Annotated in this window: 57 protein-coding genes (2 of these 57 cut by a window edge); 39 read left to right on the forward strand and 18 right to left on the reverse strand. The window is 54.3% G+C overall.

Features of this window, described 5'->3' with window-relative positions; genetic code table 11:
• Positions 1–593, forward strand: partial view of a 23S rRNA pseudouridine(955/2504/2580) synthase RluC gene (gene rluC / locus GM298_RS15500; RefSeq protein WP_045284997.1) — the 3' portion only. 355 nt of this gene lie to the left of the window's left edge; 593 of the gene's 948 nt are visible here — the last part of the coding sequence; its start codon lies off the left edge, out of view; it ends in the stop codon at positions 591–593.
• Between the two features lie 76 nt (positions 594–669).
• Here the strand turns inward: rluC and GM298_RS15505 are convergent, their stop codons facing one another.
• Positions 670–1,254, reverse strand: a complete 585-nt coding sequence (locus tag GM298_RS15505; RefSeq protein ID WP_045284996.1) for a Maf family protein — start codon at positions 1,252–1,254, stop codon at positions 670–672.
• A 140-nt stretch (positions 1,255–1,394) separates the two neighbouring features.
• Between GM298_RS15505 and yceD the strand changes: the two genes are divergently transcribed.
• The 22 genes from yceD (at position 1,395) to GM298_RS15615 (ending at position 20,052) form a co-directional block, all read left to right on the forward strand.
• Positions 1,395–1,916, forward strand: coding sequence for a 23S rRNA accumulation protein YceD (gene yceD / locus GM298_RS15510; RefSeq protein WP_021240759.1), 522 nt, complete (start codon positions 1,395–1,397; stop codon positions 1,914–1,916).
• Between the two features lie 16 nt (positions 1,917–1,932).
• Positions 1,933–2,106 (forward strand): 50S ribosomal protein L32, encoded by a 174-nt coding sequence (rpmF, locus tag GM298_RS15515; protein ID WP_003857964.1) that lies wholly within the window; start codon positions 1,933–1,935, stop codon positions 2,104–2,106.
• An 80-nt stretch (positions 2,107–2,186) separates the two neighbouring features.
• The gene (gene plsX, locus GM298_RS15520) at positions 2,187–3,221 is read left to right on the forward strand and encodes a phosphate acyltransferase PlsX (protein ID WP_025758132.1); all 1,035 of its coding nucleotides are present in this window, start codon (positions 2,187–2,189) and stop codon (positions 3,219–3,221) included.
• Positions 3,222–3,227: 6 nt separating this feature from the next.
• Positions 3,228–4,181, forward strand: a complete 954-nt coding sequence (locus GM298_RS15525) for a beta-ketoacyl-ACP synthase III (RefSeq protein WP_025758133.1) — start codon at positions 3,228–3,230, stop codon at positions 4,179–4,181.
• Between the two features lie 15 nt (positions 4,182–4,196).
• Positions 4,197–5,126 carry an ACP S-malonyltransferase gene (gene fabD, locus GM298_RS15530; protein ID WP_025758134.1) on the forward strand — a complete coding sequence of 310 codons (930 nt, stop codon included), beginning with the start codon at positions 4,197–4,199 and terminating at the stop codon, positions 5,124–5,126.
• A 12-nt stretch (positions 5,127–5,138) separates the two neighbouring features.
• The gene (gene fabG / locus GM298_RS15535) at positions 5,139–5,873 is read left to right on the forward strand and encodes a 3-oxoacyl-ACP reductase FabG (RefSeq protein WP_025758135.1); all 735 of its coding nucleotides are present in this window, start codon (positions 5,139–5,141) and stop codon (positions 5,871–5,873) included.
• A gap of 153 nt (positions 5,874–6,026) precedes the next feature.
• Positions 6,027–6,263, forward strand: coding sequence for an acyl carrier protein (acpP, locus tag GM298_RS15540; protein WP_003857954.1), 237 nt, complete (start codon positions 6,027–6,029; stop codon positions 6,261–6,263).
• Positions 6,264–6,354: 91 nt separating this feature from the next.
• Positions 6,355–7,596 (forward strand): beta-ketoacyl-ACP synthase II, encoded by a 1,242-nt coding sequence (gene fabF, locus GM298_RS15545; RefSeq protein WP_052685737.1) that lies wholly within the window; start codon positions 6,355–6,357, stop codon positions 7,594–7,596.
• Positions 7,597–7,715: 119 nt separating this feature from the next.
• The gene (gene pabC / locus GM298_RS15550) at positions 7,716–8,525 is read left to right on the forward strand and encodes an aminodeoxychorismate lyase (protein WP_266154450.1); all 810 of its coding nucleotides are present in this window, start codon (positions 7,716–7,718) and stop codon (positions 8,523–8,525) included.
• Between the two features lie 2 nt (positions 8,526–8,527).
• A complete protein-coding gene (yceG, locus tag GM298_RS15555; RefSeq protein ID WP_045284993.1) occupies positions 8,528–9,550 on the forward strand; it encodes a cell division protein YceG in 1,023 nt (340 codons plus the stop codon).
• Positions 9,540–10,181 carry a dTMP kinase gene (gene tmk / locus GM298_RS15560; RefSeq protein ID WP_266154451.1) on the forward strand — a complete coding sequence of 214 codons (642 nt, stop codon included), beginning with the start codon at positions 9,540–9,542 and terminating at the stop codon, positions 10,179–10,181. The genes yceG and tmk overlap by 11 nt, the downstream gene beginning before the upstream one ends.
• Positions 10,178–11,182 carry a DNA polymerase III subunit delta' gene (gene holB / locus GM298_RS15565; RefSeq protein ID WP_266154452.1) on the forward strand — a complete coding sequence of 335 codons (1,005 nt, stop codon included), beginning with the start codon at positions 10,178–10,180 and terminating at the stop codon, positions 11,180–11,182. Before tmk ends, holB begins: the two co-directional genes overlap by 4 nt.
• A gap of 10 nt (positions 11,183–11,192) precedes the next feature.
• Positions 11,193–11,987, forward strand: a complete 795-nt coding sequence (locus GM298_RS15570) for a metal-dependent hydrolase (RefSeq protein ID WP_266154454.1) — start codon at positions 11,193–11,195, stop codon at positions 11,985–11,987.
• Between the two features lie 297 nt (positions 11,988–12,284).
• Positions 12,285–13,718, forward strand: coding sequence for a PTS glucose transporter subunit IIBC (gene ptsG / locus GM298_RS15575; protein WP_014831454.1), 1,434 nt, complete (start codon positions 12,285–12,287; stop codon positions 13,716–13,718).
• Between the two features lie 246 nt (positions 13,719–13,964).
• A complete protein-coding gene (gene hinT, locus GM298_RS15580; protein WP_006809243.1) occupies positions 13,965–14,324 on the forward strand; it encodes a purine nucleoside phosphoramidase in 360 nt (119 codons plus the stop codon).
• 1 nt (position 14,325) lies between these two features.
• A complete protein-coding gene (locus GM298_RS15585) occupies positions 14,326–14,700 on the forward strand; it encodes a YcfL family protein (protein ID WP_025758145.1) in 375 nt (124 codons plus the stop codon).
• Between the two features lie 10 nt (positions 14,701–14,710).
• Positions 14,711–15,358 (forward strand): penicillin-binding protein activator LpoB, encoded by a 648-nt coding sequence (gene lpoB / locus GM298_RS15590; RefSeq protein WP_025758146.1) that lies wholly within the window; start codon positions 14,711–14,713, stop codon positions 15,356–15,358.
• Entirely contained in the window at positions 15,339–16,163 is an 825-nt protein-coding gene (gene thiK, locus GM298_RS15595) for a thiamine kinase (protein WP_266154456.1), read from the forward strand. Before lpoB ends, thiK begins: the two co-directional genes overlap by 20 nt.
• A gap of 11 nt (positions 16,164–16,174) precedes the next feature.
• Positions 16,175–17,200, forward strand: a complete 1,026-nt coding sequence (gene nagZ / locus GM298_RS15600; RefSeq protein WP_095449564.1) for a beta-N-acetylhexosaminidase — start codon at positions 16,175–16,177, stop codon at positions 17,198–17,200.
• Between the two features lie 34 nt (positions 17,201–17,234).
• Positions 17,235–17,777 (forward strand): alpha/beta hydrolase YcfP, encoded by a 543-nt coding sequence (gene ycfP, locus GM298_RS15605; RefSeq protein WP_008500781.1) that lies wholly within the window; start codon positions 17,235–17,237, stop codon positions 17,775–17,777.
• A gap of 237 nt (positions 17,778–18,014) precedes the next feature.
• Positions 18,015–19,319, forward strand: coding sequence for an NAD(P)/FAD-dependent oxidoreductase (locus tag GM298_RS15610; protein ID WP_025758149.1), 1,305 nt, complete (start codon positions 18,015–18,017; stop codon positions 19,317–19,319).
• Between the two features lie 193 nt (positions 19,320–19,512).
• Complete coding sequence (locus GM298_RS15615) at positions 19,513–20,052, forward strand: glycine zipper 2TM domain-containing protein (RefSeq protein WP_025758150.1); 540 nt, start codon at positions 19,513–19,515, stop codon at positions 20,050–20,052.
• A 62-nt stretch (positions 20,053–20,114) separates the two neighbouring features.
• On the opposite strand, the gene comR is transcribed toward GM298_RS15615, so the two are convergent.
• Positions 20,115–20,750, reverse strand: coding sequence for a TetR family copper-responsive transcriptional repressor ComR (gene comR / locus GM298_RS15620; RefSeq protein WP_025758151.1), 636 nt, complete (start codon positions 20,748–20,750; stop codon positions 20,115–20,117).
• Between the two features lie 244 nt (positions 20,751–20,994).
• On the opposite strand from comR, the gene bhsA reads away from it, so the two are divergent.
• From bhsA to GM298_RS15660, 8 genes are all read left to right on the forward strand, one after another.
• Positions 20,995–21,252 carry a multiple stress resistance protein BhsA gene (bhsA, locus tag GM298_RS15625; RefSeq protein ID WP_025758152.1) on the forward strand — a complete coding sequence of 86 codons (258 nt, stop codon included), beginning with the start codon at positions 20,995–20,997 and terminating at the stop codon, positions 21,250–21,252.
• 157 nt (positions 21,253–21,409) lie between these two features.
• Complete coding sequence (locus GM298_RS15630; RefSeq protein WP_262747472.1) at positions 21,410–21,718, forward strand: hypothetical protein; 309 nt, start codon at positions 21,410–21,412, stop codon at positions 21,716–21,718.
• Positions 21,719–21,916: 198 nt separating this feature from the next.
• Entirely contained in the window at positions 21,917–24,427 is a 2,511-nt protein-coding gene (locus GM298_RS15635; protein ID WP_266154459.1) for a type VI secretion system Vgr family protein, read from the forward strand.
• A complete protein-coding gene (locus tag GM298_RS15640; RefSeq protein WP_266154460.1) occupies positions 24,427–26,568 on the forward strand; it encodes an effector protein Tle3 domain-containing protein in 2,142 nt (713 codons plus the stop codon). Before GM298_RS15635 ends, GM298_RS15640 begins: the two co-directional genes overlap by 1 nt.
• A gap of 3 nt (positions 26,569–26,571) precedes the next feature.
• Positions 26,572–27,270 carry a hypothetical protein gene (locus GM298_RS15645; protein ID WP_262747475.1) on the forward strand — a complete coding sequence of 233 codons (699 nt, stop codon included), beginning with the start codon at positions 26,572–26,574 and terminating at the stop codon, positions 27,268–27,270.
• Positions 27,267–27,932, forward strand: a complete 666-nt coding sequence (locus GM298_RS15650) for a hypothetical protein (RefSeq protein WP_262747476.1) — start codon at positions 27,267–27,269, stop codon at positions 27,930–27,932. The genes GM298_RS15645 and GM298_RS15650 overlap by 4 nt, the downstream gene beginning before the upstream one ends.
• Positions 27,933–27,942: 10 nt before the next feature.
• Positions 27,943–28,200, forward strand: coding sequence for a PAAR domain-containing protein (locus tag GM298_RS15655; protein WP_262747477.1), 258 nt, complete (start codon positions 27,943–27,945; stop codon positions 28,198–28,200).
• On the forward strand, positions 28,200–29,576 hold the full coding sequence (locus tag GM298_RS15660; protein WP_025758161.1) for a hypothetical protein: 1,377 nt from the start codon (positions 28,200–28,202) through the stop codon (positions 29,574–29,576). The genes GM298_RS15655 and GM298_RS15660 overlap by 1 nt, the downstream gene beginning before the upstream one ends.
• A 314-nt stretch (positions 29,577–29,890) precedes the next feature.
• Here GM298_RS15660 and ldtC read toward each other — a convergent pair whose 3' ends face one another.
• From ldtC to GM298_RS15675, 3 genes are all read right to left on the reverse strand, one after another.
• Positions 29,891–30,856, reverse strand: a complete 966-nt coding sequence (gene ldtC / locus GM298_RS15665; protein WP_266154463.1) for a L,D-transpeptidase LdtC — start codon at positions 30,854–30,856, stop codon at positions 29,891–29,893.
• A gap of 148 nt (positions 30,857–31,004) precedes the next feature.
• Positions 31,005–34,451, reverse strand: a complete 3,447-nt coding sequence (gene mfd, locus GM298_RS15670; RefSeq protein WP_266154464.1) for a transcription-repair coupling factor — start codon at positions 34,449–34,451, stop codon at positions 31,005–31,007.
• 149 nt (positions 34,452–34,600) lie between these two features.
• Positions 34,601–35,674 (reverse strand): acyltransferase family protein, encoded by a 1,074-nt coding sequence (locus GM298_RS15675; protein WP_025758164.1) that lies wholly within the window; start codon positions 35,672–35,674, stop codon positions 34,601–34,603.
• Positions 35,675–35,930: 256 nt separating this feature from the next.
• On the opposite strand from GM298_RS15675, the gene lolC reads away from it, so the two are divergent.
• Genes lolC through cobB form a run of 5 tightly spaced genes read left to right on the forward strand, consistent with a single transcriptional unit; the run spans position 35,931 to position 40,869 of the window.
• Complete coding sequence (gene lolC / locus GM298_RS15680; RefSeq protein WP_025758165.1) at positions 35,931–37,130, forward strand: lipoprotein-releasing ABC transporter permease subunit LolC; 1,200 nt, start codon at positions 35,931–35,933, stop codon at positions 37,128–37,130.
• Positions 37,123–37,824 (forward strand): lipoprotein-releasing ABC transporter ATP-binding protein LolD, encoded by a 702-nt coding sequence (gene lolD / locus GM298_RS15685; RefSeq protein ID WP_045284984.1) that lies wholly within the window; start codon positions 37,123–37,125, stop codon positions 37,822–37,824. Before lolC ends, lolD begins: the two co-directional genes overlap by 8 nt.
• Complete coding sequence (gene lolE, locus GM298_RS15690) at positions 37,824–39,068, forward strand: lipoprotein-releasing ABC transporter permease subunit LolE (protein ID WP_045284983.1); 1,245 nt, start codon at positions 37,824–37,826, stop codon at positions 39,066–39,068. The genes lolD and lolE overlap by 1 nt, the downstream gene beginning before the upstream one ends.
• Before the next feature lie 53 nt (positions 39,069–39,121).
• The gene (nagK, locus tag GM298_RS15695; RefSeq protein WP_095449542.1) at positions 39,122–40,033 is read left to right on the forward strand and encodes an N-acetylglucosamine kinase; all 912 of its coding nucleotides are present in this window, start codon (positions 39,122–39,124) and stop codon (positions 40,031–40,033) included.
• A 14-nt stretch (positions 40,034–40,047) separates the two neighbouring features.
• A complete protein-coding gene (gene cobB, locus GM298_RS15700; protein WP_266154468.1) occupies positions 40,048–40,869 on the forward strand; it encodes a Sir2 family NAD+-dependent deacetylase in 822 nt (273 codons plus the stop codon).
• 45 nt (positions 40,870–40,914) lie between these two features.
• On the opposite strand, the gene GM298_RS15705 is transcribed toward cobB, so the two are convergent.
• On the reverse strand, positions 40,915–42,846 hold the full coding sequence (locus GM298_RS15705) for a methyl-accepting chemotaxis protein (protein ID WP_266154469.1): 1,932 nt from the start codon (positions 42,844–42,846) through the stop codon (positions 40,915–40,917).
• A 237-nt stretch (positions 42,847–43,083) separates the two neighbouring features.
• Here GM298_RS15705 and GM298_RS15710 point away from each other — a divergent pair, with 237 nt between their 5' ends.
• The gene (locus GM298_RS15710) at positions 43,084–44,313 is read left to right on the forward strand and encodes an EAL and HDOD domain-containing protein (RefSeq protein WP_266154470.1); all 1,230 of its coding nucleotides are present in this window, start codon (positions 43,084–43,086) and stop codon (positions 44,311–44,313) included.
• Positions 44,314–44,360: 47 nt separating this feature from the next.
• Here GM298_RS15710 and potD read toward each other — a convergent pair whose 3' ends face one another.
• From potD to potA, 4 genes are read right to left on the reverse strand one after another with little or no spacing between them, the layout of a single operon-like run.
• Entirely contained in the window at positions 44,361–45,395 is a 1,035-nt protein-coding gene (gene potD, locus GM298_RS15715; protein WP_266154471.1) for a spermidine/putrescine ABC transporter substrate-binding protein PotD, read from the reverse strand.
• Positions 45,392–46,183 carry a spermidine/putrescine ABC transporter permease PotC gene (gene potC, locus GM298_RS15720; RefSeq protein ID WP_008500765.1) on the reverse strand — a complete coding sequence of 264 codons (792 nt, stop codon included), beginning with the start codon at positions 46,181–46,183 and terminating at the stop codon, positions 45,392–45,394. Before potC ends, potD begins: the two co-directional genes overlap by 4 nt.
• On the reverse strand, positions 46,180–47,037 hold the full coding sequence (gene potB / locus GM298_RS15725) for a spermidine/putrescine ABC transporter permease PotB (protein WP_045284977.1): 858 nt from the start codon (positions 47,035–47,037) through the stop codon (positions 46,180–46,182). Before potB ends, potC begins: the two co-directional genes overlap by 4 nt.
• Positions 47,021–48,169, reverse strand: coding sequence for a spermidine/putrescine ABC transporter ATP-binding protein PotA (potA, locus tag GM298_RS15730; protein WP_266154490.1), 1,149 nt, complete (start codon positions 48,167–48,169; stop codon positions 47,021–47,023). Before potA ends, potB begins: the two co-directional genes overlap by 17 nt.
• A 237-nt stretch (positions 48,170–48,406) precedes the next feature.
• Here potA and pepT point away from each other — a divergent pair, with 237 nt between their 5' ends.
• Both pepT and GM298_RS15740 read left to right on the forward strand, forming a co-directional pair.
• Positions 48,407–49,630, forward strand: coding sequence for a peptidase T (gene pepT / locus GM298_RS15735; RefSeq protein WP_045284975.1), 1,224 nt, complete (start codon positions 48,407–48,409; stop codon positions 49,628–49,630).
• Between the two features lie 68 nt (positions 49,631–49,698).
• A complete protein-coding gene (locus tag GM298_RS15740; RefSeq protein WP_025758176.1) occupies positions 49,699–50,190 on the forward strand; it encodes an REP-associated tyrosine transposase in 492 nt (163 codons plus the stop codon).
• 89 nt (positions 50,191–50,279) lie between these two features.
• Here GM298_RS15740 and GM298_RS15745 read toward each other — a convergent pair whose 3' ends face one another.
• The 8 genes from GM298_RS15745 to rluE form a co-directional block, all read right to left on the reverse strand.
• Positions 50,280–51,401, reverse strand: coding sequence for a cupin domain-containing protein (locus GM298_RS15745; protein WP_025758177.1), 1,122 nt, complete (start codon positions 51,399–51,401; stop codon positions 50,280–50,282).
• Between the two features lie 91 nt (positions 51,402–51,492).
• Positions 51,493–52,956 carry a two-component system sensor histidine kinase PhoQ gene (gene phoQ, locus GM298_RS15750; RefSeq protein WP_025758178.1) on the reverse strand — a complete coding sequence of 488 codons (1,464 nt, stop codon included), beginning with the start codon at positions 52,954–52,956 and terminating at the stop codon, positions 51,493–51,495.
• Positions 52,957–53,628 (reverse strand): two-component system response regulator PhoP, encoded by a 672-nt coding sequence (gene phoP, locus GM298_RS15755; RefSeq protein WP_045285019.1) that lies wholly within the window; start codon positions 53,626–53,628, stop codon positions 52,957–52,959.
• 123 nt (positions 53,629–53,751) lie between these two features.
• A complete protein-coding gene (gene purB, locus GM298_RS15760) occupies positions 53,752–55,122 on the reverse strand; it encodes an adenylosuccinate lyase (protein WP_047958292.1) in 1,371 nt (456 codons plus the stop codon).
• A gap of 19 nt (positions 55,123–55,141) precedes the next feature.
• The gene (gene hflD / locus GM298_RS15765; protein ID WP_008500756.1) at positions 55,142–55,771 is read right to left on the reverse strand and encodes a high frequency lysogenization protein HflD; all 630 of its coding nucleotides are present in this window, start codon (positions 55,769–55,771) and stop codon (positions 55,142–55,144) included.
• A gap of 27 nt (positions 55,772–55,798) precedes the next feature.
• Complete coding sequence (gene mnmA, locus GM298_RS15770) at positions 55,799–56,911, reverse strand: tRNA 2-thiouridine(34) synthase MnmA (RefSeq protein WP_045284972.1); 1,113 nt, start codon at positions 56,909–56,911, stop codon at positions 55,799–55,801.
• A 40-nt stretch (positions 56,912–56,951) separates the two neighbouring features.
• Positions 56,952–57,425, reverse strand: a complete 474-nt coding sequence (locus tag GM298_RS15775) for an NUDIX hydrolase (protein ID WP_059385735.1) — start codon at positions 57,423–57,425, stop codon at positions 56,952–56,954.
• A gap of 9 nt (positions 57,426–57,434) precedes the next feature.
• On the reverse strand, positions 57,435–57,671 hold the 3' end of the coding sequence (gene rluE / locus GM298_RS15780) for a 23S rRNA pseudouridine(2457) synthase RluE (RefSeq protein WP_045284970.1). Its footprint extends 417 nt past the window's final position; 237 of the gene's 654 nt are visible here — the last part of the coding sequence; its start codon lies off the right edge, out of view — the gene reads right to left on this strand; the stop codon is at positions 57,435–57,437.

The raw sequence follows: 57,671 nt of genomic DNA on the forward strand, positions 1-57,671 counted from the left end.
TGAGCTTCGGCGTGATTGAAGGGCTGCGTGCCCTGCGTCCGGAAGCGCGTTTCCTTGAACTGGTCCACCGACTTGACCGTGACACCTCCGGCGTACTGCTGGTGGCGAAGAAGCGGTCAGCTCTGCGCGCGTTGCATGAGCAGCTGCGCGAAAAGGGCATGCAGAAAGACTATCTGGCGCTGGTGCGCGGTCAGTGGCAGTCCCATGTGAAAGTGGTGCAGGCGCCGCTGCTGAAGAACATTCTGCAAAGCGGCGAACGTATTGTCCGCGTGAGCCAGGAAGGCAAACCTTCTGAGACGCGTTTTAAGGTGGAAGAGCGCTATGAGTTTGCCACGCTGGTGCGCTGCAGCCCGGTGACCGGACGTACCCACCAGATCCGCGTGCATACGCAGTTTGCAGGCCATCCGATTGCGTTTGATGACCGCTATGGCGATCGCGAATTTGATAAGCAGCTGGCGGGCACGGGGCTGTCGCGTCTGTTCCTGCATGCGGCAGCGCTGAAGTTTACCCATCCTCATACGGGTGAAATCATCCGTATTGAAGCGCCGCTGGATGAGCAGTTAAAACGCTGTCTGAAAGTGCTGCGCGGCTGATTTTGCCCGGCGGCGCTACGCTTGCACGGGCCTACGGTTTTGTAGGGCGGGTAAGCGTAGCGCCACCCGGCGAAGATCACATTGTCAGTGGATTACACGCTTCTCGCCTCAACATCTGACACAAGGCAATCAGCGGCAATCCCACCAGCGTGTTGGGATCCCGGCCTTCCAGCTTGTCAAACAGCGCAATCCCCAACCCTTCACTTTTAAAGCTACCCGCACAGTTGAGCGGGCGCTCCCGTCGCACATAATCCTCAATTTCTTGCTCACTGAGGTGGCGGAAGTGAACGTCGAAGGGCTCGCATTCTGTTTGCAGGTGACCAGAGGCGGAGTTATAGAGCGCCAGGCCCGTATAAAAAGTGACGATATTGCCGCGCGCCTGCAGTAATTGCTGACAGGCTTTCTCCTCGGTGTGCGGCTTGCCGGTAATTGCGCCGTCCAGTACACAAACCTGATCGGAGCCTATAATCAAATGCGAAGGGTAACGTGCGGCCAGCGATTGCGCTTTCTCTTTCGCCAGACGCGTCACCAGATGACGCGGTGACTCGCCCGGTTGTGGCGTCTCATCAACCTCTGGCGCGGCACATTCAAACGGGATCCCGAGCTTTTCCAGCAACATTCGGCGGTAGGGAGAGGTGGACGCGAGAACGAGATTTGGCATATTTTTATCACCAGATATAGCGTATCGATGCCAGCCATTTTAAACTACAGGCCGCAATGTGTGCGAATAATTGGCAAAAGGCAGCCCAGGTTGCCTTTTTCTTTGACTCTATGACGTTACAAAGTTAATATGCGCGCCCTATGCAAAAGGTAAAATTACCCCTGACTCTTGATCCGGTTCGTACGGCTCAAAAACGCCTCGATTACGAAGGTATTTATACTTCCGATCAGGCTGAGCGTATTGCCGAATCCGTAGTCAGTGTGGACAGTGATGTAGAATGCTCCATGTCGTTCGCTATCGACAACCAGCGTCTCGCCGTTTTAACCGGTGATGCAAAGGTGACGGTAACGCTCGAGTGCCAGCGTTGCGGGAAACCGTTTGTACAGCATGTTCACACAACGTATTGTTTCAGTCCGGTTCGTTCTGACGAACAGGCTGAAGCACTCCCGGAAGCGTATGAGCCGATTGAGGTTAACGAATTCGGTGAAATCGATCTTCTGGCTCTGGTTGAAGATGAAATCATCCTCTCCTTGCCAGTGGTTCCGGTGCATGATTCTGAACACTGTGAAGTGTCCGAGGCGGACATGGTCTTTGGGGAACTGCCTGATGAAGCGCAAAAACCAAACCCATTTGCCGTATTAGCCAGCTTAAAGCGTAAGTAATTAAGGAGTAAGGTCCATGGCCGTACAACAGAATAAACCAACCCGTTCCAAACGTGGCATGCGTCGTTCCCATGACGCGCTGACTGCAGTTACCAGCCTGTCTGTTGACAAGACTTCTGGTGAGAAACACCTGCGTCACCACATCACCGCTGACGGTTTCTACCGCGGCCGCAAGGTTATCACTAAGTAATCACGCGTCAGCGTGATTAGGCTTAGTGAGGAGCTCCCCGTGCAAACGGGGAACTTACCGAACCAGGCTGCGACGATACCTTGACACGTCTAACCCTGGCGTTAGATGTCATGGGGGGAGATTTCGGCCCTTCCGTGACAGTGCCTGCAGCATTGCAGGCACTGAATTCTAATTCGCAACTCACTCTTCTTTTAGTCGGTAATCCCGACACAATCACGCCATTACTTGCAAAAGCTGACTTTGAACAACGTTCGCGTCTGCAGATTATTCCTGCGCAGTCAGTTATTGCCAGTGATGCCCGGCCCTCTCAGGCTATTCGTAATAGCCGTGGAAGTTCTATGCGCATCGCGCTGGAGCTGGTGAAAGAAGGGCGCGCTCAGGCCTGCGTCAGTGCGGGAAATACCGGCGCGCTGATGGGGCTGTCGAAATTATTGCTCAAGCCTATTGAGGGCATTGAGCGCCCGGCGCTGGTGACGGTGTTACCGCATCAACAGAAGGGTAAGACGGTGGTGCTCGACCTGGGCGCTAACGTCGACTGTGATAGTACAATGCTGGCTCAGTTTGCCGTAATGGGTTCGGTGCTGGCAGAAGAAGTGGTCGGGATTAATACCCCCCGTGTTGCGTTACTGAACATTGGTGAAGAAGAGACCAAAGGCCTGGACAGCATTCGCGATGCGGCTGAATTGCTCAAACAGGTTCCCTCCATCAACTATATTGGTTATCTCGAAGCCAATGAGTTGTTGACGGGTAAAACGGATGTTCTGGTGTGCGATGGTTTCACCGGAAACGTCACGTTGAAGACCATGGAAGGGGTGGTGCGTATGTTTCTTTCTCTGCTGAAATCGCAGGGAGAAGGCAAAAAAAGCGCCTGGTGGTTGATTTTATTAAAGCGTTGGTTACAAAAAAGCCTGACGCGGCGATTCAGTCACCTCAACCCCGACCAGTATAATGGCGCCTGTCTGTTAGGATTGCGCGGCATCGTGATTAAGAGTCATGGCGCCGCCAATCAGCGAGCATTTGCTGTCGCGATTGAACAGGCAGTGCAGGCGGTGCAGCGACAAGTCCCTCAGCGGATTGCCGCTCGCCTGGAATCTGTATTAGCTAAAAGTGACTGAGCGTACATGTATACGAAGATTTTAGGTACCGGCAGCTACCTGCCAAAACAAGTGCGTACCAACGCCGATCTGGAAAAAATGGTAGATACGTCTGACGAGTGGATTGTCACGCGCACAGGTATCCGTGAACGTCGTATTGCCGCGCCAGACGAAACCGTGTCGACCATGGGTTACGAAGCCGCACAGCGTGCTATCGAGATGGCGGGCATTGATAAAGAACAGATTGGTTTGATCGTGGTCGCCACGACGTCTGCCACACACGCTTTCCCAAGCGCGGCGTGCCAGGTGCAAAATATGCTCGGCATTAAGGGCTGTCCGGCGTTTGACGTCGCTGCCGCGTGCGCAGGTTTTACCTATGCACTGAGCGTTGCCGATCAGTATGTTAAGTCCGGTGCCGTCAAATATGCGCTGGTGATCGGTGCTGACGTGCTGGCGCGTACCTGCGATCCGACCGATCGCGGAACGATCATTATTTTTGGTGATGGTGCAGGTGCGGTGCTGCTGGGCCAGTCCGAAGAGCCGGGCATTATCTCCACGCATCTGCATGCTGACGGAAGCTACGGTGAGCTGCTGACACTGCCTAACGCCGATCGCGTTAATCCAGACAATGCCATTTACCTGACCATGGCAGGTAATGAGGTGTTCAAGGTGGCGGTGACTGAGCTTGCGCACATTGTTGATGAGACGCTGGAAGCCAATAACCTGGAACGCACTGCACTCGACTGGCTGGTGCCGCACCAGGCGAACCTGCGTATCATCAGCGCGACCGCGAAAAAGCTGGGCATGTCGATGGATAACGTCGTGGTGACGCTGGATCGCCACGGCAACACCTCTGCGGCGTCAGTACCGTGCGCATTTGACGAAGCGGTACGCGACGGGCGAATCAAACGGGGCCAGTTGGTCTTGCTTGAAGCCTTCGGTGGCGGGTTCACCTGGGGTTCCGCGCTGGTTCGTTTCTAGGATAAGGAATAAAAAATGACGCAATTTGCTTTTGTGTTCCCGGGGCAGGGCTCTCAAACCGTTGGGATGTTGTCTGAAATGGCAGCAAACTATCCGGTAATTGAAGAGACTTTCCGTGAAGCTTCCGATGCACTGGGTTATGATTTGTGGGCGCTGACCCAGCAGGGGCCGGCCGAAGAACTGAACAAAACCTGGCAGACCCAGCCAGCACTGCTGACCGCGTCCGTTGCGTTGTGGCGTGTCTGGCAGCAGCAGGGTGGTAAAGCGCCAGCGCTGCTCGCGGGCCATAGCCTGGGTGAATACTCTGCGCTGGTCTGTGCCGGTGTGATCGCGTTTGCTGACGCGGTACGTCTGGTGGAACTGCGCGGAAAATTCATGCAGGAAGCGGTGCCAGAAGGCACGGGCGGTATGTCTGCCATCATCGGTCTGGATGATGCCGCGATTGCAAAAGCGTGCGAAGAATCCGCTGAAGGCCAGGTGGTTTCTCCGGTTAACTTCAACTCGCCGGGCCAGGTCGTTATCGCCGGTCATAAAGAAGCGGTTGAACGTGCTGGTGCGGCCTGTAAAGCGGCGGGTGCCAAACGTGCGCTGCCGCTGCCTGTTAGCGTGCCGTCACACTGTGCGCTGATGAAACCTGCTGCCGAAAAACTGGCGGTCGAGCTGGAAAAAATTACGTTTAACGCACCGACGATTTCCGTTGTGAATAACGTCGACGTGAAATGCGAAACTTCGCCGGAAGCTATCCGTGACGCGCTGGTTCGCCAGCTCTACAGCCCGGTACAGTGGACCAAAACCGTTGAGTTTATGGCAGCGGAGGGCGTTGAGCATCTGTATGAAGTTGGCCCAGGGAAAGTCCTCACCGGTCTGACTAAACGTATTGTTGACACCCTGACTGCCTCGGCGATTAACGAGCCGGAAGCGATGTCAGCGGCACTCTCGCAATAAAAGAGGAATACCATGAGTTTTGAAGGAAAAATCGCCCTGGTGACTGGGGCTAGCCGCGGTATCGGGCGTGCGATTGCTGAAACACTGGTTGCGCGCGGCGCGAAGGTGATTGGTACAGCAACCAGCGAGAATGGTGCGAAGAGTATCAGCGAATATCTGGGTGCGAACGGTAAAGGTCTGGTACTGAATGTGACCGAGCCTGCATCTATCGAATCTGTTCTGGAAAATATTCGCGCAGAGTTTGGCGAAGTGGATATTCTGGTAAACAATGCCGGGATCACCCGTGATAACCTGTTAATGCGAATGAAAGACGACGAGTGGAACGATATCATCGAAACCAACCTGTCATCTGTATTCCGTCTGTCAAAAGCGGTAATGCGCGCTATGATGAAAAAGCGTCATGGTCGTATTATCACTGTCGGTTCTGTGGTTGGTACCATGGGAAATGCTGGTCAGGCTAACTACGCTGCGGCGAAAGCAGGTCTGATTGGTTTCAGTAAGTCGCTGGCGCGTGAAGTCGCGTCCCGCGGTATTACTGTAAACGTTGTTGCTCCGGGCTTTATTGAAACGGACATGACGCGTGCGCTGACTGATGAGCAGCGTGCGGGTACGCTGGCAGCTGTTCCTGCGGGCCGCTTAGGCGACCCGAAAGAAATTGCCAGTGCGGTTGCATTTTTAGCCTCTGACGAAGCGGGTTACATCACTGGTGAGACCCTCCACGTCAACGGCGGGATGTATATGGTTTAACCACGATAAAAAAATTTGCGTTATTTGGGTAAAAGGCCTCAAAATAACGTAAAATCGTGGTACGAACTGCCGGGATTTAGTTGCAAATTTTTCAACATTTTATACACTACGAAAACCATCGCGAAAGCGAGTTTTGATAGGAAATTTAAGAGTATGAGCACTATCGAAGAACGCGTTAAGAAAATTATCGGCGAACAGCTGGGCGTTAAGCAGGAAGAAGTTGTGAACTCCGCTTCCTTCGTTGAAGACCTGGGCGCAGATTCTCTTGACACCGTTGAGCTGGTAATGGCTCTGGAAGAAGAGTTTGATACTGAGATTCCGGACGAAGAAGCTGAGAAGATCACCACCGTTCAGGCTGCCATTGATTACATCAACGGTCACCAGGCGTAAGTGAACATCTCCAGGCGGTCATTCGACCGCCTGAGTTTTATCTTTTTTAGTCCCACGAATCTCTTTTTTTATCCCTCCCTGGAGGACAAACGTGTCTAAGCGTCGTGTAGTTGTGACCGGACTTGGCATGTTGTCTCCTGTCGGCAATACCGTAGAGTCCACCTGGAAAGCTCTCCTTGCCGGTCAGAGCGGCATCAGCCTAATCGACCATTTCGATACTAGCGCCTATGCAACGAAATTTGCTGGCTTAGTAAAGGATTTTAACTGTGAAGAGATCATCTCGCGCAAAGAACAGCGCAAGATGGATGCCTTCATTCAATATGGAATTGTCGCTGGCGTTCAGGCCATGCAGGATTCTGGCCTTGAGATTACGGAAGAGAACGCAACCCGTATCGGCGCCGCTATCGGCTCCGGGATTGGCGGTCTTGGCCTGATTGAGGAAAACCATACATCTCTGATGAATGGCGGACCGCGTAAAATCAGCCCGTTCTTCGTTCCGTCCACGATTGTTAATATGGTGGCGGGTCACCTGACCATCATGTTCGGCCTGCGTGGGCCAAGCATCTCTATTGCGACCGCATGTACGTCTGGCGTGCATAACATCGGCCAGGCCGCGCGCATTATTGCGTACGGCGATGCAGATGCTATGGTGGCGGGCGGCGCTGAAAAAGCCAGTACCCCGCTCGGCGTGGGTGGCTTCGGTGCCGCGCGTGCGCTGTCTACCCGCAACGATAATCCTCAGGCGGCAAGCCGTCCGTGGGATAAAGACCGTGACGGTTTCGTGCTGGGCGACGGTGCAGGTATGCTCGTGCTGGAAGAGTACGAACACGCGAAAAAACGTGGTGCGAAAATTTATGCTGAAGTCGTTGGCTTTGGTATGAGTAGCGACGCTTACCATATGACGTCTCCTCCGGAGAACGGCGCGGGTGCTGCGCTGGCGATGGAAAACGCAATCCGTGATGCGGGTATTACTCCAGCTCAGATTGGCTACGTTAACGCGCACGGGACGTCAACACCAGCAGGTGATAAAGCAGAAGCGCAGGCGGTTAAGTCTATCTTCGGCGAGTCTGCCAGCCGCGTACTGGTGAGTTCTACCAAATCCATGACCGGTCACCTGTTGGGTGCGGCGGGTGCAGTAGAATCTATCTACTCTATCCTTGCGCTGCGCGATCAGGCTGTTCCGCCAACCATCAACCTGGATAACCCGGATGAAGGTTGCGACCTGGACTTCGTTCCTCATGAAGCGCGCCAGGTTAGTGGTATGGAGTACACCCTGTGTAACTCCTTTGGCTTCGGCGGTACGAATGGTTCTCTGATCTTCAAAAAGATCTGATCCAGACTCTCGATAGCCCTAAAAAAGGTCCGCTTGCCGGACCTTTTTTATTAAGGCTAATCTTCTTGTCGGCTGCATAACATCCTGCCAGACTAAACGCCCACGCATAAGGAGCCACCATGTTTTTAATCAATGGCCTTGAGCAGGACACGCTGCCTGCCAGCGACAGGGCGACGCAGTTTGGTGATGGTTGCTTTACCACGGCGCGCATTGCCGATGGTGACGTATGCCTGCTTGATGCCCACCTTCGTCGTCTGCAAACGGCCTGCGAAACGTTACTGATCCCCTTTACGCAGTGGGATACATTGTGTCAGGAAATGTGCCAGCTGGCATCCGGGAAGCAGAGCGGCGTACTTAAAGTTATCATCAGCCGTGGCAGTGGTGGCCGGGGGTACAGTGCCGCGTCGTGCCTTAACCCAACGCGTATCCTCTCCACGTCTGCTTATCCCGTGCATTACGCTCGCTGGCGAGAAGAGGGCGTCACCCTGACGTTGAGTCCCCTGCGGCTGGGACGAAACGCCATGCTCGCCGGCATTAAGCATCTCAATCGCCTGGAGCAGGTGTTGATTCGTACTCATCTTGAGCAGACGGACGCCGATGAGGCGCTGGTTCTTGACAGCGAAGGCGTCATTACGGAATGCTGTGCGGCTAATTTATTCTGGCGGCAGGGGAATGATGTTTTCACGCCGTCACTGGAACAGGCGGGGGTGAACGGTATTATGCGTCAGTTTTGTTTGCAGCAGCTGGCACACTCCGGCTTTCGCGTTGTCGAAGTGAGCGCAGGCGAAGCAGCGCTACAGACCGCAGATGAAGTCATCATATGTAATGCGCTGATGCCTGTTGTACCGGTCCGTGCGTATGGCCAACACCGCTGGGTCTCGCGCGAGCTGTTTCAGTTTCTAGCCCCGATATGTGAGCAAACCAGATAGTCATGAAAAAAATGTTGCGCTTTGTCCTTCTCCTGATCGTTGCGCTGGGTATCGCTGGCGGAGCAGGCGTGTGGAAAGTTCGCCAGCTGGCGAACAGTAAAATCCTGATTAAAGACGAGACAATCTTCACCCTGAAAGCGGGGACGGGCCGCCAGGCGCTTGGGGAACAGCTCTATAGCGACAAGATTATCAATCGTCCGCGCGTTTTCCAGTGGCTATTACGCGTGGAGCCTGACCTGTCTCATTTCAAAGCCGGTACCTATCGCTTCACGCCGGGAATGACCGTCAGGGAGATGATGCAGTTGCTGGAAAGCGGTAAAGAAGCGCAGTTCCCCCTGCGGTTTGTGGAGGGGATGCGCCTGAGCGATTACCTCAAACAACTGCGCGACGCGCCGTATATCAAACACACGTTAAAAGACGATCGCTATCAGACGGTGGCCGAGGCGCTGAAATTAGAGCATCCGGAATGGGTGGAAGGCTGGTTCTGGCCAGACACCTGGATGTATACCGCCGGTACAACCGACGTGGCGATTCTGAAGCGGGCGCATAAAAAAATGGTCGCAGCGGTCGATGCCGCCTGGGAAGGGCGAATGGAAGGGCTGCCTTACAACGATCGGAACCAGTTTGTAACGATGGCGTCAATCATTGAAAAGGAGACGGCCGTCGCCGCTGAGCGGGATCGGGTGGCGTCTGTCTTTATCAACCGTCTGCGTATCGGCATGCGTCTGCAAACCGACCCTACCGTTATCTACGGCATGGGTGAGAGTTATACCGGCAAAATTTCCAGAAAAGATCTCGAGACACCCACGGCGTATAATACGTATGTGATTAGTGGTTTACCGCCTGGCCCGATTGCCACGCCGAGCGAGGCGTCGCTCAGGGCAGCCGCGCACCCGGCTAAAACACCGTATCTCTATTTTGTGGCGGATGGAAAAGGGGGGCACACCTTTAACACCAACCTTGCCAGTCATAATCGTTCCGTCCAGGACTATCTGAAGGCACTTAAGGAAAAAAATGCGCAGTAAATACATTGTCATTGAGGGACTCGAAGGGGCAGGTAAAACCACTGCCCGCAACGTGGTGGTGGATACGCTCAAGACGCTTGGCGTGACGGACATGGTATTTACCCGTGAGCCGGGTGGTACGCTGCTGGCCGAGAAGCTGCGCAGCCTGGTACTGGACATTAAATCCGTTGGCGACGAAGTTATCACTGACAAAGCGGAAGTGCTGATGTTCTACGCGGCGCGCGTACAGCTGGTTGAGACGGTGATTAAGCCCGCGCTGGCCGAGGGTAAGTGGGTTATTGGCGATCGCCACGATCTGTCTACTCAGGCGTATCAGGGCGGGGGACGCGGTATTGACCAGACAATGCTGGCAACGCTGCGTAATGCCGTATTGGGTGATTTTCGCCCCGACCTGACCCTCTATCTGGACGTTACGCCGGAAGTGGGGCTCAAACGCGCGCGCGCGCGCGGCGAGCTGGACCGCATTGAACAAGAGTCCTTTGATTTCTTTAACCGCACCCGTGCACGCTATCTTGAGCTGGCGGAACAGGACAGCGCTATTCGTACCATCGATGCGACGCAGTCGCTGGATGACGTCACGCGCGATATTCAGCAGACCGTTACACAGTGGGTACAGGAGCAGCAGGCATGAAATGGTATCCATGGTTGCGTCCGCACTTTGAACAGCTGATCGGCAGCTATCAGGCGGGGCGGGGGCATCATGCGTTACTGATTCAGGCATTGCCAGGGATGGGGGATGAGGCGCTAATTTATGCCATCACCCGTTTTCTGATGTGTCAGCAGCCGGAAGGGCACAAAAGCTGCGGCAAGTGCCGTGGATGTCAGCTGATGCAGGCGGGCACACATCCTGACTACTACACGCTTGAGCCTGAGAAGGGCAAGAGCGCACTGGGTATTGATGCCGTGCGTGAAGTCAGTGAAAAATTGTACGAACACGCGCGTCTGGGCGGCGCTAAAGTCGTCTGGCTTAAAGACGCCACCCAGCTGACCGAGGCGGCGGCTAATGCGCTGCTTAAGACCCTTGAAGAGCCGCCGGAAAAAACATGGTTTTTCCTCTCGTGCCGCGATCCGGGACGATTGCTGGCGACGTTGCGCAGCCGCTGCCGTCTTCATCACCTCGCGGTGCCTCAGGAATCATGGGCGCTGAGCTGGCTGGAGCGAGAAGTGACAACGTCACCTGAAAGTGCGCTGTCCGCCTTGCGCCTGAGCAGCGGAGCTCCGGCGGCGGCACTGGCCATACTGCAGCCGGACGTCTGGTCACAGCGCGAAGCGCTCTGCCGGGCCGTCGAGTCTTCGCTTCACAGCGGTGACTGGCTAAGCGTATTGCCGGTGCTCAACAGCGACCAGGCCGCCGAGCGTCTGCACTGGCTGGCTGCCTTACTGCTGGATGCGCTAAAAATCCAGCAAGGGGCAACGCTGCTGACCAACCCGGATGCATGGACACTGGTGAATACGCTGGCGAACCGCCTCTCTGGTGCGGTTCTTCACGCGATGCTCCATGACATTTGTCAGAGTCGTGAACAGCTTTTAACCGTTACTGGGCTTAATCGCGAGCTTTTACTGACCGACCAGTTACTGCGCATTGAACATTACCTGCAACCCGGCGTCACACCGCCTGTTTCCCATCTCTGAGAGAGACATTATGTTTTTAGTCGACTCACACTGCCATCTTGATGGCCTGGATTATCAATCCCTGCATAAAAACGTGGATGACGTGCTGGCGAAAGCCGCGGCCCGCGATGTGAAATTTTGCCTTGCGGTGGCGACGACGCTGCCGGGTTATCGCACGATGCGCGAGCTGGTAGGCGTTCGCGATAACGTGGTGTTTTCCTGCGGCGCTCATCCGTTGAATCAGGATGAGGCGTATGACGTCGAGGATCTGCGCCGACTGGCCGCGGAAGAGGGCGTGGTGGCGATGGGTGAGACCGGGCTGGACTATTTTTACACGCCGGAAACGAAACCGCGCCAGCAGGAGTCTTTCCGCCATCATATCCGCATCGGCCGCGAGCTTAACAAACCGGTTATTGTGCATACCCGCGATGCGCGTGCCGATACGCTGGCGATCCTGCGGGAAGAAAACGTGACGGATTGCGGGGGCGTACTACACTGTTTCACAGAAGACAGAGAAACGGCGGGTAAACTGCTTGATTTGGGGTTTTATATTTCGTTTTCCGGGATCGTCACGTTCCGTAACGCTGAGCAACTTCGTGATGCTGCGCGTTATGTTCCGCTCGATCGCATTCTGGTGGAAACAGACTCTCCTTATCTGGCACCGGTACCGCATCGCGGTAAAGAGAACCAACCGGCGATGACGAGAGATGTTGCGGAGTACATGGCCGTGCTTAAAGGTGTCAGTATTGAAGAGCTGGCTCGCGTCACCACGGAAAACTTCTCTACGCTGTTCCATATCGACCCCGCCCGCCTGCAATCTGTCTGATACACCTGTTTTTTTTAGGCTCGTAATTAATAAATAAAACGAGTAAAGTTCACCGCCTCATTTGGGGCGGTGAGGGTGTTTTTAGACACATCCGGACATGCTTTTTGTAAATAACTGAAAGTTTTTCGACCGCCTTAAGCTGAAACGTGATAGCCGTCAAACAAACTCAGAGGGAATTATTTTACTCTGTGTAATAAATAAAGGGCGCTTAGATGTCCTGTCCACGGCACGGTACTCCCCCCGGGCCAATGCGTGAAAGCGTAAAAAAAGCACAAATACTCAGGAGCACTCTCAATTATGTTTAAGAATGCATTTGCTAACCTGCAAAAGGTCGGTAAATCGCTGATGCTGCCAGTATCCGTACTGCCTATCGCAGGTATCCTGCTGGGTGTCGGTTCTGCTAACTTCAGCTGGCTGCCAGCCGTAGTTTCCCACGTGATGGCCGAAGCAGGCGGTTCTGTCTTTGCTAACATGCCACTGATCTTCGCGATCGGTGTGGCTCTGGGCTTCACCAATAACGACGGCGTATCTGCGCTGGCTGCAGTGGTGGCTTACGGCATCATGGTGAAAACCATGGCTGTGGTTGCGCCGCTGGTTCTGCATTTACCGGCAGAAGAGATTGCCGCGAAACACCTGGCGGACACCGGTGTTCTGGGCGGTATCATCTCCGGTGCGATTGCAGCGTATATGTTTAACCGCTTCTATCGCATCAAGCTGCCTGAGTATCTGGGCTTCTTCGCGGGCAAGCGTTTCGTTCCGATCATTTCTGGTCTGGCAGCGATTTTCACTGGCGTGATCCTGTCCTTCATCTGGCCACCAATCGGTTCCGCTATCCAGACCTTCTCTCAGTGGGCTGCTTACCAGAACCCGGTTGTGGCGTTTGGTATCTACGGCTTCATCGAGCGTTGCCTGGTGCCATTCGGTCTGCACCACATCTGGAACGTTCCATTCCAGATGCAGATTGGTGAATTCACCAATGCCGCAGGCCAGGTGTTCCACGGCGATATCCCACGTTACATGGCGGGCGACCCAACTGCAGGTAAACTGTCTGGTGGCTTCCTGTTCAAAATGTACGGCCTGCCAGCAGCGGCAATCGCTATCTGGCACTCTGCTAAACCAGAGAACCGTGCAAAAGTGGGCGGTATCATGATCTCCGCAGCGCTGACCTCGTTCCTGACCGGTATCACCGAGCCGATCGAGTTCTCCTTCATGTTCGTTGCGCCGATCCTGTACGTGATTCACGCGATTCTGGCAGGTCTGGCATTCCCAATCTGTATCCTGCTGGGTATGCGTGACGGTACGTCCTTCTCTCACGGTCTGATCGACTTCATCGTTCTGTCCGGTAACAGCAGCAAACTGTGGCTGTTCCCAATCGTGGGTGCGTGCTACGCCGTTGTGTACTACACCATCTTCCGCGTGCTGATCAAAGCACTGGACCTGAAAACCCCAGGCCGTGAAGATGCGACAGAAGACAGCAAAGCGGGTGCAACCAGCGAAATGGCTCCGGCACTGGTTGCCGCGTTCGGCGGTAAAGAGAACATCACTAACCTGGACGCGTGCATCACTCGTCTGCGTGTGAGCGTGGCCGACGTCGCGAAAGTAGACCAACCGGGTCTGAAAAAACTGGGCGCAGCCGGTGTGGTTGTTGCAGGTTCCGGTGTACAGGCAATCTTCGGTACCAAATCCGATAACCTGAAAACCGAAATGGATGAGTACATCCGCAACAGCTAAGTTGTGACCTGGGGAGACTAAGGCAGCCGAATGGCTGCCTTTTTTATTTCTGTCTTAAAAAAACGCACCCGCATGCTTTAACGGTCACTCTTCGTTCAGCTGATGAACATTCAGGAAAGAAATCGGGGGAGGAGGTTGAAAGGACAGGAGAAACTCGCTCATACTCTTGAATTGTGTCACGCACTCAATCAGAGCGTGTGTTAACAGCGATTGCTCGCGCCAGATTAAACAAAAAAGGAAAAGGTCATGGCTGAAGAAACGATTTTCAGTAAAATTATCCGTCGCGAAATTCCGTCGGATATCGTCTATCAGGATGAACTGGTGACGGCTTTCCGGGACATTTCCCCTCAGGCACCGACGCACATCCTTATCATTCCTAATATTCTGATTCCGACCGTAAACGACGTAAAAACCGAGCACGAAGTGGCGTTAGGTCGTATGCTGACGGTGGCCGCGAAAATCGCTGAACAGGAAGGCATTGCTGAAGACGGTTATCGACTGATCATGAACTGCAACCGTCATGGCGGCCAGGAAGTTTATCATATTCATATGCATCTGCTGGGTGGACGTCCTCTGGGGCCGATGCTGGCACATAAAGGTCTTTGACATGTTTAAAGGGCGTATTGCAGCGCTGATAATGACGATGACGATCGTGGGGTGCAGTTCGCGCCCGGCGATCCCCGTGAATGATGAGCAGACGCTGGTGATGGAATCCTCTGTGCTTGCTGCGGGCATTACCGCGCAACAACCCGCGCTGACCATCAGTGAAATCAACTCGTCTGCCTCCTCTACGCTCTTTAATGAAAGACATGAACCAGTAACGGTTCACTACCGTTTTTTCTGGTATGACGCAAGAGGTCTTGAAATGCACCCGCTGGAGGCGGCGCGCAGCGTTACCCTTCCGGCAAGGTCGTCGGTAACGCTCTATGGCAGCGCCAACTATCTGGGTGCGCATAAAGTGAGACTTTATCTTTATCTCTGAGGGGTGAACCTTGATTAAAAATGTGAGCCGTTATGCGCTCGTGACCGCTTTTGCCCTGTTCCTGGCAGGGTGTGTGACCCGTACTGAACAGCCGGCGCCTGTGGAAGAGGCTAAACCGGGCACGGAACAGCCAACGCAGCCAACGCAGCCGCAGCCAACCGTGCCGTCTGTACCGTCTATTCCGGCGCAGCCGGGGCCAATTGAACATCCTGACCAGACGTCGCAGCCCACGCCGCGCGTGCGCCATTACGACTGGAACGGGGCAATGCAGCCGATGGTGGGCAAAATGCTGCAGGCACAGGGTGTGACCGCAGGTAGCGTGTTGCTGGTCGATAGCGTGAACAACCGTACCAACGGTTCTCTGAACGCGGGCGAAGCGACGGAAACCCTGCGCAATGCGCTGGCAAACAACGGTAAGTTTACGCTGGTTTCCGCCCAGCAGCTCGCGGTAGCCAAACAGCAGCTTGGCCTGTCGCCACAGGACAGCCTCGGCACACGTAGCAAGGCGATCGGTATTGCCCGTAACGTGGGCGCACAGTATGTGCTGTACTCTAACGCCACCGGCAACGTGAACACGCCAGCCCTGCAGATGCAGCTGATGCTGGTTCAGACAGGCGAAATCATCTGGTCAGGTAAAGGTGCGGTTACGCAACAATGACAGCACGCGTGACGAGATCCTGACACGCTATTTTCCGCAGTATCGCCTTATCGCGCCGCAGGCCCACTCCGGGCTTGGCGGCGCGAGTTGCATTATTGCGCAGGGTGAGCAACGCCTGGTCCTGCGGCAAAATCACGATCCTTTCGCGCCTGCCTCCCATTTTCGTCGTCAGTTTCGTGCCCTGAGACGTCTTCCGTCAGATCTGGTACCCGCTCCCCGTTTTTTCAGACAGGGATGGATGGCCGTTGAGTATCTGGAAGGCGAGGTTAAAAGCGCGCTGCCGGACACGCCGCAGCTTGCGGCGATGCTGTATCATTTGCACCGGCAACCCCGTCTGGGATGGCGAATCACGTTATTTCCCTTGCTCGAACATTACTGGCAGCAAGCCCTGCCGGAGAGACGCAGCCCGGCGTGGCTGGCACAGCTCAAACGGCTGCGTAAAACGGGCGAGCCACAGCCGATTCGGCTCTCGCCGTTGCACATGGATGTTCATCCCGGAAATATTGTGCATACACCGGCGGGGATCCGGCTGATCGACTGGGAATATGCCGGAGATGGCGATGTGGCGCTGGAGCTGGCGGCGGTCTGGACGGAAAGCGACGCCGCGCGGCAGGCGCTCATCAGGGACTACGCCAGGCTGGCACAGATTGACGTCGACGCGCTGAAGCGTCAGGTCAGACGCTGGCGACCCTGGGTCGTCATATTAATGGCCGGCTGGTTTGAAATGCGCTACCAGCAGTCCAGAGACAAACATTTTATTGCGCTGGCAGACAATGCCTGGCGTCAGTTACAAACTAAAGGATAAGAGAGGTGGATGTGGGTCCAGTCATGTTGGATGTAGAAGGGTTTGAGCTGGATGCGGAGGAGCGTGAAATTCTGGCGCATCCGCTGGTGGGGGGCCTGATCCTGTTTACCCGCAACTATCACGATCCGGCTCAGTTGCGTGAGCTGGTGCGTCAGATCCGCGCCGCATCGCGCAACCATCTGGTGGTGGCCGTGGATCAGGAAGGCGGACGCGTGCAGCGTTTTCGCGAAGGATTTACCCGTCTGCCGGCGGCCCAGTCTTTTGCCGCACTGCTCGGTACGGAAGAGGGCGGGAAACTGGCGCAGGAGGCCGGCTGGCTGATGGCCAGCGAGATGATTGCCATGGATATCGACATCAGTTTTGCCCCGGTACTGGACGTGGGGCATATCAGCGCCGCCATTGGCGAGCGTTCATACCATGAAGATCCGCGTGTTGCGCTGGCAATGGCAACCCGCTTCATCGACGGCATGCACGCTGCAGGGATGAAAACCACCGGGAAACACTTCCCGGGGCATGGGGCGGTAACGGCGGATTCCCACAAAGAGACCCCGCGCGATCCGCGCCCGGAAGCGGAAATTCGCGCCAAAGACATGTCGGTGTTCCGCTCGCTTATCACCGATAACAAGCTGGACGCCATCATGCCGGCGCATGTGATTTACAGCGACGTAGATCCGCGTCCTGCCAGCGGCTCTCCGCACTGGCTGAAAACCGTTTTGCGCCAGGAGCTGGGCTTCAATGGTGTGATCTTCTCTGACGATTTATCGATGGAAGGGGCGGCGATCATGGGCAGCTATGCTGAACGCGGTCAGGCCTCGCTGGATGCAGGTTGCGATATGATCCTGGTCTGCAATAATCGTAAAGGTGCGGTTAGCGTGCTGGATAACCTGTCGCCGATCAATGCAGAGCGTGTTACACAATTGTATCATAAAGGTTCATTTAGCCGTCAGGAGCTGATGGATTCGGCGCGCTGGAAGACGGTCAACGCCCGGCTTGAAGACCTGAACGAGCGCTGGCAGGCACATAAAGCCAGCCTGTAAACCCTCCCGGAAGGCGTAGCATGGTGAGAAGACGATGATCATCTATTTACACGGTTTTGACTCAAACAGTCCTGGTAATCATGAGAAGGTGCTGCAGCTGCAGTTTATCGATCCGGATGTACGGTTGATCAGCTACAGCACGCGCCATCCGAAGCATGATATGCAGCATCTGCTTAAAGAAGTGGACAAGATGCTGCAGCTTAACGTCGACGATCGTCCGTTGATCTGTGGCGTAGGGCTGGGCGGCTACTGGGCAGAGCGGATTGGCTTCCTGTGCGACATCCGCCAGGTGGTATTTAATCCTAACCTTTTCCCGAACGAGAACATGGAAGGCAAGATTGACCGCCCGGAAGAGTATGTCGATATTGCGACCAAGTGCGTCAGCAATTTTCGGGAGAAAAACCGTGACCGCTGCCTGGTGATCCTGTCGCGTAACGATGAGGCACTCAACAGCCACCGGGCTGCAGAACTGCTGCATCATTACTATGAGATCGTCTGGGACGAAGAACAGACCCACAAGTTTAAGAACATCTCTCCGCACCTGCAGCGTATCAAAGCGTTTAAAACGCTGGGTTAAGCCCTGTCAGCAGATCCAGAAGCCCGGATGCGAAAGCGTACCGGGCTTTCTTTTTGACCAGAATTGTCTACTTTTAAGCCATCAAAACTTGATGCATATCAATTTTGGTATGACCAATGCGCCTGACGTGTTATTCTCAATTCACCTGAATGGTTTCAGTGCTGTAACCTGTTGTTAATTAAGGGTTATTTTTATAACTTTTAATTAACAATTGGTTAATAATTTGAGGGGGTCACGTTGACTACGCCATTGAAAAAGATAGTGATTGTAGGCGGTGGTGCTGGCGGGCTGGAGCTGGCGACACAGCTGGGCAAGAAACTGGGTCGCGGTAAAAAAGCCAAAATTACGCTGGTGGATCGTAACCACAGTCACCTGTGGAAACCGTTGCTGCACGAAGTGGCGACCGGCTCTCTGGATGAGGGTGTGGACGCACTGAGCTATCTGGCACACGCGCGCAACCATCACTTCCAGTTCCAGCTGGGATCGGTGGTGGACATCAACCGTGAAAGCAAAACCATTACTCTGGCAGAACTGCGCGATGAAAAAGGGGAGCTGCTGGTCCCGGAGCGCAAGCTGGCGTATGACACGCTGGTTATGGCGCTGGGCAGTACCTCTAACGATTTCAACACGCCTGGCGTGAAAGAGCACTGTATCTTCCTTGATAACCCGCACCAGGCGCGTCGTTTCCATCAGGAAATGCTGAACCTGTTCCTGAAGTACACCAGTAATCTGGGGGCGAACGGCAAGGTGAATATCGCCATTGTCGGCGGCGGTGCGACGGGCGTTGAGCTGTCTGCTGAGCTGCACAATGCGGTGAAGCAGCTGCACAGCTACGGCTATAAAGGGTTAACCAACGAAGCGCTGAACGTGACGCTGGTTGAAGCGGGTGAACGCATTCTGCCTGCGCTGCCACCGCGTATTTCCGGCGCGGCGCACAATGAACTGACCAAACTGGGCGTGCGGGTGCTGACACAGACCATGGTGACCAGCGCTGACGAAGGCGGTCTGCACACCAAAGACGGCGAGTACATCAAAGCGGATCTGATGGTCTGGGCGGCAGGTATCAAAGCCCCTGACTTCATGAAAGATATTGGTGGCCTGGAAACGAACCGCATTAACCAGCTGGTGACGGAGCCAACGCTGCAAACCACCCGCGACCCTGACATCTTTGCTATTGGCGACTGCGCTTCCTGCGCGCGTCCTGAAGGTGGCTTCGTGCCGCCGCGTGCTCAGGCCGCTCACCAGATGGCAAGCCTGGTGCTGCACAACATCCTGGCGCAGACCAAAGGTAAGCCAATGAAAGCGTATGTCTATAAAGACCACGGTTCGCTGGTATCGCTGTCCAACTTCTCAACCGTCGGCAGCCTGATGGGTAACCTGATGCGTGGCTCGATGATGGTAGAAGGGCGCATTGCCCGCTTCGTTTATATCTCCCTGTACCGTATGCACCAGATTGCGCTGCACGGCTACTTCAAAACCGGACTGATGATGCTGGTGGGCCGCATCAACCGCGTGATCCGTCCGCGTCTCAAGCTGCACTAATCTTTCACTCCCTCCGGGCTCTCCGGAGGGAGTTTTTAGCATTTCATGCTGCAGATCACAGTTTGAGTGCTTAAGAGTTCTCCTAAATCGACGCTCCCCCCTCGTAATGCCGCTTTTTTGATCCTTTATCTGATTGGCGAGGTCGTGCCTCCATTGCAAAATTGTTACCAATAGCAACAAAGGAGGAAGTCCCGTGAATAAATCAATGTTGGCGGGTATAGGGATTGGTGTTGCGGCTGCGTTAGGTGTGGCTGCCGTTGCCAGTCTCAACGTATTAGATCGCGGCCCGCAGTATGCTCAGGTGGTTTCTGCTACGCCGATTAAAGAAACCGTGAAAACCCCTCGTCAGGAGTGCCGTAACGTCTCGGTAACTCACCGTCGTCCGGTACAGGATGAAAACCGTATTGCCGGTTCTGTTCTGGGAGCGGTAGCGGGTGGCGTGATTGGTCACCAGTTTGGCGGTGGTCGGGGCAGGGATGTGGCGACCGTGGTCGGCGCGCTGGGTGGTGGCTATGCCGGTAACCAGGTGCAGGGCGCGATGCAGGATAACGATACCTACACCACCACTCAGCAGCGCTGCAAAACCGTCTATGACAAGTCGGAGAAAATGCTGGGTTATGACGTGACGTATAAAATTGGCGATCAGCAGGGCAAAATCCGCATGGATAAAGATCCCGGCACGCAAATCCCACTGGATGGAAATGGCCAGCTGGTTTTGAATAACAAAGTGTAAAAAATAGATGTTCTCTGAATTTAGCTCCTCATGCGCTCAGGCTGAGGAGCTTTTTTTTTGCATCAGAGTTTGAGGAGCTCAGGCCACAGTCGCAGCGTGGTGTCGCTGATAGTCTGCAGTTTTTCCAGCGAGGCCCCTTCACGGGCGCTGATCGACATCCCCTGCAAAATACAGCTCAGGTATTGCGCCAGCACCTGAGGGTTACAGTGCGCCGGGATTTCACCGCGCTGCTGACGCTGAGCCAGAAACGCGCTGAGCGTCTCCTCCTGCATGGCGTGACGCGATTTCACCGTATTGGCGATCTCTTTTGACGACGCCGCAAGGGTGGCAGAGGTGTTAATCATAAAGCAGCCCGCAGGCGTGTCTTTACTGGTAAAACAGGTTGCGACGGCGGTGAAGTAATCCCGCAGAGCCTGTTCAACGCTTTTTTCTTCACAAAAAAGCTGGGCTTCGTGCTTGGCCGCAAAGCGCGAAATGTACCTGTCCAGCACAGCCCTGAACAGCCCCTCTTTATTGGTAAATTCAGCATACAGCGTCGGCGCTTTGGCTCCGGTGGCTTCCACCAGATCGGAAAGCGAGGTCGCTTCATACCCATGTTGCCAGAAGAGAGTCATGGCCTTATCAAGCGCTGCATCCCTGTCAAACACTTTTGGTCGGCCACGGCTTTTCTTCGCACAACTCGTGACATCGGTTGTCATGTGCCGTTGGTCCTCTGTTGGTTTGTTGAATAACTATTATAAAAATAAACGCAAGCCACCACCAGCGCTGAATGCTTAAAAATAAATTAATCATATGCGTATGAAAATTAACGATTTTAAAAATAACTTAACGCTCATTATAAAATTATGTTGACGCGTGAGCTGGATCACATTTATGATTTACCTATCGATCGTTAACTAAATGGATAACGACCTCCAAATTCATCTGCAAAAGGTAAAGATCATGAAAAACGTAAAAACTCTCATCGCTGCCGCTGTTCTGAGCTCACTCTCTTTCGCCAGCTTTGCTGCTGTAGAAGTGCAATCCACCCCTGCCGATCAGCATAAAGTCGGGACTATCTCAGCATCTGCCGGGACTAACCTGGGTTCTCTGGAAGATCAGCTGGCGCAAAAAGCGGAAGAAATGGGTGCGAAATCTTTCCGTATCACCTCTGTGACCGGTCCTAACACTCTGCACGGCACAGCTGTTATCTACAAATAAGCTGGGCATAAACCCTCATTTATGCCACTGCAATAAAAAACGCCCTGCACATGTGCAGTAATGCCGATCGTTTAAGAACACTTCAACGATCCTGCCAGTAGGAGATAATCCGGGTTCAGCCCCTCTGAACCCGGATTTTTTTTCGTCTCAATACGATATGGACTTCGTTGTGGATGCTTTCCCGTCCGAACTGAATACCTTTTCCCGCTCGCTGCCGCTTCCTGCGAACCCGGAATACCGGGACGGATTTTATCCTCACAGACTGGTGGCAGATAAAATCCCGCTTACGGAAACTGCCGTATATTCTTATCAGGCGGCGAACCGGTTTACTATTTATTGCTGTTCGCCAGGGAAGACCGGTTTATATCAGGAAAAAGGGCCGAATAACCCTTCAGCGGCGGTTCCTGAATATCTGAGGATGCGTTCACAGGTAAAACGCATCGTCCATATAGTTGTTACCGTCTGAATTGTTATATACGGGGCGGGTATTATTCCTGGTCTTTTTTTATTTATGGTGTGAATATTTTTGTTTTATTTATCTTTAAACTGAATGATATTTATTTTGTAACATTCTGTGATGTGTTACGGAATGGAATTTTATTCAATGGTCTGTGGGCGTATTGTTTTTTAATAAACAGTCATTCTTTATCAGGGATATTTGACGATGACAGGACCGTCAGGCATTGTTCAGCAACAGGATACCTTAAACCGTTATTTACTGTATTTTCCCCGGAGCAAATCTGTTTTACCGGATGTTCACTCTTTTACCGGGGAAGAAAAACTCAGTAAGCCCTATCGTTACACCATCCGCTTTACCAGCCCGGCATCAAACATTGCAGTCAATGATGTCCTCAATCAGAGGGCGGAATTTATTCTGCGTGCCCCGAATCCGAAAGCTGGCTGGCACAATCAGGAGCCCTGGCTGCCGGTGCGCCAGATTAACGGAGTGATCACGTCGTTTGCCCGTCTGAAGTCATCCGCCGATGAAGCCCTTTATGAGTGTGTGCTGGAGCATGATCTGGCGCTGCTGGACCGGAATTACCGCTCGGCCGTATACATGAATGTAACCGTACCCGAGCTCGTCACTCAGCTGATGAAGGAGAGCAGGCAGTTTGAAGGCTACAACATTGATTTTGACCAGCTGAGTCGCAGCTATCCCCGAAGGGAAATGGTCATTCAGTGGAAGGAAACCGATCTCCAGTTTATCCGCCGTCTGCTGGCCGAGGCAGGGATCTGGTTCCGCTTTGAAAACCACGACAAGGTACAGGGGGAAACGGTGGTCATCTTTGGTGACGGTGGCCGCCGCTATGTATTCAGCGATAAGAAGCTGCCGTACGTTCGCCATTCCGGCATGACCAGCCATGAAGAATACATTACAGAGCTCGAAGAACAATACGACCTCATTCCCGAAAACGTGCTGGTGCGTACGTATAACTACCGCAATCCATCTTCGCCACAGGCGGATAAAACCATTTTCGATAATGATATTCCCGACGGGATAACCCGCGGCAAACAGTATCACTATGCCGATCATTATCTGGAGGACGGCGATTTTTACGGTGAAGAGGCGGAAACAGCCTCGTTCTGCGCACGCCTGCGCTATGAGCGCCTGCTGAACAAACAGAGTGTGCTGGGAGGGACAACCAGTGACCCGGCACTGTTGCCGGGTGTGATGTTCCACCCGACAGGGGATATTCCTGACGGGTTTAAACACGGTTTTCTTGTCACCACAATGACGCTTTCCGGCAGTCGCGCACAGCACTACCGCGCCATCCTGAAGGGGATCCCTTATCTGAACAGCTACAGCTATCGTCCGGAATATCTGCCGCGACCGGTGATTGCCGGTACGGTACCCGGTCGCGTGGCGGCCATCAATCGGGATCACACTTATGCCGGAGTCGATGCCCGGGGCCGATACCGCGTGAAGTTTGATTTTGACCTCGACGAGAAACGTGACGGTTTTGAAAGTGCGCTGATGCGTCTGGGCAGACCGTACGGCGGGGGTGTGTTTGGTTTTCATTTCCCGCTGCTGGACGGCACAGAAGTGGCTGTAGCCTTTGAAGGCGGCGATCCGGACCGGCCTTTTATTGCGCATGTCATGCATGACGGCAAACACCCTGATCTGGTTACAAACCGCAACGACACCCGCAACGTGATCCGCACTGCTGCTTCAAACAAAATCCGCCTGGAGGACCGCCGCGGTCAGGAGCATATCAAGATTTCCACGGAGTACGGCAAGGGGCAGGTCAGCGTCGGGCACCTGGTCGATGCCACGGGGAAAAAGCGCGGTGAAGGTGTTGAAGCACGTACCGATGACTGGATGGCGCTGCGTGCCGCCAAAGGGGTGCTCATTACCACAGAGGCCCAGCCACGCGCGCTGGGCCAGCAGCTGGATATGACGGCCGCCATTGCGCAGCTGGAAAAAGCATTGTCGCTGGCGATGACACTGCAACAAAGCGCACTGACAGCCGGGGCCAGTAATGTGGAAACCGATCAGCAAAGTCAACTGAACCAGACACTGACTAACCTTACCGGCGCAGGCCTGCTGACCTATGCCGACAAAGGTCAGGCGCACGTGACGCCGGACAGTCTGCAACTGTCTGCCGGGAAAGATGTGATTGTTACGGCGGGCCAGGATACCAGCGTAAACGTGGTGAAAAAGTTCTCGCTGGCCGTGGGGGAAAAACTCTCGATGTTTGTACGCAAGCTCGGTATTCAGATGGTTGCCGGGGCCGGGGATATCACGACGCAGGCCCAGCGCGGTGCCCTGCATATGCTCTCGCAGAATGATTTCACGATGGCGAGTACCGACGGGCAGCTGAACGGCAGCGCCAGACAGGGCATACAGCTGGTCTGTGGCGGTGGCGGAATACGCGTCAGTCCGGACGGGCTGGTCACCATCTTCTCGCCGACGGGAATCGAACTGAAAGGACCCAGTCTGAAGTATGACGGCCCGGAAAGCGCTCAGGTCACGGTCCCGCCGTTCAATCAGGGCGCATTTAAACTCCGCTACCAGCTGCACGCCGGAGACGACCCTGAGCAAATTCTCGCGAACCAAAAATTCCGGCTGACCAGTTCGGCCGGGAAAGTGCTTGAAGGCGTGACGGACAGCAACGGCCATTCAGCGTTACTCGATGCCGATGACCTGGATACCTATAAAATGGAGTTACTGTAATGACGGAAGCCAGACAAAGCCCGTATGCCCCACGGGTCATATCAGAAGGGGATATCCCGGTACACAAAGATTTGGGGGAAGTGGCTCAGACCCGTCGCGTTGGCGTGCCGCGTCCGATGCCGGGGATCGTGATTCTGGTCCACGGGGTGAATGACGTGGGTGAGGCGTACCAGAATCAGGAGAAGGGCATTCTTGCGGGCCTGAGTAAGCGTCTTAATCGTCAGGATTTTTACGCGCATGAGTGGGGGGAGTACAGAATCACCCATCCGGGACGATCGCCCGTTATCCCGTTTTACTGGGGGTACAAGCCGGTCACTCATGCAGATTACGTTGCAGACCAGAAGCGGTACCGGGAAGAGGTTTACAAGCTGGGAGACAATGCGCACCTGCCGTTTGATGCTTATCAGGAGAATGACGAGAAGAAAAAAGCAGCACTGGGTAACGACGGCAAAGGTGCGTTTAAATACCAGAACGACAACTTCAAAAACGCCCTCGATACAAATTTTGCCAAAGGTGGCGGGACGTTCGCCAACGCAACAACCAACATTCCCGATATGCTGGGGCCTGGAGCCGGAGGTATTGGCGTGGCAGCGGCGGGATTTGCATCACTGTATATGAACGACGGGGATTACACTCACCCCATTTATGAAAACCCGCACCGAATCTATCAGTTTTTTGCCGCGCAACGACTGGCGGATCTGATTCTGCAAATAAGAACGGAACCACAGACCACGAAGGATGTTATTAACGTGGTAGCGCACAGCCAGGGCACCATTATCACTATGCTGGCAAATATGCTGGTGAAGCAGGCGGGATATGACCCGGTTAACTGCGTGATACTGAACCATTCCCCTTATTCACTGGAGTCCCGCGTGGCTGAAAATATTCAGCCCGGATACCAACAGACGGATGCTGCCAGGCAGAAGACATTCAAAAATTTCTGTAGCCTGATGCATACGCAGTGGAAAGGGGGAGGGATATTAGACGAGGATGAATTACTGGCCCTTGAAGCCTCCTGTACGCTGCGCAAACCTTCTGATAATCCGTTGCGGGCTGATGATCGCTATGGACGTAACAATAACGGTAAAGTGTATAACTACTTCTGTCCAAATGATGGCGTTGTATCGCTGGAAAATGTACAGGGATTTGGCTGGCGTGGGATCCCTCAGAAAATTGCAGATGCCATTCCTAACCTGTTCCAGCGGGTTTTTTATCAGCACGGCGAAGTAGGAAAAGCACCTGACACTAAACCCTTTGAGTTGCCACAACGAAAAAAGGGGGATGCAAAATATGCGTTTCTCCCGAATGCCAGTTACCGCGCCCATGACGTAGTGGTAAACGGTGAAGAATTGCCGGAACCCTTTATTTTCAAACTACAGGGTCAGGATAACCATCCGGATAATGACCCTAAAACGAGTGACAAGCCGTATACGTATTATATCGACCCGGATAGCCCGGATGCCTGCATATCCTATTCAGCTAAAGCCAGTGCCATTAAGCGCACGGATTCTGCGATGTATATGCTTAACAGTTATCAGCGTATTAGCTGGAAGCCTGGACATGTTTTAACACCAGATGAGCTGAATGTGGAAAGCCATGACCGGGGGCATACCGTTATTCACGGAGAAGTTACGGGTTCTAAAGATTATCCTGTGCTGTCCATTACCTGGATGAAAACCCGTGAAGAACTTGAAAAAGAATGGAAAAAAGCTGACCCGGTAAGCTACAGCCAGCATTCGTCAATTGTTATGAGCGAGTTCGCGCCATCGCATGCGATGGCATTCGACCTTGCAATTGGTCAGTGTAAGTCGTTTGACTACAAAGCCGGTAAATTCTGGGAAAGCCTGTTGCATCGTGCCGACTGGCGTGATCCGCAGAATGGCTTCCCGGCCGCAAAAAAATATTACCAATCAGGCCAGTTACCAATATCACCAACAAAAGATTTTATGAATAAACCGGAGGATGTGCTGCCGAAGGGCGATTTTGGTGTGGAAAATGATTATGCCGGTGTTCGGCCTCGCTCGCGTAATCTGATGGATATTGAGACGGGAAATGTCAGGCCTGGAGATTTCCAGGAAATAAAGCTGCTGCAATGGGAAATGCCGAAGCCTAAAAGCGACAGCCAGTTGGCTAAAGGATAAGACATGAAAGGACTATGTGTAGGAGTTATTACTATTTTCGTTTTATTTGCGGCAGCTTGTAAGGCTTCAGAACCGCCTACGCAAGTAGTTTATCGTTTTGATGATCACCGCTATCTGGAACTGAAAGGCTGGGATTGCGAAGGAGAGCTTTGGTACACCGATACGCAAAGGGCTATCCATTCTCAAGTTTATTTACAGTTTTATAGGATCTTCACCCGTAAATTTATTCATCCCTCAGAAAAATATGTGTCTATCCCTATTTGGGGGGCTGATGGCTTTAGGGTATCAAAGGATTATGGTCGAACATGGAAACTTGCACAATTTGCACCAGGGGAAAATGAACCTAACGGCGATGATTACGCGCCTTATGAGGACGTTCTTTCTTTCACCGTCGTCAACGATCAGGGGTTTTTACAGACCAAACACAGGCTGTATATGTCATCCAAACCATTTGAAGATCATCGTGTATTAGCTGGTGGTCCGGGGATTCCCTATAAGCTGGATGATGGAACAGAGCAAGTATTGGAGGCTCGCTCACCTGGTTGGGCTTGGGGGATGGTCTACATGACTAAACAGCTATTGGAACATAGTACGCAGCAGTATAAGACAAACTGGCAGGGCTTACCCAACAAGGTTCCGGACGTGAGGGGTTATACTGGCTGGGACCATATGCGCTGTAATATGGATGCGGGGCGAAAGTGATGAATTTTTTAAGAAATGTTTTGATCGTTTTTTCTGTTTTTAATTTAACAGGCTGCCTTACAATTAGTTTATCAAACACTATTAAAGATAGTAAATATTACACTGAGGAATCACTATTCGATACTGTAACTGATGTTTATGTTAGCAAAGACTCATCACATAGTATTCAGTTGGGTGGAATGAATAGTTCTTTTTTGGTACTTGATGGTTCCGCTGGATTAAAAACACTTCTTTCCTCATCATTGATGAATGTCAATGATTTATCATTAAAACAGAATGGTAAGTTCAGTCTGTATAAAGATAGCGATTATACAAAGATTTATGCGAAAATTGATGTTCTTTATTCATTCTCAAATACAGATGAGGGTGGGGGCGATGAGTTGCTTTCTAAAGTGAAATGTCAACCAAATGCGTTAAAAGAATGTGTTTTTGAAATTAGTGATTTAATGGGTGATTATAATCAAAAACCAGTTAAAGTTGAAGAGCAAAATGTCATTCGTTTACAAATGCCGCTAGTGTTAAATATGAAGAAATACACTGAGCATACGCCTCTCAGCTCTTATGCTTTAATGCTTCTTTATCCTGTCACTGTTATAGTTGATGTGGTGACTATTCCTGTTCAAATTTTTTTTATTCCATTCGGAATCGGTGGTGGTAAATAAGGATATAACTATGAAAAGCGTAATTAGACTGAATGACCCGCTGGTGAGCGGTGGAAAAGTGATTAAAGCGTCCGGCGCGGACTTTATGGGAAAACCTGTGGCCCTTAAAGACGATCTGGTGACCTGCCCTGAGCATAAAGGAACGTTCCCTATCAACGAATGCCACCCGACATGGACGATGAACGGCCGTGGCGTGGTCGTGGATGGCTGTAAAGCGGCGTGCGGCTGTGCCATTCGCTCCACACTCCCCACTGCGGGGGCTGTGTGATGAACTGGTGGCTTTACCCTAAGCAGAACGAATTTAAACATGACTTTCCCGCTATGGGTGTGTGTGTTGTCTATGTGCTCGTGGTGATTGTTTGTATTGGTATCCGGGCTGTCACCTGGCCGGGTAATAAACATGTTGATTTAAGCTTTCTTATTGATGCCGTGGTAATACCTGTCGCTGCAGTAACCTTTTTAGTACAGGCGTTCTGTATGGCGTATAACGCGAACAGACACTACATAGAAACGCGCTTATTGATTGCGGCACGGCAGGAATACAAGGTTGTCAGCTATGCCAGGAGTAACATCATCCTGGCTGGCTGGTCGATACTGACCCCGCCAAAGGCAACAAAGGAACTGGCACTGAACATGCTGAAACTGGAGGGGGAGTTTCCGCTGGCCGCCAAAATGCCGTTGAAAATTGAACTGGATAAATCATTCGATTTCACGCGGGCCGGGCAGGCTATTATCCACGTCCTGGAGCCGATGGTGGAAAAACTCTCTCGGTACAGGCAGATAGAAGCGCTTGTATGGGTGCGGGGTGGGGATGAATCCTGTAGCGATGAACTCCGGCGTGTGCTTGAACGTTCTGGGATCTCGACCAAAAAAATCACATTTTTACCTGAATGCCCGGACTATACGTTAGTCACAGAGTGGATAAAACAGACGAACGGCTACGTCGTTGAACGCCTGCTTATCTGTGTCGATTTGCATTCTGAAGAAGGGGAATGCAAGTGGATGGAGAATGCTACCGCGCTTCTCCTGACGAATTACTACGTTAAAACGGCAGGAGAAAAACCTGTTTATCTTTATCAACCTATGACGGCGGTTACTGACGTAGAAAGAGCGGTACCTGTTTATCTGCGTGCGGAGGCTGTCAGCAAACCCAAACAGATCTGGTATACCGGTTTATCGCGCACAGAGAAGTATCCGCTGCTGGAAGTGCTGGACGAAAAAAAAGTCGTACCGGATCGACTGGAACTTGAAATGTCGCTCGGTGAGCATTCTGCAGGGTATTCGTGGCTGGCGCTGGCGCTGGCATCAGATGCCGTGACGTATGCACAGGGCGACCAGTTTGTGGCGGCATCCGAACAGAAAAAGTTTTCTATAACGGCGGTATCATCCAGATTAACCCATCAGCCCGATTATCCGGCGGAAAAAATGTACACGCCACCGTGGTCTTCCGCCGGAATATCAGGAATGATGTTATTTTTCGCTGTGATATTAACTATGTGTAGCTTCAGCGATAACGAGGGTAAAGATATTTCTGGCTGGTTCCTGGTTATTCTGTTCGTAATATGTACTGGATTGTTTACAGCTGCAGGGGTATTTATTACCTGGCTACAGGGTGATAAGGCTTACCAGCACATGGGGATGTAATAATGGATGAACTAATTGCTCTCATTTTACCTTATAAAGCTGTATTTTACAGAAATCGACCATTTATATATTTCGATACGTATCCCTTCCCGACGAAAATACTATATTAATGTGTCGCGCTGAAAAATTTCACAGATTAAGTTTAAGCAGCAGCTCGTTGCCACCTCCTGCGACCCCGGGATATCCTGCCAGAAAAAAGAAAGCACCGACGATACGATCGTTCGGTGCTTTATGTACCGCCTGAATATCCGTTCAGCTTTACGTCACGCTAGCCTTAAATGAACGGACACGTGCAGGGCGTTTTTCTTTCTGAATTACAGCGACTGCTGGACGACATCGTGATGCCGGGTGACATCGGTCGGCATTCCTGAACGGGCCTCCATGGCGCGCTCCATGACGGTCCCATCGGTGTTCGCACTGGTTTTAAAGTTCACCATAGCAGCATTCAGGTTGATGGGCAGCGTCTGCGGATCGTCGCCAATGTTTTTCGACAGCGGCTGGTGAATTTCAACCAGCCGCACGCCGCCTGGCTCCTCAGAAACTTTGATCGGCGTGTTGATGATATTCACTTTGGTTCCCGGCGTAACGACGTTAAACAGCGTTTTGATGTCGTCATCGCGCAGACGAATACAGCCGGAGCTGACGCGCATGCCAATGCCAAAGTCCGCATTGGTGCCATGCAGCAGATAGACGCCACCGTAGGCCGCCAGGCGGATGGCATGGTGCCCCATCGGGTTATCCGGGCCTGCCGGCACCACGGCGGGAAGATCGATACCCTGTGCTTTATAGCGGGCACGAATGTTGGCCGTCGGGGTCCAGGTGGGGTTCGCTCGTTTATCCGACACGGTGGTGACCATCGTCGGCGTCAGGGTGTCGCCGCCCAGCTGGCCAATCCCGATAGGGTAGACGGTCACTTCCTTTTTGCCCGGTGGATAATAATAGAGACGTAACTCCGCCAGGTTTATCACGATCCCCTCCCGCGGGGCATCCGGCAGCAGAGTTTGTAACGGGATGGTCAGTACGCTGCCCGCGCGGGGGACGTACGGGTCAACGCCCGGATTGGCCTGCAGCAGCGCCAGAAAACCAACGTTATATTTTTTGGCAATCGCTTCCAGGGAACCACCGTTGTTTTCAACCACATGAAAGCGGTTTTCCCCGACCACCTTGCTGCCAGGAGGGGGAAGGGGCCAGGTGTTTGCCCGGGCGGGAAGGGCCACCGCGACGGTGGCTGCCAGCGCAAACAAGGTTATCCAGCGAGTCATACGCATAGAGATCGTCATCACCATAGTCCATATAAATGATAAGGTTATTGTTTTATAAGGGGTTAACGATAATTATGGCGAATGGGTGTGTCGGGAAGATCGGGTGAAGTGCAAAGAGTTTGTAAATTGTCCCCCCGTAACAGGACGTTAACGGGGGGAAGGGGCGTCAGGCGATCGCGTTCTCTTCCAGCTGGCGCATAAAATTACGCACCCAGTCCATCCGGGTTTTGCGCTCCGTCAGCTCCTGGGTAAATCTCAGACGCGTCGGGCCATCCAGGCGGAAATGCTGCGGCTGTTTTTGCAGCAGACCGATCAGCCACATCGGGTTAACGTGGTTCTTCTCGGCGAATTCAATCACGCCGCCTTTTTCGTTGCCTTCAAGCTTCCGAATGCCCAGCTTCTGTGCCTGTTGACGCAGACGCGCGATATCCAGCAGATTTCTCGCCGCATCGGGCAGCAGGCCAAAGCGGTCAATCAGCTCCACCTTAATCTCTTCCAGCTCGTTTTCCGTCTTCGCACTGGCGATGCGCTTATAGAACGACAGACGGGTATTCACATCCGGAATGAAATCGTCCGGCAGCAGGGAAGGCATACGCAACTCGACCTCGGTCTGCTGGCTGGTGAGATCCTCCAGCGACGGCTCGCGTCCGGCCTTCAGGGCATCGACTGCGTTCTCCAGCAGCTCCATATAGAGCGAGAAGCCGATGGTCTCCATGGAGCCGCTCTGGTCTTCCCCCAGCAGTTCACCGGCACCGCGGATCTCCAGATCGTGCGTGGCCAGCGCAAAGCCTGCCCCAAGATCTTCCAGCGAGGCGATGGCTTCCAGGCGCTTTTGCGCGTCGGTGGTCATCGCTTTCGGGTGCGGGGTCAGCAGCCAGGCGTAAGCCTGGTGGTGCGAACGTCCGACGCGGCCGCGCAGCTGGTGGAGCTGCGCCAGACCGAAGTGATCCGCGCGCTCGATAATAATCGTGTTTGCTGTCGGAATGTCGATCCCGGTTTCAATGATGGTGGTACACACCAGCACGTTAAAGCGCTGGTGGTGGAAGTCGTTCATCACCCGCTCCAGCTCGCGCTCGCGCATCTGCCCGTGACCGATGGCAATGCGCGCTTCCGGTACCAGCTCCGCCAGCCGGTCTGCCGCTTTCTGGATATTTTCCACGTCGTTGTAGAGGTAGTAGACCTGTCCCCCGCGAAGCACTTCACGCAGAATGGCCTCACGCACCACCAGATTATCGTACTCACGGACAAAGGTTTTTACCGCCAGACGGCGCGCAGGCGGCGTGGCGATAATCGACAGATCGCGCATGCCGCTCATCGCCATATTGAGCGTACGTGGAATAGGCGTCGCGGTCAGGGTCAGGATATCGACGTCGGCGCGCATCGCCTTGATCCGCTCTTTATGACGCACCCCGAAGCGGTGCTCTTCGTCGACGATCAGCAGCCCCAGATCTTTCCACTTCACGTCGCTTTGCAGCAGCTTGTGGGTGCCAATCAGAATGTCGATCTTACCTTCGCTTGCCTGTTCCAGAATCTGCGTCTGCTCTTTGGTACTGCGAAAACGCGACAGCATCTCGATGCGTACCGGCCAGTTGGCGAAGCGGTCGCGGAAGTTGTCAAAGTGCTGCTGGGCGAGCAGGGTGGTTGGCACCAGTACCGCCACCTGCTTGTTATTTTCGACCGCAAGGAAGGCGGCACGCATTGCCACTTCGGTTTTGCCGAAGCCGACGTCGCCGCACACCAGCCGATCCATTGCCAGCGGCTTGCACATATCGCTCAGCACGGCGTTAATGGCCTGTGCCTGATCCGGCGTGGTTTCAAACGGGAAACTGTCGCAGAACAGCTGATACTGCTCTTTATCATGCTTAAAGGCGAAGCCCTCTTTGGCCGCGCGTTGCGCGTAGATGTCCAGCAACTCGGCTGCCACATCGCGCACTTTTTCCGCTGCTTTCTGGCGCGCGCGCGCCCAGGCGTCACCGCCCAGTTTATGCAGCGGCGCATTCTCCTCGGCGCCCCCCGCATAGCGGCTGATCAGATGCAGGGAAGAGACCGGGACATAGAGTTTGGCGTCGTTAGCGTAGGTCAGCATCAGGTATTCACCTTTGATACCGCCCGCTTCCAGCGTCGTCATTCCCTGGTAACGACCCACGCCGTGTTCAAGGTGAACAATCGGCTGGCCCGGATGCAGCTCGGCCAGGTTGCGGATCAGCGTGTCCGGATTGATGGTCCGACGGCTGTCCTGGCGGCGACGCGCGACGCGTTCGCCCAGCAGGTCGCTTTCGCAAATCAGTGCCAGGTTGTTAAGCGTATCAATAAATCCATGCTCGGCGGCGCCGATCATCAGGTAACGACCGTTGCCGGTCGCATCGCTCAGACGCAGGATGCGCTTCGGCGCCACTTTAATGCGGCCCAGCAGCTCACCGAGCGCTTCACGGCGGCCCTCACTCTCTACGGAAAACACCACCGGGCCGGTAAAGGATTCCAGGAACTTGCGCAGATTTTCCAGCGGAGATTTCTGCTGTGCCTGAACGGCCAGATCCGGCAGCGCCTGGAAGGCGAGGTTGGTGTTGGCGGCCTTATCGGCAAGCGAGTCGGTCTTTAGCTGCACTCGCGGCCAGCGCTTCAGCTCGGCGTTGAGCTCATCAGTACGCAGCCACAGCGCTTCCGGCGGCAGAAGCGGGCGCATCGGGTCAACGCCGCGGTTTTCAAAGCGGGCGCGGGTTTCGCTTTCAAAGCGGCTCGCGCTGGCGTCGATATCGCCGGTGTTCACAATCAGCGTATTCGCCGGGAAGTAGCTGAACAGGGACGGCAGCGGCTCGTTAAAGAACAGCGGCTGCCAGTATTCGATGCCGGCAGGCAACGTGCCTTTGCTGACCTGCTGGTAAATGTGTTCGGCGTCTCGCTTCACCTCGAATTTATCGCGCCACTGGCTACGGAACAGTTCGATGGCGGTTTTGTCCGTCGGGAACTCATGCGCGGGCAATAAATTAATGGACTCGACCTCCTCCAGCGTGCGCTGGGTGTCGGCGTCAAATACCCGCAGACTGTCGATTTCATCATCGAAGAAGTCGAGACGATACGGCTGGTCGCTGCCCATCGGATAGAGGTCAAGCAACGCGCCGCGGGTCGCGTATTCCCCGTGCTCCATCACCTGATCGACGTGGCGATAACCGGCGCCGTCAAGCTGCTCGCGCAGGGCATCACGGGACAGGCGCTGGCCTTTTTTCATCACCAGCGCATGACCATGCAGATAGCTGTGCGGGCAGACGCGCTGCATCAGGGTGTTCACCGGCACAATCAGCACACCGCGCTGCATGGTCGGCAACTGATAGAGCGTCGACAGGCGCGAGGAGATGATCTCCTGATGCGGAGAGAAGCTGTCATACGGCAGCGTTTCCCAGTCGGCCAGGCTGAACACCAGGTTATCGGTGAACTGGCGAATTTCGTCGTGCAGGCGCAGGGCGTTTTGCATATCCGGGGCAACCAGGATCACCGGGCCAGGATGGCGCTCAGCAATTTCAGCCACCAGCGTGGCGCACGCCGCGCCCGTGAGTTCACCCAGCTGGCGCTGGTCGCCCGCTTTGACAGGTAAGGAATAACGATAGTGTTCAGGCATGGCTTTGTCAGAGTCTCTTATGGATATACCAACAGTATTGGGGCATATCACTGATACGCAATGTCTTTATTATCCTCGATCGTTTTACATAAGCAAATCGTAAGCGCAGGGTGGGTCTGTACGCCCCCGAGACGGGGGCGGAAAGGGGATTAACGGGTGGTTGGTGACAGCGTGAGCGTTGAGGGCGGGGAGAAGAAAATGTCCCCAAACAGGGCGGTAGAGAGTTTACGCACCCCAAGCCCGGCCAGGGTACAGATAAGCAGGCTGGCAAACGGGTAGATCAGAATCAGGGAAAGCTCTGCCCAGACCGGCCAGTATGCGGCATTCATTTCGCCAATCAGGACCAGGCTGAAGGCCTCAATGAGGATGCGATGGGTGGTATAAATCGCAATGGTGTTAGAGCCAATCACGTTCAGCAGGTTATTCGGTTGAACGGCATAGCGCTGCTCCAGGCTGTAGAACAGCTTCATGATCAGCACAATCGACAACAAGGAGAGCAGCAGCGGAACATTAGCAAACCACAGTACCACGGCGACGGCAGCGAAAGCGCCAGTTGCCAGCCAGGTGCGGCGCAGGCTTAGATTTTTCATCCATGCCATCAGCTCAGCGCCATACCACGCCCCGAGGCTGTAGTAGACCATATTGCGTACCACGCTGTTCATCCCCCACCACGGCAGCGGCAGGAAGTTGATCGCGATGCTCGCCAGCGCCAGCAGCCCCAGCACCGGCAGCTTCCAGCGGCTGAGCAGTTTACACAGCGTGAAATAGACCACCAGGGCGTACAGATACCACAGGCTGGTGCTGGCGGTGAGCATCCCCAGCACAAATCCTGAGAGCGAGTCGGCGTAGGCCGCGTTCGATGAGGTGGCAAGCTCACGCTCCGGCGCCAGCCAGGCATTCAGGTGGCTCAGCGCCTGCCACTGCAGGATGCCCCACAGGGCCAGCACCCAGATGATACTCCAGATGCGTTTGTCGAGACTGGTCCGCCAGTCCACCTCGTCAATATAACGACGAATCAGATAGCCGGAAATAAAGAAGAAGACCGGCATACGGAACGGTGCGAGATAAAGGTTAAAGTAGATCCAGCATTTGGCGAGAAGCCCGGAGAGCGGGTGTTGCAGCCCGTTCAGGTGCGGATAAAACGTGATGACCGAATGATAGATAACCACCAGGCAGATACACAGCCCTTTTATCTGGTTAATCCATAATGCTTTTTGCTTCATTGTTCGCAGCTACCTTATTGCCATAAACGAACGAGCAATTGTTCAAAAACGGAACCGGGATGTAATGGGTAACAGTCTGTATCAGGAGGTTTTTCGGAAAAGGTGGAGGTTGCGAGATGCGGTTTCAGCCATTAGTACCCTGATTTATCTGAATTTTTCGGAAAAATGATTACCAAAGCTTACGGTTTCAGTCATTTACGCTTAACGGATTCGCTTATATACTCGTGGGTCTGCTATCAGCAAACAGACGGACTTCATGTATCAACCTGTCGCACTCTTCATAGGCTTACGCTACATGCGTGGGCGCGCCGCGGACCGCTTCGGTCGCTTTGTCTCCTGGCTTTCGACTATTGGCATTACGCTTGGCGTGATGGCACTGGTGACGGTGCTTTCCGTCATGAATGGCTTTGAGCGCGAGCTGCAAAACAACATCCTGGGGCTGATGCCGCAGGCCGTTCTCTCATCCACTCACGGTTCGGTTAACCCACAACAGCTGCCGGAAAGCGCGGCGAAGTTACAGGGTGTCACGCGCGTTGCGCCACTGACGACCGGCGACGTGGTGCTGCAAAGCGCCCGCAGCGTGGCGGTCGGCGTGATGCTGGGGATTGACCCGGCGCAAAACGATCCGCTGACGCCATACCTGGTTAACGTGAAGCAGACCGATCTGCAAGCGGGAAAATACAACGTGATTCTCGGTGAACAGCTTGCTGGCCAGCTCGGCGTCAACCGCGGCGACCAGCTGCGCGTGATGGTGCCTTCGGCCAGCCAGTTTACGCCGATGGGGCGCCTGCCAAGCCAGCGCCTGTTCACCGTGGTTGGCACTTTTGCGGCCAACAGTGAAGTCGATGGTTATCAGATGCTGGTTAACATCCAGGACGCGTCACGCCTGATGCGCTACCCGGCCGGGAATATCACCGGCTGGCGTCTGTGGCTCGACGCGCCGCTGAAAGTCGATACCCTCAGCCAGCAAAAGCTGCCGGACGGCACGAAATGGCAGGACTGGCGCGAGCGTAAGGGCGAGCTGTTCCAGGCCGTGCGCATGGAAAAAAACATGATGGGGCTGCTGCTGAGCCTGATCGTGGCCGTGGCTGCCTTTAACATCATCACCTCGCTGGGGCTGATGGTGATGGAAAAGCAGGGCGAAGTCGCCATTCTGCAAACCCAGGGGCTCACGCCGCGCCAGATCATGGCGGTCTTTATGGTGCAGGGCGCCAGCGCCGGGATCATCGGCGCGCTGCTCGGTGCTGTGCTGGGTGCGCTGCTTGCCAGTCAGCTAAATAACTTAATGCCGATCATCGGTGCATTGCTCGATGGTGCGGCGCTGCCGGTGGCTATCGAGCCGCTGCAGGTGATCGGTATTGCGCTGGCCGCGATGGCCATTGCGCTGCTTTCTACGCTTTATCCTTCCTGGCGCGCTGCCGCCACTCAACCCGCTGAGGCTTTACGTTATGAATAAGATCCTGTTGCAATGCGACAACCTGTCCAAACGCTATCAGGAAGGCTCTGTGCAGACTGACGTGCTGCACAATGTGAGCTTCAGCGTGGGTGAAGGCGAGATGATGGCGATTGTCGGCAGCTCCGGCTCCGGTAAAAGTACCTTATTACATCTGCTGGGCGGGCTGGACACGCCGACCAGCGGCGACGTGATTTTCTCCGGCCAGCCGATGAGCAAGATGTCTTCCGCGGCGAAAGCGGACCTGCGTAACCGCGAGCTGGGCTTTATCTACCAGTTCCACCACCTGCTGCCGGATTTCACGGCGCTGGAAAACGTGGCGATGCCGCTGCTGATTGGTAAAAAGAAACCGGCAGAAATTAATGCCCGTGCCAGCGACATGCTGAAAGCGGTAGGGCTGGGCCATCGCGGTAACCACCGTCCGTCGGAGCTCTCCGGCGGTGAGCGTCAGCGTGTAGCCATTGCCCGTGCGCTGGTGAACAACCCGCGTCTGGTGCTGGCGGATGAGCCTACCGGTAACCTCGATGCGCGTAACGCGGACAGTATTTTCCAGCTTCTCGGCGAGCTGAACGCCTCGCAGGGCACTGCGTTTCTGGTGGTCACCCATGACCTGCAGCTGGCAAAACGCATGGGACGTCAGCTTGAGATGCGCGACGGCCATCTGAACGCGGAACTGACCCTGATGGGAGCAGAGTAATGGCGTCACCGTTATCGTTACTCATCGGTTTACGTTTTAGCCGCGGTCGCCGTCGTGGCGGCATGGTGTCGCTGATCTCCGTTATCTCGACCATCGGTATTGCGCTGGGCGTGGCAGTGCTGATTGTGGGCCTGAGCGCCATGAACGGCTTTGAGCGCGAGCTGAATAACCGCATTCTGGCGGTCGTGCCGCATGGGGAGATCGAGCCGGTTAACCAGCCGTGGACAAACTGGAACGATGCGCTTACCAAAGTCGAAAAAGTGCCAGGCATTGCCGCGGCTGCGCCCTACATTAACTTTACCGGGCTGGTGGAGAGCGGGGTAAACCTGCGCGCCATTCAGGTGAAAGGGGTCAATCCCGCTCAGGAAGCGCGTCTCAGCGCGCTGCCGAACTATGTGCAGAACGGCGCGTGGGCCAACTTCAAGGCTGGCGAGCAGCAGATCATCATGGGTAAAGGCGTTGCCGATGCCCTGAAGGTGAAGCAGGGCGACTGGGTGTCGATCATGATCCCGAACGCCAGCGCCGATCATAAATTGCAGCAGCCTAAACGCGTGCGCCTGCACGTCACCGGTATTCTTCAGCTGAGCGGTCAGCTTGACCATAGCTTTGCAATGGTACCGATGGAGGATGCGCGCCAGTATCTCGATATGGGCGACAGCGTGACGGGCATTGCCATCAAGGTTAACGACGTCTTTAACGCCAACAAACTGGTGCGCGATGCGGGCAGCGTGACCAATAACTATGTCTACATCAAGAGCTGGATCGGCACGTACGGCTATATGTACCGTGATATCCAGATGATCCGCGCCATCATGTATCTGGCGATGGTGCTGGTGATTGGGGTGGCGTGCTTTAATATCGTCTCGACGCTGGTGATGGCGGTCAAAGACAAGAGCGGTGACATTGCCGTGCTGCGTACACTGGGGGCAAAAGACGGTCTTATTCGCGCCATTTTTGTCTGGTACGGTTTGCTGGCGGGGCTGCTCGGCAGCGTGTGCGGCGTGGTGATTGGCGTGGTGGTTTCCCTGCAGCTGACGCCAATTATCAATGGCATAGAAAAGCTGATTGGTCACCAGTTCCTGTCGGGTGATATCTATTTTATTGACTTCCTGCCGTCTGAACTGCACTGGCTGGACGTTTTTTATGTGCTGGTTACAGCACTTTTACTGAGTCTGCTGGCAAGCTGGTACCCGGCGCGTCGCGCAAGCCGAATTGATCCGGCGAGGGTATTAAGTGGCCAGTAATTTCGTCATGATCTAGCGGCTTTCAGGCCGCCAGGTTGAAAGAGGAATGCGTTATGTATTACGGATTTGATATTGGCGGCACCAAGATTGCGCTCGGCGTATTTGATAAAGACCTCAAACTGCAGTGGGAAACCCGCGTTCCCACGCCGCGCGACAGCTACGACGAATTTTTAACCGCCATTGCCGCGCTGGTGGCCCAGGCCGATGAACGCTTTGGCGTGAAAGGCAGCGTTGGCATTGGTATTCCGGGGATGCCCGAAACCGACGACGGCACGCTGTATGCCGCCAATGTGCCTGCCGCCAGCGGTAAACCGCTGCGCGCCGATCTCTCCGCTCTCCTTGAACGCGACGTGCGTTTAGACAACGATGCCAACTGCTTTGCGCTCTCTGAAGCCTGGGATGATGAATTCCGTCGCTATCCGCTGGTGATGGGGCTGATCCTCGGTACCGGCGTGGGCGGGGGGATTGTCATCAATGGGAAGCCCATCACTGGCCGCAGTTACATCACCGGCGAGTTTGGTCATATCCGCCTGCCGGTGGACGCGCTGGAGGTGGTGGGCCGTGATTTTCCGCTAACCCGCTGCGGCTGCGGCCAGCACGGCTGTATTGAGAACTACCTGTCAGGTCGCGGGTTTGCATGGCTTTACGAACACTTCTATCATCAGAAACTTGAAGCCCCTCAAATCATTAGCCTGTGGGAGCAAGGGGATGCGCAGGCGCGTGAGCACGTCGAGCGCTATCTGGATCTGCTGGCGGTATGTCTGGGAAATATTCTCACCATCGTCGACCCGGATCTGCTGGTGATTGGGGGAGGGCTTTCAAACTTTACCGCGATTACGGAACGGTTGTCCGGGCGTTTGCCCCGACATTTATTGCCGGTTGCCCGCGTGCCGCGTATCGAACGTGCGCGACACGGGGACGCAGGAGGCATGCGCGGAGCCGCATTCCTTCATCTCACCGATTAGTTTACGAGGTTTCTATGCTGTCGCGTCGCCAGGGTCGACTCAGCCGTTTTCGCAAAAACAAACGCCGCTTACGTGAGCGCTTGCGCCAGCGGATCTTTTTCAGAGACAGAATAATGCCAGAAGCGATGGATAAACCCAGAGTGGTGGTGCTGACCGGAGCGGGGATCTCCGCGGAGTCAGGAATTCGAACCTTCCGTGCGGCGGATGGGTTGTGGGAAGAGCACCGCGTGGAGGATGTGGCCACGCCGGAAGGTTTTGCCCGCGATCCGGACCTCGTGCAGGCGTTTTACAACGCCCGTCGTCGCCAGCTTCTCCAGCCAGAGATTACCCCGAATGCGGCGCATCTGGCGCTGGCAAAGCTGGAGGAGGCGCTGGGCGATCGTTTTCTGCTGGTGACGCAGAATATCGATAACCTGCATGAGCGGGCCGGTAACAGGAACATCATCCATATGCACGGTGAGCTGCTCAAAGTTCGCTGTGCATGGAGCGGTCAGGTGCTGGACTGGAAAGAGGACGTGCTGCCAGAGGATAAATGCCACTGCTGCCAGTTCCCGTCACGCCTGCGTCCGCACGTCGTCTGGTTTGGCGAGATGCCGCTGGGCATGGATGAGATCTACAGCGCGCTGGCGATGGCCGACGTATTTATCGCCATCGGCACATCCGGTCATGTTTATCCGGCGGCGGGATTCGTTCACGAAGCGCGACTGCACGGTGCGCATACGGTGGAACTCAACCTTGAGCCAAGCCAGGTGGGCAGCGAGTTTGAAGAGAAGCACTACGGCCTGGCCAGTGCCGTCGTCCCGGCGTTTGTCGACAAGCTGTTGAAAGGGCTGTAACGGCAATCGTGTGAAAAGGCACCCGTCCTGCGGGTGCCTTATTTTTTATGAATGAAAGAACGCCAGCGTCTTCTCCAGCGATTTAGCCTGCTCATCCAGCGACAGCGCCGCCGCAGAGATCTGCTGAACCAGAGAGGCGTTCTGCTGGGTTGTGCTGTCCATCTGGTTAACGGCGGTGCTGACCTGGCTAATCCCCCGATTCTGTTCGTCCAGCGCCTGAACAATATCGTTGATAACCAGATGCACGTGCGATACCGCCTCAATCACCTGTTTCATCATCGCACCGGTTTCATTGACCAGTGCGACGCCTTTGCTGACGCGACCTGAGGACTCGGCAATCAGCTGAGAGATCTCTTTTGCCGCGTTAGCGCTTCGCTGAGCCAGATTGCGGACTTCACCTGCCACCACTGCAAAACCGCGTCCCTGTTCGCCAGCCCGTGCTGCTTCAACGGCCGCATTCAGCGCCAGGATATTAGTCTGGAAGGCGATACCATCCACGATGCTGTTAATCTCACCGATCTTACGTGCACTCTCAACAATCTCCCCGATCACAACGACCACGTCGTTCACCAGCGTTTCGCCATGTCCGGCGAGCGTCGCGGCGCGATCGGTCAGCGTGGTCGCCTTGTGCGCATTGTCGGCATTATTCTTCACCGTGACCGAAATCTCTTCCATACTGGCAGCCGTTTCAACAATAGCTGCTGCCTGCTCTTCGGTACGCGAGGCGAGGTCAAGATTGCCCGCCGAAATTTCGCTGGTGCCACCGTGTACGGAATGGCTGGCTTCGCTGATATTGTCGACGATGCGCTTGAGCTGCATCTGCATGGTATGCAGGGCATAAAAAATACTTTCGGTATCCCCGGAACGCACCGGGATAGTGTTATTCAGATCCCCGCGGGCGACAGCCAGGGCGATCCCGGCCGCCTCCGAAGGTTCACCCCCCACCGGGCGGTCAACTTTACGGGTAAAGATTTGGGCCATCACCAGGCTAACCGCAACGATGCTTAACACCATCAGGACGATAGCTTTCAGTAAAAATGCGCGCGCTTCGGCCATCACTTCGCTGACCGGCGTGACAATGGCGAGTTTCCATGGCGTCTGGCTGTTACCGACGGCGATCGCCTGCCAGGTGATAAACACCTCCTCTTTCAGCAGCGGATCGTTTATCCGGATAACCTCATGACCGGCAATTTTGCCCGCGTAAGGCTTGCCTGCAGCACGTTTGTCCGGGCTGGACACCACGTTGTTACCTGCTGAAAGGAGCAGGGCGTAGCCGGTGCCATTCCACGGTTTAATCGCCCCAATCATGGCTTGCAGGGTGGCAAGGGAGAAGTCAGAGGTAACCGAACCCAGGAACTGACCGTCACGCATGATGGGCGCGGCAATTGAGGTGAGCATCACGTCTACGCCGTTGTAGGGGTAAATATAGGGCTCGATGATCACGTCTTTATGCCGTTGCTTCGGCAGCAGATAGTAATCCCCGCTGCCGGGCGTTTCGAAATCCGTCAGCAGGTGCAATGCCGGTTTGCCGGTGGCGTCGCGGTCGACATAGCGGGCGTAGCGCCCGGCAGGATCTTCACCGCTTTGACCGGCAAATGTCGTGTCTTTATCGTCGAACGCGTTGGGCTCAAAGGCCATCGACATAGAAAGAAACTGGGGATGAGCTGAGAGGTAATGGATAAGCAACTGGTTGAGACTCTGGCGATCGGCTATCCCCGCATCGCGCAGCGCCAGGGCGCTGTTGCCCATGTCCCGGGCGGCAGCCAGGGCGGCGTCCAGCTGTTTACCAACCTGTAAAGACTGTACTTCGGCGATTTGACGGATATGTTTTTTGGCCAGAATTTCCTGCTGTGCCATCCACTGCCACATCATAAACCCGATCGTTGCCGTAAAGCCCACCGTCACGGTAAGGAAAATGGACAATAGCATCAACGTCTTGACGCTTATTTTTCGTTTTCGGACCATGGCGTTTTTCATTCTCATCTCCCGTAATGTTGTGCATGTCGGGCAGGCACATATGACTTATCGGATATTTTCTCCTTTTTCTGTAGAGCACCGGGTATATTTAATTTAAATTGCCGGATATTAAATCCGGTTAATTAGTGTGGATGCTTTTATTTTGTGCATTAAATCAAAATAGCACTCGATAATGCTCGTTATAGTCGTGTAGAAAGAGGATGCTAATAAATATTAAGTTGTAGAGGAGGATGGGATATGTACGGATTTATTGCGCGACAACCCATTTTTAACCCAGAGATGAAAACGGTGGCCTATGAGCTGCTCTTCAGAGACGGGATGACAAACCGTTTTCCGGATGTGTCGGCGGAGTATGCCACCTCCAGAATGATTTCCGACCAGTTCTTATGTGTGCCTTCTCAGCGCATCGCCGGGACACATACGTCGTTTATCAACTTCCCTTCACGCATGGTCATTGACCGCAGTGGTGAAGCGCTCGATAAAGAGCATGTGGTTATTGAGATCCTGGAGGATGCTGTGCCGGGGGATGAACTCTTGCAGGCCGTTAAGGAGATGAACGCGCAAGGTTATCAGTTTGCGCTTGATGATTTCACCCTTGCACCTGAATGGGATGTTTTTTTACCTTATATTTCCATCCTGAAATTCGATGTCAGAAATTACACCTTAGCGCAAATTAAAACGTATCTGAAAGAGCGTAAACATCTGACCGGACATATTAAATATCTCGCTGAAAAAATTGAGACTAAAGAGGAATTCAAACAATACAGGGAAGAGGGCTTTTCTCTGTTTCAGGGGTATTTTTTCTGCCGTCCGGAGGTCATTAAATATAAACGGTTGTCGCAAAATCAGCTGGCGATTTTCCGTCTGCAAATGGAAGTGGGTCGCAATAAACCTGATTTTCGCATCATCGAGTCGTTGATTAAAACCGACCTGACGCTCTCCTGGAAAATCATGCGCTACATGAAACACACCGCATTTAAACATATCGGTGCCTGTAATTTCAGTAAGTTGACGCTGAGTGAGGTGCTGAGATACCTCGGAGAAAACCAGCTAAGACGGTTTGTTGCCGTCGTGGTCCTGGCGAGTGCAGGGAATGACACTGTCAGCGAGCTCTACCCCTTGAGTATGATGCGCGGGAAGTTCTGCGAACTGATCGCACAGACGATGAACGAGCCGACGCTGGCTGAAAATGCGTTTATGTGTGGTCTGTTTTCACTGCTCGATACCCTCCTTGAGCTGCCGATGGCAGAGTTGATGAAGCAAATTGCGGTGCCGCAGAATGTGAGCAATGCGTTGTGCCATCAGGAGGGACAGTTAGCCGATATGGTTACGCTTTGCCGTTGCTACGAACAGCAACAATGGGAGAAGGCGGCCACGGTCCGTGAGGCGCTGGGTTTGTCGGATGAGGCGGTAGTTGAGGCGATGAGAAAAGCGACCCTCTGGGCTGGGGAGAATGCGGTCAGTTAATCCTTCCTCACGCCGTGCAGGCGGCGCGAGGAAGAACGCGATACCGTTTATCGGCCCGCTTTTAATTTCTGGTAATACTCTTCGTAGAGGCGGCTGGCGTCGCCGACATCATTCTGCCACTCCCCTTTGCTGATGGTCTGGGCATTCGGATAAAGCGATTTATCGTTCGCCACCTCAGGCTTAAGCAGCTTGCGCGCAGCCAGGTTGGGTGTTGGGTAGCCAATCGTCTCAGCAACCTGTTTCGCCACGTCCGGACGCAGCAGGAAGTTAATCAGCTTTAGCGCACCGTCCACGTTTTTGGCATTGGCCGGGATAGCGAGGCTATCCATCCAGAAGATCCCGCCTTCCTTCGGCCAGACCACCTCAAGCGGCGTGCCAGCCTGACGGGCGACAAAGGCAGAGCCGTTCCAGACCATCCCCAGATTCACTTCGCCTTCCATATACGGGTTTGCCGGGTTATCAGAGTTGAATGCCGCCACGTTAGGCATCAGCTTTTTCAGCTCGTTATACGCCGCTTCGATCTCTTTCGGATCCGTCGTGTTGCCTGAATAACCCAGCTTGCGCAGCGCCACCTGGAACACTTCGCGCGCATCATCGGTTAACAACAGGCTGCCTTTGTATTCTGGTTTCCACAGATCGGCCCAGCTTGTCACTGTTTTCGGATCGACGGCATCGCTGTTCACGCCAATCGCGGTCGCACCCCAGATATACGGAATAGAGTAGTCGTTATTGGGATCAAACGGTTTGTTAAGCATCTCCGGATCGAGATTTGAAAAATTGGTTAGCTTTGTTTTATCGATCTTCTGAATCATGCCCTCTTTGCGCATTTTGTCGACAAAGTAGGTGGAAGGCACGACCAGATCGTACGCGCCGTCCTTGTAGGTTTTCAGCTTGGCGTACATGGTTTCATTCGACTCATAGGTCGAGTAGATAACCTTGATGCCCGTCTCCTTCGTAAACTGCTCCAGAAGTCCCGGCGGCACATACTCGGTCCAGTTATAGAAGTAGAGCGTTTTGCTGTCATCAGCATGCGCGGCACCCATGCCAAGCACCAGCGCCGCAGCGGCGAGCATTTTTTTCATTTCATTGTCCCCTGAGATTTTGTTTTATCACGAGCAATAACCTGGCTGGCGATCACCAGAACCAGCGAAAACACCAGCAGAATGGTCGCCAGCGCGTTCACCTCAGGTGAAACGCCGACTTTCACCATCGAATAAATTTTCAACGGCAGAATTTCATAGCTCGGCCCGGTCACGAAGGAGGAGACCACCACGTCATCCATCGACAGGGTAAAGCTAAGCAGCCATCCCGCGGCAACAGCAGGCATCGCCAGCGGCAGGATGATTTTGCGCAGGATAGTCATCTCGCTGGCGCCCAGATCCTTCGCCGCCTCCAGCATACGCACGTCGAACCCTTTCAGGCGTGCAAAGACCGTCACCACCACAAACGGCAGGCAGAAGGTGATATGTGAAAACAGCAGTGACCAGAAGCCAAGCTGAACGCCCAAAAGCATAAACAGCACCAGCAGCGAAATCGCCATCACGATGTCCGGGGACATCATCACCACAAACAGCATACCGCTGACAAACGGTTTTCCGCGGAATCGGTAGCGATACAACGCCACGGCGGTGAGCGAACCAATCAGCGTGGCGAAGGTGGCGGAGAAGATCGCCATCGTCAGCGAGTGCTGCGCGGCCTGCAGCAGGCTGTCGTTATTCATCAGCAGGCTGTACCAGTCGGTGGTGAAGCCCTGCCAGTTGATCCCAAAACGCGAGCTGTTAAATGAGTTCACGATCAAAATGATAATCGGGATATACAGGTATGCATAAATGGCGGTCATAAAACCGCCGCGAAGCAGTCGACCGATCATTCGAGTTCCACCTTCTTGTTCAGCAGTCGTGAAGCGCGCCAGTAGACCAGCAGCATCAGACCCATCACCACTGTTAGCGTTATGCTGGTGGCAGAGCCGAACGGCCAGTCGCGAATATTCAGGAACTGGCTCTTGATGACATTACCAATCAGCAGGTTTTTCGCGCCGCCCATCAGGTCAGACACGTAGAAAAGCCCCATCGCCGGAAGCATCACCAGCAGACAACCCGCGATAATGCCAGGCATCGTCAGCGGGATGATAATGCGGATAAAAGTCTGCAGCTTATTCGCCCCCAGATCTTTTGCCGCTTCCAGCAGCGGTTTATCCAGCTTCTCAATACTGGAGTAGAGCGGCATCACCATAAACGGCAGCAGGATATAGACCAGACCGATAATGACCGCGCCAGGCGTAAACATGATGCGGATCGGGGTATCAATTACCCCCAGCCACAGCAGAAACGCGTTGAGATAGCCTTTGGTACTGAGGAAAATTTTCAGCCCGTAGATGCGAATGAGTGAGTTGGTCCAGAACGGCACAATCAGCAAAAACAGGAGCAGCGGGCGCACCTTTTGCGGCAGACCCGCGAGGAACCATGCGAAAGGATAACCCAGCACCAGGCAGGCAATCGTGGCGATCAGCGCCATATTGAGCGAGTGCAGCAGCACGTCAAAATAGAGCGGATCGAGCAGGCGCGCGTAGTTGTCCAGCGTAAAGACCAGCGAAACGAAGCTAGCGTCATCGCGGGTCAGGAAGCTGGTGGCGATGATCATCAGGTTGGGTAAAAAGACAAACAACACAAGCCAACCGACGATCGTGGCAATCACCACATTCTGGAACTTACTTGTGTTCTTCATCAGCCAGCACAACCTCCCAGCTTTCTACCCAGTTGATAACCATTTTCTGGTCGAGAGAGTGGTCGAAGTCCGGGTCGTCCTCGTTAAAGAACTCACTGACTATCACCATTTTGCCGTTCTCCAGTTCAACGACGGATTCCAGCGTCATCCCTTTGTAGTTGCGCTCGCGGATATAGCCGATGAGCCCTTCGGCCTCAGTGTTGCCGTGAATTTCGTCAACGCGCAGATCTTCCGGGCGCAGCAGAACGTTGAGCTTTTGCCCCTTCTCGACGGGGAAATTTACGGTGATGTTGCACTCGCGACCTTCAACGCTGGCCCGCACGCGCTGGTCATCCAGACGTTCAATCACCGTGGCGTTAAAGATATTGATCTCACCAATGAAGCTTGCGACAAACAGGTTCTTCGGCTCTTCGTAGATTTCACGCGGCGTGCCGTCCTGCTCGATTTTGCCGTCACGCATCACCACGATACGGTCGGACATGGTCAGGGCCTCTTCCTGGTCGTGAGTGACGAAGACAAAGGTAATGCCGAGCTTACGCTGCAGGGCCTTAAGTTCGTTCTGCATCTGCTTGCGCAGTTTGTAATCCAGCGCCGAGAGGGACTCATCCAGCAGAAGCAGGCGAGGTTTATTGACCACGGCGCGGGCGATGGCCACACGCTGCTGCTGACCACCGGAAAGCTGATGCGGTTTACGCTTAGCAAACGTCTCAAGCTGCACCATGCGCAGGGCGTCGGTGACGCGCGGTTCTATCTCGTTCGCCGGGGTTTTTTGCATCCGCAGGCCAAACGCCACGTTCTCAAACACCGTCATGTGCGGGAACAGGGCATAGCTTTGAAAGACCGTGTTGACGTGACGATCTTCGGCGGGAACCCGCGTAATGTCCTGGTTTTCAAGAAGGATTTGACCGTTATCGACGCTTTCCAGCCCGGCGATAAGGCGCAGTACGGTGGTTTTGCCGCAGCCAGAGGGGCCAAGCAGCGTAAGAAACTCACCGTCATTGATGGTGAGATTGAGGTCGGAAATAACGTCTTTACCATCAAAACTTTTACGAATTCGTTCCAGTTGCACCAGCGGCGCACGTGAACGGGATTGTGTATTCAATTTTTGCGCTGTCCCATATAGACGCCTCAGGCAGCAGACTGAAGCGGGGTTTGTGTGTAACCACCTTGGTGACTCGTAATGAGGGCGGACATTCTACGGCAATCCCCCGCAATCGCCAATCCTTGTCACTGATTCATAAGCTACATTTACTGACGTGTAACGATATAAACGGAAAATATTCTCGTTTGCGGGATAAAAGTGACCTGACGCAATATTTGCGTTTTGATGCTTATTGATAATGTTGTCACAAAAAGTGAGGGTGACTGCATGGATAAATTACTTGAGCGTTTTTTACAGTACGTTTCGCTGGATACCCAATCTAAACCGGGTGTCCGCCAGGTGCCGAGCACCGAAGGCCAGTGGAAGCTATTAAACCTGCTTAAAGAGCAGCTTGACGCCATGGGGCTGGTCAACGTCACGTTAAGCGAAAAAGGCACTGTGATGGCAACGCTGCCGGCGAATGTCCCGGGTGACATTCCCGCGATTGGCTTTATCTCCCATGTCGACACCTCTCCGGACTTTAGCGGTAAACATGTGAACCCGCAGATTGTTGAAAACTACCGTGGCGGCGACATTGCGCTGGGGATCGGTGACGAGGTACTTTCCCCGGTGATGTTCCCGGTGCTGCACCAGCTGCTGGGTCAGACGCTGATCACCACCGACGGGAAAACGCTGCTGGGGGCGGATGACAAGGCCGGTATCGCGGAAATCATGACGGCGCTGGCGGTACTGAAGGAAAAAAATATCCCCCACGGGGATATCCGGGTGGCTTTTACTCCGGACGAAGAGGTCGGTAAAGGCGCAAAACATTTCGACGTGGAAGCCTTCAACGCGCAGTGGGCGTATACCGTTGATGGCGGCGGCGTTGGTGAACTGGAGTATGAAAACTTCAACGCCGCGTCCGTGACGATCAAAATTGTCGGCAACAATGTTCACCCCGGTTCGGCGAAAGGCGTCATGGTGAACGCGCTGTCGCTGGCCTCCAGAATTCATGCGGAAGTCCCGGCGGATGAGAGCCCTGAACAGACGGAAGGGTATGAAGGGTTCTATCACCTGACCAGCATCAAAGGCACCGTGGACAGCGCCCAGATGCACTACATCATCCGCGATTTTGATCGCAAAGCCTTTGAGGCGCGCAAGCGCAAGATGATGGAGATCGCCAAAAAGGTCGGGAAGGGCTTACACCCTGACTGCTATATCGAGCTCATCATCGAAGACAGTTATTACAATATGCGTGAGAAGGTGATGGCCCATCCGCATATTCTTGATATTGCCCAGCAGGCCATGCGTGACTGCGATATTGAACCGGTATTAAAACCGATTCGTGGCGGTACCGACGGTTCTCAGTTGTCGTTTATGGGACTGCCGTGCCCGAACCTGTTTACCGGTGGCTACAACTATCACGGTAAACATGAGTTCGTCACGCTGGAAGGGATGGAAAAAGCGGTGAAGGTGATTGTGCGGATCGCGGAGTTAACCGCGAAGCGGTAGTCGCGTTTTGCTGAAAGTATGCCGGGTAAGGCGAAGCCGCCACCCGGCATTGAGGCAAAGGAGTGCCTATGTCAAACTATCGTCGCCATTACGTCCCCGGTGGCACCTGGTTTTTCACCGTCAACCTGCAAAACCGTCAGAGCGATTTGCTTACCCGCCATATCGATAGCCTGCGTTCCGCCACTTCAATGGTTAAACGTGCGAAGCCCTTCACCATAAACGCCTGGGTTATTTTGCCTGAACATATGCACTGTATCTGGACCCTACCAGAAGGAGACAGTGATTTTTCCGCCCGCTGGCGCGACATCAAAAAGACTTTTAGCCGCAACATTGACATGCGCTACATCTGGCAACCACGCTTCTGGGAGCACACCATTCGTAACGAAGAGGACTACCGGCGGCATGTGGATTACATCTACATCAATCCTGTAAAACACGGTTATGTCAGTAAGGTCAGCGACTGGCCGTATTCAACATTTCATCGTGACGTTCGGGAAGGCGTGTATCCGGTGGATTGGGCGGGAGAGATCGAGCATTTTGCGGCGGGGGAGCGGAAGTAAAAAGCCGGGTGGCGGCTGCGCCTTACCCGGCCTACAAAACCCACGATCGTAGGCCCGGTAAGCGAAGCGCCACCGGGCGTTATGGCGACTCAGTCCTCAAAGAACCAGTACCCGCTGTTGACCAGCGCAGCCAGCATCGCGAGGAAGGACGGGTCCTCCAGCGCGTCGCCAAAGGTCTCGGCGGTCAACACCAGATGGCTGGCAATGGCATCCAGCGCCGGACGGTGCGGGGAGTCCAGCTTCTCACCGTTGACGAAGACATCCTCACCAATGCGCAGCACGCGCAATCCGCCCAGACGTACCAGCTTGTCGCCCTGCTGAAGGGCATCATAAATTTCGTCGGCCTGATACGGCGGCTCTGGCGGCGCAACGTCCAGCTCATGACGAGACTGGCTGATAAACTCACCAAACCACTGTCTGAAATGTTCCGGCTCGTTGATCAGATCCAGCATCATGCCGCGCAACTTATCGAGCTCCGCAGGCAGGATGTCTGCCGGATGCTCGCGCGCAGGCACATCCGGATCGCTATAACGATAGCTGCCCAGCTCGCGTTGCAGAACGTAATCGGCAAACCCGCTGATCATCTCGCGGCCGCTGGGTGCGCGGAACCCGACGGAGTAGTTAAGTGAGTTTTCCAGGGAATAACCTTCATGAGGGAATCCTGGCGGAATGTAGAGAATATCTCCCGGCTCCAGCTCTTCGTCGATAATCCCTTCAAACGGATCAACCTGAAGCAGGTCCGGATGCGGGCAGTGCTGCTTCATGGGCACTTTTTCGCCCACTCGCCAGCGGCGGCGGCCCGTCCCCTGAATGATAAACACGTCGTACTGGTCCAGATGCGGACCCACGCCGCCGCCCGGCACCGAGAAGGAGATCATCAGATCGTCCATGCGCCAGTCGGGCAGGGCACGGAACGGACGCATTAATGCGGCCGTCGGCTCGTGCCAGTGGTTGACCGCCTGCACCAGCAGCGACCAGTTGTTTTCGCCGAGATGATCGTAGCTTTCGAAAGGACCGTGGCTGACCTGCCATTTCCCGTCCTGGTGGCTGACCAGGCGGCTGTCGACTTCGTTTTCCATAGCCAGACCGGCCAGCTCATCAGGGGAGATAGGGTCGACAAAATTGCTGAACCCGCGTTTAAGAACCACCGGGCGTTTTTGCCAGTAGCGTTCAATAAACTCGGGCCAGTTAAGTGTTAAGTGATAATCCATATTTTTTTATTCCGCAGGCTCTTACTGACTCGGATTATAACGGAAGCTCAGCCCCCCGGCTGCGAGATCCTCGCATTTTTCACATAACGGGTTAACTATCGTTCGATGCAGGCTGTTGACGGCCAAAAATGACCTCCATTCTGGCACCGCCCAGCAAACTTTCGCCGGTTTCGATCTTTCCGTCGTACTGGTCAACAATCTCCCGGGCCACGGCGAGTCCCACCCCCTGGCCGGGACGCAACGTATCAGCGCGTTGACCGCGATCGAACACCACATCGCGTTTATTGCGCGGGATACCCGGACCATCATCCTCAACGATAATATGCAGTTCGTTATCGGTCTGACGCGCAGACACTTCCACGAACTCCAGACAGTATTTACAGGCGTTATCCAGCAGGTTGCCCATCACTTCCATAAAATCATTTTTCTCACCGACAAAACTTATCTCAGGCGAGATATCGAGGCTGATGTTCACCCCTTTACGCTGATATACCTTGTTGAGGGCGGAAGTGAGGTTATCCAGAAGCGGAGCCACGGGATGCAGTTCGCGGCTCAGCAGCGCGCTTCCGGAACGCATACTGGCACGATGCAGATAATAGCCAATTTGCTGGGAGATACGGCTGATCTGTTCCAGCATGACCGGCTCGGCATCATCCACGCTTAGCGTGGAGCTGCGCATGGAACGCAGGGTACTTTGCATGACCGCCAGCGGCGTTTTCAGGCTGTGGGTCAGGTCGGTCAGGGTGGTACGGTACTTATCATAGCGTTCGCGTTCACTTTTCAGCAGGCGGTTGAGGTTACGTACCAGGCTGGTGAGCTCACGGGTGGTTTCCGGATTAAGCTTCTCGCGATGATGTTCCTCCAGCTCGCGAACCTCTTTCGCCAGTGACTCAATGGGCCGCAGGCTCCACCACGCCGCGACCCACAGCAGCGGGATCACCAGCAGCAGATTCGCCGCAAGCACATAGACGAACCAGCTCCAGACCATATAGGAACGCTTAAGCTCGACCGGAATGGTGTCGATCACCACGATGGTCAGCTGCGGCATGTTCAGTGTCGCCGGATAGAGATTAATCGCAACGGAGTGCGTCATCTCGGTTTCGGCATCATCGGCGCGGATCTCGTTCAGCTTTTGCTGCAGGGAACGATCTTCCCGGATCAGCGAGCTGGTGGTATTGAGATCGGCTTCAATTTCATGAAATCCGTTGGTTTTGAGCCACTCCGGCCGAATGCTTTTGACCAGCCAGGGGATATCACGCTGCGCCCAGAGTAGTTTGCCCTTTTCGTTATAAATCAGGGCCAGCGTGGGGCTCTGCTGGTTGAGATTTTCCGGCATCTCGACGGTGATTTTGTTGTTTTCCCACTTCGCCAGGGTATAAAACAAATTACTTTCGCCACGCAACAGGCGAAAGGTGGTTTTATCAAAGCTGACGCTGTAACCTACCAGCGCGACCATGCCGTAGGAGAGCGACAGCACCAGCACGACGGCAGCCGTTGCCAGTAAAAAACGTACCCGCAGCGACAGGGGCAAAATATGGCGCAAGATCCGTCTCATTTAGCGTAATTCGAACAGATAGCCCTGGCCACGGACGGTAGTAATGACGTCCTGCGGATACTGTGCCTGGATTTTCTTACGTAAACGTCCCATCAGCACATCAATGGTATGGCTCTCGCGCAGTTCGGCATCAGGATAGAGCTGAAGCATTAAGGAATCTTTACTCACTACCTTGCCGCTGTTACGGATCAGCGTTTCCATAATGGTGTATTCGAAGGCGGTTAGCTTGATCACTTCATCGTTGATCGCTAATTCCCGACGGGAGAGGTCAACCTGGAAAGGCGGGATGGAGATAACCTGTGAAGCCAGTCCGCTGTTACGGCGTAGCAGGGCCTGCATGCGGGCCGCCACCTCTTCAATGTGAAACGGCTTGGTAACGTAATCATCTGCTCCCGCGCTGAGCACCTCGACCTTATCCTGCCAGCCTTCACGGGCGGTCAGAACCAGAACCGGCAGGGAAACATCATGGCTGCGCCAGCGACGTATCAACGAGAGGCCGTCTTCATCGGGCAGCCCTAAATCGACAATGGCGATATCCGGCAGGTGTTCATTGAGATAATAATCGGCTTCTTTTGCATCTTCAGCATCGTCCACCTGATGTCCCATCTCCTGAAGCTGAACCTTCAGGTGATGACGTAGCAATGCGTTATCCTCAACAACCAGTACGCGCATCATCTTTTCTCCCAGAATGAATAGTATGAATAGTTTAACGCTGATTATGTTGCTGTGGGGATAAACATTGAGTAAACCGGGGAAAAGCAACCCCCTTTCCGGGCGGAAAGGGGGGAGGGGATATTACTTCAGCTCGTCGACCATGGTGATGGCGCGGCCAATGTAGTTCGCCGGGGTCATCGCTTTCAGACGCGTTTTCTCTTCTTCTGGCAGGGCCAGACCGTCGATAAACTGCTTCATGCCTTCGGCGTCAACGCGTTTGCCGCGGGTCAGCTCTTTCAGTTTCTCGTACGGTTTTTCGATACCGTAACGACGCATGACGGTCTGAATCGGCTCTGCCAGCACTTCCCAGTTGTGATCCAGTTCGTCCAGCAGACGATCGCGGTTCACTTCCAGTTTGCTCACGCCTTTCAGGGTGGACTGGTAAGCGATCAGCGCGTAGCCAATGCCCACGCCCAGGTTACGCAGTACGGTGGAGTCGGTCAGGTCGCGCTGCCAGCGGGATACCGGCAGTTTACTGGCCATATGCTGCAGCACGGCATTCGCCAGACCCAGATTGCCTTCGGAGTTTTCGAAGTCGATAGGGTTCACTTTGTGCGGCATGGTTGACGAGCCGATTTCACCGGCGATGGTTTTCTGTTTGAAGTGGTTCAGCGCGATGTAGCCCCACACGTCACGATCGAAGTCGATCAGAATGGTGTTGAAGCGTGCGATGCAGTCAAACAGCTCCGCAATATAGTCATGCGGCTCAATCTGGGTGGTGTACGGGTTCCACTGAATGCCCAGCGAGGTCACGAACTCTTCGCTGAACTGGTGCCAGTCCACTTCCGGGTACGCGGCGATGTGGGCGTTATAGTTACCGACAGCACCGTTGATTTTGCCGAGGATCTCAACCTGCTCCAGTTGACGATACTGGCGCTCCATACGGTACGCTACGTTCGCCATCTCTTTACCCATTGTGGAGGGGGTAGCTGGCTGACCGTGGGTACGGGAAAGCAGCGGGATGTCGCGGTATTCCACGGACAGCGCTTTCACTGCGTCGATGATTTTACGCCAGTATGGCAGCACCACTTCTTTACGTGCGGTGGAGAGCATCAGGGCGTGGGACAGGTTGTTGATGTCTTCTGAGGTACAGGCGAAGTGAATGAACTCAGACACGGCGTGCAGCGCAGGAACACTTTCCACTTTCTCTTTCAGGAAATACTCAACCGCTTTTACGTCGTGGTTGGTGGTGCGCTCAATGGTTTTAATGCGCGCAGCATCTTCTTCGTTGAACTCAGCCACGATTTTATCAAGGTAATCGTTTGCCTGGGCGTCAAAAGCAGGAACTTCCTTGATTGCTGCCTGGGCGGCCAGCTTTTGCAGCCAGCGTACTTCAACCTGAACACGGAACTTCAGCAAACCATATTCGCTGAAGATCCCGCGCAGCGCGCTGACTTTATCGCCGTAGCGTCCATCGACAGGGGATACGGCGGTCAGTGAGGATAATTCCATAATTCGCAACTCCGGGAGGTTAACAATGAGCAAGAATTTGTTTTGCCTGAGTGGTCAGGCGATTACGAGAAAACATTAACTGCAGGCGGCCACCACCAACCTGGTGCCACAGCACGGCGGCACGGATCCCTGCCAGCAGGGAGGCGCGTACTTTTGCCTGTACCTGTGGGCTTTGCAGCACAGCAGGGGAGCCGGTGACCTGAATACGCGGGCCGAGCGGGCTGATGACGTCGACATAAATGCCGGCCATGGCGCTCAGTAGCGTGTCGGACTGCAGGTCAAAATGGTCGAGCTGACGCTGTAACCCGGCAATCCGATCGCCCAGGGTATTGAGCGCGCCTTTTGCCGCGCTCAGTTTACGCTCCAGCACCATCAGGCTTAACGTGTAGCGGGTCAGCTCTGCGTTTAACCCCTGACGGCTACTGGCGTTGAGCACGCCAAGCAGGGTTTCAAGACCGAGACGAAGATTGGTTTCACTGCCGCCGAACACACCCAGGGTAGAGCCGGGGTTGAGGTCGATAACGCTGTTGAGTGAAACGTGCAGGGCATCAGCGTCGCAATGACCCTGATGTGCCAGCTGTTGCACCAGACGGGCTGACTGGCATATTCCCGCCAGTGCCAGGGTGATGTCATAGTAGTTCTTCGCCACACGGTCTCCTTTATGTGTGCAATCGTGTTAAACAGCGGGCAGCGGCAGGCGCTGTTCAATAATCCCGCCACCCAGGCAGATTTCGCCGCTGTAGAAGACAGCAGACTGACCCGGGGTGACGGCGGCAACCGGCTCGTCGAAACGCACATCAATGCGATCGTCATCAAGCGCAGTCACGGTGCAGGGAATATCGGTCTGACGGTAACGTGTTTTCACCGTGCAGCGCAGTGTGCCTTTTAACGGCTCACGATCGACCCAGTGCAGCTGTTGCGCGATAAGGCCAACGGACATCAGACGCGGATGGTCGTGTCCCTGGGCCACAACCAGAATATTGTTTTCGACATCTTTGTCGACAACGTACCACGGATCTTCGCTACCCTCTTTGGTCCCGCCGATACCCAGGCCTTTACGCTGGCCGAGCGTGTGGTACATCAGCCCCTGGTGTTGGCCAATTTCGTCGCCATCGACGGTGACAATTTTGCCCGGCTGTGCCGGCAGGTAACGACCGAGGAAATCACGGAACTTGCGCTCGCCGATGAAGCAGATGCCGGTAGAATCTTTTTTCTTCGCGGTGATCAGATCCAGCTCTTCCGCGATTTTACGCACCTGCGGCTTTTCCAGCTCGCCAACCGGGAACAGGCTCTGGGCGATTTGCTCGTGGCTCAGCGTATAGAGGAAGTAGCTCTGATCTTTGTTGCCGTCCAGACCGCGCAGCAGCTGGCTTTTGCCATTCACATCTGCGCGACGCACGTAGTGACCGGTCGCAATGTAGTCTGCGCCCAGATCTTCCGCGGCGAATTCCAGGAAGGCTTTAAATTTGATCTCTTTGTTGCACAGAATATCCGGGTTTGGCGTACGTCCGGCTTTGTACTCTTCGAGGAACAGTTCAAAAACGTTGTCCCAGTATTCTGCGGCAAAGTTAACGGTGTGCAGTTCAATGCCGAGCTTATCGCACACGGCCTGCGCATCGGCGAGATCCGCTGCGGCAGTGCAGTATTCCTCGCCATCATCTTCCTCCCAGTTCTTCATGAACAGGCCCTCCACCTTATAGCCCTGTTGCTGTAACAGGTAGGCGGAAACGGAGGAATCGACACCGCCGGACATGCCGACGATTACTTTTTTCTGGCTGTTATCTGACATGGAATACTCACGACATTGAACTTCAAGGCGGCGTATTCTATCACGCCCCCCCACCATTGACACCCTCTGTAAACGGCCAGTTAAATGCGCCGATGACATCCAGCGGTAAGCGACCGGCAGATTGCCAGCAGCGAATGCTTTCCGCAACCAGCGGCGAGCGCAGGTTTGGCGCGTTCAGGATCTCGTCGGCGGTGACCCACAGGCAGCGGTCAATATCGTCATCCTGCGGTTCCGTGGCGCACGTTTCGCTAAGCTCAACGGCAAACAAAAAACGCAGGAACGGGGTGCTGTCGGGCGCAATCCACTGGTGCATACGGATGAAATGCTGGGGCTCAGCGTGAATACCGGTCTCTTCCCACAGCTCGCGTTTCGCCGCCTGCAGCAGGGTCTCATTGGCTTCAAGGTGTCCGGCAGGCTGATTCCACAGCGCTTTGCCGTTAATGCTCTCTTCCACCACAAGGAATTTCCCCTGGGCGTGGACCACACAGGCAACCGTGACATGAGGTTTAAACATAGTGACTCCTTAAGAGGTAACGTCCCGCCATTCACCGTTGGCGAGCGTTTCCAGCGTGTAGTTGCCCATGGCGTAGCGGATCAGGCGCAGGGTCGGAAAGCCAACGTGTGCGGTCATGCGCCGAACCTGACGGTTGCGGCCTTCATAAAGGGTGATTTTGAGCCAGCTGGTCGGAATCGATTTGCGTTCGCGGATAGGCGGGTTGCGCGGCCACAGCCACGCCGGTTCATTCACGCGCTCAATACC

Source organism: Enterobacter sp. HSTU-ASh6, assembly GCF_026319105.1.
GTDB lineage: Bacteria > Pseudomonadota > Gammaproteobacteria > Enterobacterales > Enterobacteriaceae > Enterobacter > Enterobacter sichuanensis.

What these genes read in the sequence shown, in the direction of transcription:
- holB (WP_266154452.1), top strand. Translation starts at nt 10,178, where the DNA reads ATGAAATGGTATCCATGGTTGCGTCCGCACTTTGAACAGCTGATCGGC.
- GM298_RS15645 (WP_262747475.1), top strand. Translation starts at nt 26,572, where the DNA reads ATGAAAGGACTATGTGTAGGAGTTATTACTATTTTCGTTTTATTTGCG.
- GM298_RS15525 (WP_025758133.1), top strand. Translation starts at nt 3,228, where the DNA reads ATGTATACGAAGATTTTAGGTACCGGCAGCTACCTGCCAAAACAAGTG.
- purB (WP_047958292.1), bottom strand. Translation starts at nt 55,122, where the DNA reads ATGGAATTATCCTCACTGACCGCCGTATCCCCTGTCGATGGACGCTAC.
- GM298_RS15640 (WP_266154460.1), top strand. Translation starts at nt 24,427, where the DNA reads ATGACGGAAGCCAGACAAAGCCCGTATGCCCCACGGGTCATATCAGAA.
- yceG (WP_045284993.1), top strand. Translation starts at nt 8,528, where the DNA reads ATGAAAAAAATGTTGCGCTTTGTCCTTCTCCTGATCGTTGCGCTGGGT.
- phoP (WP_045285019.1), bottom strand. Translation starts at nt 53,628, where the DNA reads ATGCGCGTACTGGTTGTTGAGGATAACGCATTGCTACGTCATCACCTG.
- fabD (WP_025758134.1), top strand. Translation starts at nt 4,197, where the DNA reads ATGACGCAATTTGCTTTTGTGTTCCCGGGGCAGGGCTCTCAAACCGTT.
- ptsG (WP_014831454.1), top strand. Translation starts at nt 12,285, where the DNA reads ATGTTTAAGAATGCATTTGCTAACCTGCAAAAGGTCGGTAAATCGCTG.
- yceD (WP_021240759.1), top strand. Translation starts at nt 1,395, where the DNA reads ATGCAAAAGGTAAAATTACCCCTGACTCTTGATCCGGTTCGTACGGCT.
- mfd (WP_266154464.1), bottom strand. Translation starts at nt 34,451, where the DNA reads ATGCCTGAACACTATCGTTATTCCTTACCTGTCAAAGCGGGCGACCAG.
- nagK (WP_095449542.1), top strand. Translation starts at nt 39,122, where the DNA reads ATGTATTACGGATTTGATATTGGCGGCACCAAGATTGCGCTCGGCGTA.
- GM298_RS15675 (WP_025758164.1), bottom strand. Translation starts at nt 35,674, where the DNA reads ATGAAGCAAAAAGCATTATGGATTAACCAGATAAAAGGGCTGTGTATC.
- potB (WP_045284977.1), bottom strand. Translation starts at nt 47,037, where the DNA reads ATGAAGAACACAAGTAAGTTCCAGAATGTGGTGATTGCCACGATCGTC.
- potC (WP_008500765.1), bottom strand. Translation starts at nt 46,183, where the DNA reads ATGATCGGTCGACTGCTTCGCGGCGGTTTTATGACCGCCATTTATGCA.
- GM298_RS15740 (WP_025758176.1), top strand. Translation starts at nt 49,699, where the DNA reads ATGTCAAACTATCGTCGCCATTACGTCCCCGGTGGCACCTGGTTTTTC.
- lolC (WP_025758165.1), top strand. Translation starts at nt 35,931, where the DNA reads ATGTATCAACCTGTCGCACTCTTCATAGGCTTACGCTACATGCGTGGG.
- GM298_RS15775 (WP_059385735.1), bottom strand. Translation starts at nt 57,425, where the DNA reads ATGTTTAAACCTCATGTCACGGTTGCCTGTGTGGTCCACGCCCAGGGG.
- GM298_RS15705 (WP_266154469.1), bottom strand. Translation starts at nt 42,846, where the DNA reads ATGAAAAACGCCATGGTCCGAAAACGAAAAATAAGCGTCAAGACGTTG.
- GM298_RS15585 (WP_025758145.1), top strand. Translation starts at nt 14,326, where the DNA reads ATGTTTAAAGGGCGTATTGCAGCGCTGATAATGACGATGACGATCGTG.
- lolE (WP_045284983.1), top strand. Translation starts at nt 37,824, where the DNA reads ATGGCGTCACCGTTATCGTTACTCATCGGTTTACGTTTTAGCCGCGGT.
- GM298_RS15655 (WP_262747477.1), top strand. Translation starts at nt 27,943, where the DNA reads ATGAAAAGCGTAATTAGACTGAATGACCCGCTGGTGAGCGGTGGAAAA.
- potD (WP_266154471.1), bottom strand. Translation starts at nt 45,395, where the DNA reads ATGAAAAAAATGCTCGCCGCTGCGGCGCTGGTGCTTGGCATGGGTGCC.
- bhsA (WP_025758152.1), top strand. Translation starts at nt 20,995, where the DNA reads ATGAAAAACGTAAAAACTCTCATCGCTGCCGCTGTTCTGAGCTCACTC.
- GM298_RS15635 (WP_266154459.1), top strand. Translation starts at nt 21,917, where the DNA reads ATGACAGGACCGTCAGGCATTGTTCAGCAACAGGATACCTTAAACCGT.
- ldtC (WP_266154463.1), bottom strand. Translation starts at nt 30,856, where the DNA reads ATGACGATCTCTATGCGTATGACTCGCTGGATAACCTTGTTTGCGCTG.
- tmk (WP_266154451.1), top strand. Translation starts at nt 9,540, where the DNA reads ATGCGCAGTAAATACATTGTCATTGAGGGACTCGAAGGGGCAGGTAAA.
- phoQ (WP_025758178.1), bottom strand. Translation starts at nt 52,956, where the DNA reads ATGAGACGGATCTTGCGCCATATTTTGCCCCTGTCGCTGCGGGTACGT.
- pepT (WP_045284975.1), top strand. Translation starts at nt 48,407, where the DNA reads ATGGATAAATTACTTGAGCGTTTTTTACAGTACGTTTCGCTGGATACC.
- fabG (WP_025758135.1), top strand. Translation starts at nt 5,139, where the DNA reads ATGAGTTTTGAAGGAAAAATCGCCCTGGTGACTGGGGCTAGCCGCGGT.
- GM298_RS15660 (WP_025758161.1), top strand. Translation starts at nt 28,200, where the DNA reads ATGAACTGGTGGCTTTACCCTAAGCAGAACGAATTTAAACATGACTTT.
- ycfP (WP_008500781.1), top strand. Translation starts at nt 17,235, where the DNA reads ATGATCATCTATTTACACGGTTTTGACTCAAACAGTCCTGGTAATCAT.
- cobB (WP_266154468.1), top strand. Translation starts at nt 40,048, where the DNA reads ATGCTGTCGCGTCGCCAGGGTCGACTCAGCCGTTTTCGCAAAAACAAA.
- GM298_RS15710 (WP_266154470.1), top strand. Translation starts at nt 43,084, where the DNA reads ATGTACGGATTTATTGCGCGACAACCCATTTTTAACCCAGAGATGAAA.
- GM298_RS15505 (WP_045284996.1), bottom strand. Translation starts at nt 1,254, where the DNA reads ATGCCAAATCTCGTTCTCGCGTCCACCTCTCCCTACCGCCGAATGTTG.
- hinT (WP_006809243.1), top strand. Translation starts at nt 13,965, where the DNA reads ATGGCTGAAGAAACGATTTTCAGTAAAATTATCCGTCGCGAAATTCCG.
- lolD (WP_045284984.1), top strand. Translation starts at nt 37,123, where the DNA reads ATGAATAAGATCCTGTTGCAATGCGACAACCTGTCCAAACGCTATCAG.
- GM298_RS15570 (WP_266154454.1), top strand. Translation starts at nt 11,193, where the DNA reads ATGTTTTTAGTCGACTCACACTGCCATCTTGATGGCCTGGATTATCAA.
- GM298_RS15630 (WP_262747472.1), top strand. Translation starts at nt 21,410, where the DNA reads ATGGACTTCGTTGTGGATGCTTTCCCGTCCGAACTGAATACCTTTTCC.
- acpP (WP_003857954.1), top strand. Translation starts at nt 6,027, where the DNA reads ATGAGCACTATCGAAGAACGCGTTAAGAAAATTATCGGCGAACAGCTG.
- comR (WP_025758151.1), bottom strand. Translation starts at nt 20,750, where the DNA reads ATGACAACCGATGTCACGAGTTGTGCGAAGAAAAGCCGTGGCCGACCA.
- GM298_RS15745 (WP_025758177.1), bottom strand. Translation starts at nt 51,401, where the DNA reads ATGGATTATCACTTAACACTTAACTGGCCCGAGTTTATTGAACGCTAC.
- mnmA (WP_045284972.1), bottom strand. Translation starts at nt 56,911, where the DNA reads ATGTCAGATAACAGCCAGAAAAAAGTAATCGTCGGCATGTCCGGCGGT.
- rpmF (WP_003857964.1), top strand. Translation starts at nt 1,933, where the DNA reads ATGGCCGTACAACAGAATAAACCAACCCGTTCCAAACGTGGCATGCGT.
- pabC (WP_266154450.1), top strand. Translation starts at nt 7,716, where the DNA reads ATGTTTTTAATCAATGGCCTTGAGCAGGACACGCTGCCTGCCAGCGAC.